This window comes from Vibrio sp. Vb2960 (genome assembly GCF_033337665.1).
GTDB lineage: Bacteria > Pseudomonadota > Gammaproteobacteria > Enterobacterales > Vibrionaceae > Vibrio > Vibrio alginolyticus.
The window spans coordinates 115,344-173,014 of sequence record NZ_JAWORD010000008.1 but is presented as its reverse complement, the minus strand read 5'-3'; the positions used below and the strand labels follow the sequence as shown (position 1 = coordinate 173,014).

Genomic DNA, 57,671 nt, shown 5'->3' with positions numbered 1-57,671 from the left:
CTCGTCGTAGTTGATTTGACCAGCTTCATCGATACCGTAAGGGATAACGTTGTAGTGCTTACCCGAAAAGTTTACTGGTGAACCGTGAGTTAGGTGACCACCGTGCGCTAGGCTCATGCCTAAAACTGTATCGCCAGGGTTAAGAAGCGCCATGTAAACTGCGCTGTTTGCTTGAGAACCTGAGTGAGGCTGTACGTTAGCGTACTCACAACCAAATAGTTGGCATGCACGCTCAATTGCTAGTGCTTCAGCTTTATCTACGTACTCACAACCGCCGTAGTAACGCTTACCTGGGTAGCCTTCAGCGTATTTGTTCGTTAGCTGAGAACCTTGCGCTTCCATTACACGTGGGCTTGTGTAGTTTTCAGAAGCGATAAGTTCAATGTGTTCTTCCTGGCGAAGAGTTTCTTCCTGGATAGCTGCGAACAGTTCCGCATCGTAATCTGCGATGTTCATATCACGCTTAAGCATCTGTATCTCCTGACTCAGATTAGTACTGAAAGTTGCAAAAAAACTGTTGAATGACCCGACGCAAACGTTTTCGTCACCCTAATGGCGCGCATTCTACATAATTTGATTTAGGTCATAAAGAGAAATTTACAATTTTTCTCATGCAGTTTTTTCATGATGACAAGCAATGTTTATCATGCCAGCATTGCAATCGCATAACGACAATCTATTGCCTGTCAAATTTGTGCTTTACACCCTGTAAAACAGCAATTACATAGGTTTACCGTAAATTTTACCCTCTAGCTACCGAAAAGATCATCTTTTTACTACTATGCACGCCTTATTTATCACTAATGACTGCAACATTGATGGAAAAACACTCATTAAAAGAAGACTGGATAGCGATTCTCACGGGTACCTTTTTAGTAGCTCAAGGCGTTTTCTTTCTCCAATCCGCGAACCTTCTAACGGGAGGCACGACTGGATTGGCTCTGCTTGTTAGCCAATTTACACCTTTTACCTTTGGTGTGCTGTACTTTTTAGCAAACAGTCCTTTTTACTTACTAGCATGGAAACGCTTCGGCCGTCATTTCGCCATTAATAGTGCCATTTCTGGCGCGTTGGTTTCTATCTTTGCCGATCATCTTTATTTGCTAATCTCGCTCGAATCGGTAAATGAAGTTTATTGCGCCGTCGCAGGTGGGCTTTTAATGGGGCTCGGTATGCTGATCCTATTCAGACATCGCTCCAGCTTAGGTGGCTTTAACGTGCTGTGTTTGTTTATCCAAGACAAATTTGGCATTTCAGTTGGCAAAAGCCAAATGGCAATCGATGCATGTATCCTGTTTGCTTCATTCTTCTTTGTCACACCAGAAGTGATTGGCCTTTCAATTTTGGGGGCGTTTGCACTCAATGTCGTGTTAGCGATGAACCACAAACCGCACCGCTATTCCGTGACCTACGGTTCATAAATTTTTGATAATGATTGAAGCGCGATTTATAAGATTTCGCGCTCCAATCGCTATATAATACTTCGCGATTTCCAAATAGATCGGTACGGTATGCGCGACTTTCTGCAACAAGCTAAACAGACTCACAGTTGTATTGCGATTGGAGAGCTGATCTATAACCCGAAGACACAGAGCCTTCATCAAGATGCTATCGCGATTGATCTTGAACCTCGCACCATTGAATTAGTAGAACTGCTGTTAACAAGCGTTGGCCACCCACTCTCTGCTGACACCATTATTGAAACCATTTGGCAGAGCAAGTTCATCTCTAAGAATGTGCTCACGAACCGCATTAGCACCTTACGTGCACTGCTACAGCAGTACTTACCCGAATACGATGCCGCTAAGCTTTTAGTCACTTACCCCCGCAAAGGCTACTTTCTTAACCCTGCCAATATTCGTTTAGTGCCACCAGCGAAAAACCATCGGCGCGTTATCTCAACCCAGGTGGCGAGTAATAAGAACTTCAAGCTGATTTTCGCTTACAGCTTATGTGCCATACTTGCGGTATGTAGCATGACGCTTGCAAGCTTGTTATGGCAACGCCAAGAAATCTCAACACAACAAACGCGTCATCAACTACTGATTCCCAAAGTCGAGCTACTACTCAACCGTGTCGATTCAATCGGCTCTCAGGCGCGAAAATACCGCATACTGGTCAAAGCCATCTTGCTGCAACAACAGGTCGAATATCCATACACCGACATCGCCAACCAAGATGCTCCCAGTTACTTTCTTGATCCTATCGGTCATACGCCATATTTCCCTGGCGCACGAAACATGCAGACCAGCGACTACGAGCTCAATATCGAGTTAAAAGACGGCACAAAACAGGGCATCTTGAAAGCGCAGATGAACCTTATTTATCCTGCGACGGGCAAGTTGGCGTTTCGCAATGAGTACACACTGCGTTTATCTGACTTACAATCGGATATTTTCCAAATGCATTCGGATGTCGCGCAATACTTCAATCTGCCTACACCTTCGGCAAGTACGTGGCAGCTTTCGGATATTCACAAAAAAATGTTATTCGAGAATGCCTTTTCTAGCCAACCTCTCCGACAATCTGATGAGTTTGCGGCTATCACAACGGCAAGACATCTCGCCTTATACGAGCACGAACATCAAAAGCTGGAAGCGTATTTAACTCAAGTACAATCGTCGTTTGATGTTTTGCCAGATGAGCTGAGCCTCTGGTTAGGTCTATTGCATTTCAAATTAGGTAACTTAGACAGGGCAAAAGCTCTGTTAACGACACCAGATGGCGACTCACGTATCCAAAACGCACTGATTTATACCTTTGTGTCTCACATTGCTTATAAGCAGAACAAACTTGAACAGTTCCGTCTCAACTACATGGAATCACTGGTGGCGCTGCTGCGCGTTTTACCTTCCGAAACCTTGTTTGAGCGTCTTTCTCAATCTGAATCCAAAGAGACTTGCCTCCAACCGTGGAAAACGTTGCATGTTAGTGTCACCGATCAAGAAATCATAAGCCGATGGAAAGCGCTCATTAACGAGTATTGCACTAACGTAGCCAACGAAATAACCCCAAATAAAACAAAGACCTAAATATAAAATTAAGCTTTCATTAACCCCTGTTATCTTTTGTTTTTTGCCCTTTTTCTCTCACTGAACTTAGCATGCTCGCATTCAAAAACGGCCCAACATGAAGCGGCCTTATCAATCAGGAATGTAAACCATGCTAAACAAAATGACGCTTATCGCAACAGCAACTCTGGCTCTTTACGGCTGTGGCGGAGGTTCGTCTTCTGGCAGTGCGAATCCAAACAAAGTGCCTCAAGAAAGTTTCGACGTCTCGATTCACAACTCAATCTTCGCTCCCACGCCAAGCACACAGCTAAACTACGCATTTAGCTTGGATGGCCAACCAGAAGGCGACATGAAACTGAGCTTCCAAGCGATGGGTCGCGAGCAAATATTGGCAGCATTGGCACAAATCCCAAACAGCGAGGCAATGGTCCAGTTGGTTAATGACTTGGTGAACTACGGCGCCGAACAGTTCTACTATTCAGACGAGCAGTACAACGACGACGAGAGCAATACGCTTTACTTTGCAGGATCAGATGGTGCACTCCATGAAATTACTGACGCTTATTTCATTGGTCATCAGTTTATTGCCATGCTTATGCACAGCGGTCCGATTTTCCGCCTAAACGGTGACGACGTAAAAGAGAAAAGCCCGAATATTGACATCGGTGAAGAAACTATGTCTCTGCAAACCACTCTTACAGGCTACGCAGTTCACAACCTTCTAGACCGTTTTGAAGAGCATGAGTGGGTACAAAACCTTCCTATGACAGCATCTTGCCAAGTGGTTTGGCAACAGCAAATCCGAGAAACTGGCGTGCGTAAATCGTTCTCGATCTCAGGCAAGAAAATTGAAGCGGCATACCTGATGGAAGAGAACATCTACAACCTAAACTGTGATGACATGGACTCAATGGAGTTCGCCACTTCGGCAGAACGTTGGTTTAATCCGAGCTTAGGTCTGATAGAACAAATTGAACTGCAGAAAGTACAACAAGTACAAATCAACGAAGAGAAAGTGCAGCTAACAGCGATTGAAACAAAATAAGCTAGAGATATCTCAATAAAAGAAGGCTTTGGGGAGCACACCAAAGCCTTCATCTCGAATATCAATCCTAGGGGTGATGACACCCGAGTTTATTCTTCTATCAACAAAATACGAGTTTCGTAAGGTCGTAACACTTGATGGTTTGACGCGACTGCGCTCGCTGAGTTTTGATAGTTAGATAGCAAGTTTTTCGCTTTACTCATATCAAAACGTTCTGGCAGAACGCATTCCACCTCTTCAGCGTAGTAGTTATTGATACACAGCAGCGTTTGCTTATCGTTCTGACGAGCGTAAGCGAAAATACGTTTGTGCTCTGGCAGTAAATCTTCATAACGGCCATCGGTGATGACTGGAACCTGTTTACGCAGTTCAATCAGACGCTTGTAAAAGTAGAACACCGAGTTTAAATCGGCAACCGCAGCTTCAGCATTGATTTCAGTGTAATTCTGCGCCACTTCAAGCCAAGGCGTGCCCTCAGTAAAGCCCGCGTGTTTTGCACTGTTCCATTGCATTGGTGTACGTGAGTTATCACGCGACTTCTGTGCCAAGATCGCCATCATATCGTCATGAGATACACCATCACGGTTGACCATGATGTCGTACATGTTAGTACTTTCAACATCACGATATTGGCTGATTTCGGTATAACCCGGGTTGGTCATGCCGATCTCTTCCCCCTGGTAAACATAAGGTGTGCCTTGCATCATGTGCACTGATGCCGCAAGCATCTTGGCAGATTCAACACGGTATTGCTCTTCGTTACCTAATCGGCTGACAACGCGTGGCTGGTCGTGGTTACACCAGAACAACGCCCCCCACCCTTTGCCATTTAAGCCCGTTTGCCAATGATTGAAGATCTGTTTTAACTGAATGAAATCAAACGGCGCTTTGGTCCATTTTTCACCATTTGGATAATCGACTTTCAGATGATGGAAGTTGAACACCATGGATAGCTCTTTGCCGTCTAGCGAAGAATATTGCTGGCAGTGCTCTAGCGTGGTGGAAGACATTTCACCCACCGTCACGCTGCCGTATTTTTGAAACACAGATTCGCTAATCTCTTGAAGGTATTCGTGCACACGTGGACCGTCGGTGTAGAAGCGGCGACCATCACCAATATCATCACTTGGAAAATCTTGCTGCTTGGAAATCAGGTTGATAACGTCGAGACGGAAACCATCGACTCCCTTCTCTGCCCAGAAGCTGATGACTTCTTTCACTTCTTCACGCACTACTGGTTTTTCCCAGTTTAAGTCCGCTTGCTCTTTAGCAAAAAGGTGCAAATAGTACTGGCCTGTTTTTTCATCCAGCGCCCAAGCGTTGCCACCAAACTTTGATTGCCAGTTGTTTGGTTCAGCACCATCTACCGGATCTTTCCAGATGTAGTAATCACGGTATGGGCTGTTTTTATCACCCAGTGCGGATTGGAACCACTTGTGTTCTGTCGACGTGTGGTTCACTACAATGTCCATGATGATACGAATACCCAACTGATGCGCTTCTGCTAGCAAAGTTTCAAAGTCTTGCATCGTGCCGAACTCAGGGTTGATAGAGTAATAATCGGAGATGTCATAACCGTTGTCGATCATTGGCGATTGGTAAACCGGCGTCAGCCAAATCGCATCCACACCAAGGTGCTTAAGATAATCCAGCTTAGAAATGATCCCTTTGATGTCGCCCGTGCCTTTACTGCCACTGTCACAAAAGCTTTTTGGGTAAATTTGATAGATGGTTGCGGTTTTCCACCAGCTCTCATCATGCTTGGTCATAGCCATTTCTAACACTCACTTACCAGTAATCGGAAACTTAAAATTTGAAAAGAAAAATAGGAGGAGGCAGCCAAGTCACTGCCTCAAATTGAATTACGCGTTTGCAGGCTCAAGCTCACCTTTGGCTTGTGCACGCTTATACAGAATTAACGTTAATGCAGCAGGTACCAGCATTGCGACTAACATAGCCAAAGCAAAAATGCCCCAGAACTGCGGTTGGATAGACAAGATGCCCGGCAAACCGCCCACACCGATACCGTTCGCCATTACGCCCGCACTACCACAAATAGCAGCAGCACACGCACTACCGATCATCGCGCTCAGCATTGGGAACTTGTATTTCAAGTTGATGCCGTACATCGCCGGTTCAGTCACGCCAAGGTAAGCAGAGATAGCCGCAGGCACTGAGATATCACGCTCGCCGTGTTTTTTACTGATGATAATGATGCCGACGACCGCAGACGCTTGAGCAATGTTTGAAAGTGCAATCAGAGGCCAAATTGGCGTACCGCCTAGCTCTTGCATCAGTTGAAGGTCTACCGCGTTGGTAGTGTGGTGAATACCAGTAATGACCAATGGCGCGTATAGGAAGCCGAAGATGGTTGAGCCAATCATTGCGAAGTCACCCGTCATGGCTGCTTTTGCTGCGAAAGCAACGCCGTCACCCAACATACGACCGAATGGACCAATGATAGAGTGCGCAAGAATCACAGACACAATGATTGAGACAAACGGCACGACCACTAGGTAAAGGTAAGACGGAATGATGCGTTTTAAGTTGGTTTCAATAAACGCCAGAGCCATACCAGCAAGCATTGCTGGAATCACTTGCGCCTGATAGCCCACTTTCTCGATGGCGAATAAGCCAAAGTCCCACACTTCAGGTACTTGCTTACCAATCAGGTAGGCGTTCATCAACTGCGGCGAAACCAATGTCACACCAAGCGTGATACCCAGAATCGGAGTACCGCCGAGCTTTTTCACTGTCGACCAACACACGCCAACTGGTAGGAAGAAGAAGATCGCCTCACCAATCAGCCATAAGAAAGAGTGTACCGTTGCCCAAAACTGGCTGATTTCCGTTAGCGTTTGACCATCAAACATCTTGATGTCGCCAATCACGTTACGGAAACCAAGGATCAGACCACCGGTGATGATCGCTGGTAGCAGTGGTACAAAGATTTCTGCAAGGTGGGAAATACCACGCTCAACGATATTCATGTTTTGACGAGCAGCGTTCTTCGCTTCGTCTTTGCTGGCTTCACTTTTACCCGTCAGTCCGATCAGCACCTTGTAAACTTCATCCACTTCAGTACCGATAACCACTTGGAACTGGCCTGCGTTGGTAAAACAGCCCTTCACCATCGGTAATGTTTCTAACTGTTTCGTATCTGCTTTGTCCGTATCATTTAGAACAAAACGCAAGCGAGTTAAACAGTGACTTACACTGGCAATATTGTCCGGCCCCCCGACCAGCTCAATAAGACGCTCCACGTCTTTACGCGCAATCTTACTCATAACTTTGTCCACCCTGTATTGGATACATTCGATTCATCATTTTGTTTTTATAAATGGGAACATTCCCATTTCTTAATTTTAATATTGCCATTCGAAGACAAAAAACAAAATGGGAACAGTCCCATTAATTGAGAATGATCACAGTATAATTTTAGAGCAGATCGTTTTAGTGTGGATTAACAAACGATAGGCTGTTGAGTAAAGTGAACCACTTCCTCATCGCCATTTAATTGATTGATCAGCATGTTAGCGGACTTCTCACCTGCAAGGGTATAACCTGGGTCGACACTAAATACTTTAGGGAAAAGGAAAGAGAGCAATTCATTACCTCCAACACCTGTCACAACCACATCTTCACGGCCTAACTCTTGAAGACGCTTAATCACGCCCAACGCGATGGTGTCACTGGCGCACACGATGGCCTGAGTGTCAGATTGAAGGACTTTGTCTACCAACTGATAAGCACTTTCATGGCTCAACTTACCCGTTCGGAAACAAGGTGTAATTTGCTTGCGTTGACACCAAGCTTTATAAGCATTTAAACGAGCTAAGCCAGTGGTTTTGTCTTCAGGATCAACACCAATATAAGCAATGTGAGATAAAGATTGCTGCTCAAGATGAGACAAAGCCATGTCTATCACACCTTGGTTGTCGTAGTTGATCGAAGAAACCATTTGCGTGTCCATCGCGATCACAACGATACGATTACCCCACTCTGCCAATGCTCGCTCATCACATCCAGTAAAACCAAACACGATCACCCCATCGACGTTGCGACGTTTAAGCACATCCAAATGTTCATTGGTTTTATCGCGATCGAATTGGCTCTCCATGATCACCGCATCATAACCAGCGGAATACAAAGCATTGAGCATGGTACCAACGGCGCGATTTTCTGATGGTGAATCTAAACGGGAGATGATAACCCCAATGACTTTTTGGCTGCCACCACGCATCGACTGCGCCGACTTTGATGGGACGTAGCCTGATTCACGAATGATTTGCTCTACCTTCTCACGCGTTTGCGGTTTTACCTTGGGATCATTGGTAAGCACACGGCTGACCGTCGATTTGCCCACGCCAGCCAATTTTGCGATATCAAGAATGGTGAGTTTTTTGCTCATAAGTGTTCAGACTAAAAGAAGGAATCAAACAAAAGGGAAGCAGTGGCTTCCCTTAACTCAGTCAGTAATGAAGATTACTTGTTTAAGTACGCAGGCACATCTGCAATGCTATCTAATACTACCGTTGCAATGGCTTCGCCCTGTTCTGTTACTGGCTTACCAGTGCGAACCAAAATCTTAGTGCCAACGCCTGCCGCTTCTGCTGCCATCATGTCTTCAGCTTTATCGCCGATCATCACAGATTTCTCCATATCGATCTTCAAGAAGTCACGCGCAGAAATGAACATGCCTGGTTTTGGCTTACGGCACTCACAATCTTGCTTGTACTCGCCAATGCCATGTTCTGGATGATGTGGGCAGTAATAGATACCATCGAACTCAACACCATTATCAGCAAAGTTCCAATCCATCCATTGAGTCAGAGACAAGAAACGGTCTTCACTGAATTTACCGCGTGCGATGCCCGATTGATTCGTCACTAACACTAGAAGGTAGCCTTTATCTTTTAGCGCTTTCGTCGCTTCAAATACACCATCAATGTACTCAAAATCATGTTCGTCATGAACGTAGCCGTGGTCAACGTTTATCACGCCATCACGATCGATAAAAACAGCAGGTTTTGCCAAAACGTATTTCTCTATTAACTCGGTTTAATCAGATTATTACATACCTTATAAACTTCAACACTATCTAATTCATTCTAGGCCTCGACAAAACGGTTGATTTGTTGGGCAAGAATCGGTAAATCTGAGGGTGCCCTGCCGTCTACCTCCTGCTTTCTATCTATACATCTCCGTTTCGAAACAGAACATCCATACATTTAGACGTCTAGACGTAAAAATATCTATTGACTTCATTCTGCTTAACCCATAGCATCAACTGAAAATTGAGATAAAGCTCAACATTAAGTTCTGTCAAAGGCCGTTTTTGACAGCGAAGTTCCCCGTATCTTTGGGCAGGTTGAAACATGATAGAAATAAAAAACGTCAATAAAGTGTTCTACCAAGGCAGTAAGGAAATCCTTGCCCTGAAAGACATTAACCTACACATCGACAAAGGCACCATCTTTGGTGTTATCGGTTCATCTGGTGCTGGTAAAAGTACGCTAATCCGCTGCGTAAACATGTTAGAAGCGCCGACCTCTGGTTCCATCATCGTTGATGGTGTAGATCTAACCAAACTCAGCAAAAAGCAACTAGTCGAAACACGCCGTAACATTGGCATGATCTTCCAGCACTTTAACCTGCTTTCGTCTCGTACTGTGTTTGATAATGTGGCATTGCCCCTAGAACTGGCAGGTAAAGACAAATCGCAAATCACAACAAAAGTAACTGAGTTGCTAAAGCTTGTAGGCTTAGCCGACAAACACGAGAGCTACCCATCTAACTTAAGTGGCGGCCAAAAACAGCGTGTGGCAATTGCTCGTGCATTGGCATCCGATCCTAGCGTGCTGCTTTGTGATGAGGCCACTAGCGCACTAGATCCAGCAACAACTCAATCTATCCTTGAGTTATTGAAAGAGATCAACCGCAAACTCAACATCACGATTTTACTTATCACTCACGAAATGGAAGTCGTAAAAAGCATCTGTCACGAAGTAGCAATCATCGGTGGTGGTGAGCTGGTGGAAAAAGGCACCGTTGGCGATATTTTTGCGCACCCTAAGACAGAGCTAGCGCACCAATTCATTCGCTCAACGCTGGATCTTTCCATTCCTGAAGATTACCAAGCTCGTCTGCAAGCAGAGCGTGTTGATGGCAGCTACCCGTTGGTTCGCCTAGAGTTTACTGGCGCAACCGTCGATGCACCGTTAATGTCGCAAATTTCTCGTAAATACAATATTGATGTGAGTATTTTGAGTTCCGACCTTGATTACGCTGGTGGCGTGAAATTCGGCATGATGGTCGCAGAGCTATTTGGTAACGAAGAAGATGACAACGCAGCTCTTGAATACCTGCGTAAGCACAACGTAAAAGTAGAGGTACTTGGTTATGTCCTTTAATACGATTTCTGAATGGCTGAGTTTAAACAGCAAACTACTTTTAGGTGCAACGTGGGAAACGCTTTACATGGTTGCGGTTGCCGGATTAGTCGGCTTTGCTGTGGGTATTCCATTAGGCGTAATCCTCCATATTACTAAGAAAGGCGGCCTACTTGAAAACACCAAACTAAATAGCGGCTTAGGCGCTATCGTTAATATTGGTCGTTCTGTGCCATTCCTCGTACTGATGGTTGCGATTATTCCAGTGACAAAAATGCTAGTTGGAACCTTTATCGGCACAACCGCAGCAATCGTCCCACTGACTATTGGCGCCATTCCTTTTGTCGCTCGTCTTATTGAAGGTGCTTTATTAGAAGTACCGACAGGCTTGGTGGAAGCAGCGCAGTCAATGGGGGCGACACCAACACAGATCATCACAAAAGTTCTACTACCTGAAGCAATGCCGACTATTGTTAACTCAGTAACGATTACCTTGGTCACTCTCGTTAGCTACTCAGCTATGGCGGGTACGGTAGGCGGCGGCGGCCTAGGCGACGTAGCCATTCGTTACGGTTTCCACCGCTACGATGTAACTATCATGGCCGTGACTGTCGTGATGTTGATTGTTCTAGTACAGATTATTCAGTCTATCGGCGACGCAGTGGTGCGCCGTGTAGACCACAGATAAGCATCAAAAATACAAATTATAAGGAGATAAAGATGAAATTTAGCCTTAAAGGTCTTTTGACTGTAGCAACGGCCGCCTCTGCTCTTGCTCTAGCGGGTTGCGGCGACAAAGAAGTAGACGTAAACAAAGTAAAAGTTGGCGTTATTGCTGGTGCTGAAGCACAAGTAGCCGAAGTTGCCGCTAAAGTAGCAAAAGAGAAATACAACCTAGACGTTGAGCTAGTAACATTTACCGATTACGTAACACCAAACGCCGCTCTGGATGATGGTTCAGTAGACGCGAATGCGTTCCAGCACAAACCATACCTAGACCAACAAGTGAAAGACCGCGGCTACAAACTGGCTATCGCGGGTAACTCATTCGTTTATCCTATTGCTGGTTACTCAAAGCAAGTAAAATCAATTGATGAAATTCAAGATGGCTCACGCATCGCAGTACCAAACGACCCAACTAACCTAGGTCGCTCACTACTGCTTCTTGAGCAGCAAGGTTTAATTACGCTACGTGATGGCGTTGGTCTACTCGCTACAGTACGTGACATCGTAGGCAACCCTAAAAATATCGAAATCATTGAACTAGAAGCCCCACAGCTTCCACGTTCATTGGATGACGTAACGCTATCTATCATCAACACCACTTACGCAAGCTCTATCGACCTATCGCCAGAGCGTGACGGCGTGTTCGTTGAAGATAAAGACTCACCATACGTAAACCTAATTGTCGCTCGCGAAGAAAATGTTAATGCGCAAAACGTACAAAACTTCGTAAAAGCTTACCAAACGGAAGAAGTTTACGAAGCGGCAAAAGAGCTGTTCAAAGGCGGTGTTGTGAAAGGTTGGTAATCCCACTTTTCAAAACATGACTGAAAACAACGTTCTAAACATAAACGTTCTAAACACAAAAGGGCTGATGTGAAAACATCAGCCCTTTCTATTTGTCTATCTACCCATTTAAGTAGCTTCAATTCGCTACTTAAGATGGTCCCAAGAGATATTCGACACGATTCGGCAGTCATCACACTTAAAATGAAATATGTCATGTAGTGGCTCATCGAGTAGCCACTCGCCATCGCATTTTGGACACTTGCGCGCTTTCTCGCTCTCCAGCGACTGACCACCGACACGATACTGGTAATAGTACGTAGGGATCTTCGTGATGTATTCGATACGGCCACGTAAGTCCCAACCTCGGCGAAACAGCACACTATCCACATCGCAAATTTCGTGCAGCGCCGCATGTTCCGCTCGGCAGCCCCCTGCCATTTGGATTTCATCACACGCTTGCCACTCAGTCTGCCACTTAATGACGGCTTTATGGTCTCCATTAAGTGTTGGCTCATTACGATACAAAGGAATTGGCAACAGGGTTTCACCACTTCGCAAAGGCGAACACGTATGAACATAAGTCGTGTACAACACTTGCCAGCTAGGTGTCTCTTCTTCGGCTGCTTGTTCTGAATTCAAATCACGCCCCAGCATACGCATTTTCGGTGCAAGCAAAGACGCATCCGACAAACGGTTCATGCACACTTTGACGAAATCTGAGTGATAACGTGGATGCAAGCTGTCTTGTTCTGGGCAAACAACACGAACGAAAAATTCACCTTCTCCCATCACTATCGGAAATTCACGACCTAATACTTGGCCGTTGTAACGTAGAGCATCCATCAAGCCATTAATGGCTTTGTCTACCGCGCTGACGGTGGTGTTATCAAAACACTCAAACTGCAACTCAACAACATACATACTTAGACGGCAGCCTCTAACTTATTCAAGAACTCAACCAATGAATCTGCCAATACATCACGTTTAGAGGTGCCCAAACGCTCTAGAATCACATTGCCAGTGAGGTTACAAATAGAAATCACATCCATTTCCTCACCTGTCGCTGCGATAAATACTGTTGGTTTAAGTTTCAAGCGGCGCTGCGTCACCAAATGACCAAGAATATTTTCTTGTAGACGCACGAAATCATCATCGCTCCAGACTTGCAGCAGCGTCAACGAATTACCTTGCCAAGTTGCCTCCATATCGGCGCAGTATTGAGAACCATAAAAGGCTTTAACATCATCTTGCAGTGACAACTCAATCGCATTTTCCACATTGGTGAAATCGGCCATTTCATCACGTGCGACCGCTTTCCAAAGCACCTTTCCATCACGCTTCTCTTCGACACAAGGAGAAACAAGCTCTGCAAGCTCTTCACTGCTTGGCAACTCATTGTGCTTAGCTTGCCAAGCTTGTTGGTAGCGCAGGCTGAACTCTTGTAGCGCCTGAGTAACGTTTTGGGTCATGAAGGTCTCCTCATTCCTTATTTATCAGATAGCCGTGTTTGCCGGATGGCAATTGACCAGCGGATTCAGTAAAATTCTCGCCATTCTAATCGAAAACGACCACAAAGTATGAGCAAATATTCTGACGCTAAAGAGCTTGCTGGCCTAACACTAGGTAAAAAGACCGAGTATGCGAACCAGTATGACCCAAGCTTGCTGCAACCAGTCCCTCGCAGCCTGAACCGAGATGACCTCCAGTTAGGCGATACTCTGCCTTTCATGGGGCACGACATTTGGACGCTGTACGAACTGTCTTGGTTAAATAGTAAAGGTTTACCACAAGTGGCCGTTGGCGAAGTATACATTCCAGCCACCAGCGCAAACTTGATTGAATCGAAGTCTTTCAAACTGTACTTAAACAGCTATAACCAAACCCGCTTTGCAAGCTGGGAAGAAGTGACTGAGCGTTTAACACAAGACCTTTCTGAATGCGCAGGTGAAAAGGTGCTGGTTGAGGTGAATCCAGTGACCCACTATACCAATCAACCTATCGTGACAATGGACGGTGAATGTATAGATGACCAAGACATTGACATCACCAGTTACGATTTTGATGCCGATTTGCTTGAAGGTGCGGCAGGTGAAATACAAGTTGAAGAGGTGCTACATAGCCACCTATTGAAATCAAACTGTTTGATCACTAACCAACCCGACTGGGGCAGTGTAGAAATTCGCTACCAAGGCGCAAAAATAGATCGTGAGAAGCTGTTACGTTACTTAGTGTCTTTCCGCGAGCACAATGAGTTCCACGAACAGTGTGTAGAGCGTATTTTTACGGATCTAATGAAATACTGCCAACCAAGTAAACTGACCGTATTTGCCCGCTATACGCGCCGTGGAGGCTTGGATATCAACCCTTACCGCTCAACGGAACAAGATAAGCCAGCTCACAATCACCGTATGGCTCGTCAGTAAACGCATAGGCAACAGAAATAAGTTCGGCAATCTAAAGGGTTGCCGGACGTTTTTATTGTCCAAGCATGTTACTATATCAAATGGCTTCAACCCGCATTTAAACGGCTAATTGAGGCTTTTCGCCGTTATCGCCATATCTAAAAACAGTTCGAGGGAACGAAAGGATGTTTTGGGACAGTTCGCGTCTATTCAAGTTGATTGGCTTTCTTTGCTTGCTGTTTGTACAGCCACTTCATGCTACCATTTTATCGTCCGCGTTACTCAACGAAGCACAACAATTGGCGGAAATAGAGCCATCACAAGCAAAACAAGCGGCAACCAACTATTTGTCACAGCGTGAACTAACAGAACGCAAAGAAAGTGACAGCCCTTCGGCCATGTCTCGCGACGAAACAGATCGTAGCGTTCGCACACCAAGCAGCACCATCGAAGCGCACAAGATTATCGCTCAGGCAGATTACGCCATGGGTAATGTTCGTTCGGCTATCGAGCACCTAAATAAAGCGGAACGCTTAGCGCAAGAATATCAATTGCCGTACATGGACTTAGATCTCCAGCTGATGCGCAACCAAATGATTTGGATGTACGACGAAAACTACTCAAAAGCGGAAGACACGCTTAACCAAATTGAACAACAGCTCGATGAAGCCGATGCCGTATTACAACGCACCGACAGCGTTCGCTACCGACTAGTGATGCAAAGAGCACTCCTCGCTTCACATAGTGGCGATATCATTAAAGCGGAAAACTTGTACTCTGAAGCAAAGACCATGCTTGACGATAGCCGCTCTGAGTTAGCCTTGATCGACTACTACACTGCCGTCGGCGAGTTTTACCTCAATAGCAAGAAGTACAATTTGGCTTTGTCAGAACTGCTATACGGTTATTGGCAATCTATTGAAAGTAACAGTGGTGCAAGATTAGCAAAAGTGAATCGCCTTTTGGCTAGGCTCTTCCAGGAGCGACGAGTGTACGACAAAGCGATCGAATACTTATCTCAAGCCGCAGATTTTTATGACTCTTACCCTAGCTCTCCGATCCTAGCGGACGTCCTAGAGCAAATGGGCGACATCTACTTTTATCAGGGTAAGTTTAACCTTGCATTAGTGCATTACTTCAACGTGCTTGACCATGAAAGTACCAGTAAGAACATCAATAGAATCATTAAAATTCGCTTAAGCTTGGCGGCTACCTACCTACAACTCTATAACTACGCGCTAGCAGAGCAGTACTTAGACCGCTCTAAAGAGCTTTTAGAATACACCAATATTCCTAAGCTTGAAGCAAAGGCTGCCCTGCTTCAGTCAGGTCTGGCTTATCATCAAAATGACAGTAAAGACGTCATTACTAATGCAAAGCTGGCGTTAGCGCTTGCTGAAAAGTCACCTGAAAATAACAACTTCATTAAGCAGCAGTCATACCGTTTACTTGGGTTGGGTTACGAGCAGGCAGGCGAATACAAACTTTCTCTGCAAGCTTATAAAAAATACACCAACCTCGTTCGTCTAGAACAAAAGCAGCTTAACCAAATCAGTGAGGATGCGTTCCGTCAGCAAAAAGAATTTGCCGAACAAACCATCCATTACATCGGTCAATCAGAACGCTTAGAGCAAGTGGAAAGAGAGCATCGTAAATTCCAGAAAATCTCATTTGCATTGTTTATTACTGTCTTGGTCATGTTTTTGTTCATTATGCGCCGTGGTGTCATTATGCAGCGCCAAGCAAGTGAAATCGAAAAACTGCGTAACGACCTCTTCACCCACTCTCGCTCTCGTTTACGTAACTTGCGTATGCTGAATGTTAAGCTTTCTCGCTCATTGAAAAAGTCGAGCGAAACTTTCGAGCAATGGCAAATGGGTGAATTGATCCACGAACCACTTAATGATCGCCTACGCTTTGTTATGATCGATTTGCCATTCTTACGAAGCATGTACGTCCATAACGGCTATAAGGCAGGTCTAGAACTAGAACGTGCATTTGGCGACTTCCTTGCGGAAAAAATAGAAAAACCGTCGCGTCTTTACCATTTCTCAGATGCGAACTTACTCTACATAGAGCCGAACGCTGACCGTGATGCTTCTGCCGAAGTCATGTTCGAAAAATTCCAGACTTGGGTGGATGAGTTCGCACAGCAGCACAACGTCAATCGTATTATTCGTATGGGCATCAGCGATTATCCGTTCTTACCCCGAGCCTACACTGCAATTAACGATGAGGAATTACTCGATCTGTTGTTGCTTGCGACTCACATAGCACGAGAAGTCAGCTTGAAGGATAAGCAAAGCCACTGGGTGTTCTTAAAAGCCATCGATAATGCGCCAGCTGCTAGCTTTGCAACAGGTAACATAAGAACTGCCTGTCAACATGCCATTAGCCAAGGCCTGATCAAGATCCATTCGTCCTACAAGAATGAGGACGACATCAAGAAAATATTAAAAAATGGATAATTAAACGCCTGTTGAACGTAATAACTAATGACGCTATAAAGTTTTTTGTTATTATCAGATAATTGTCAGTAGTACATGGACTTAACCGTAGTCACTTCATGGGAATCTTGGAATCCGATATTCAGTCGCAGCTGCATCAGCTGAGTTGTCAACTTGACCAACTCAGACTGACTCATCGTGATACTTCACTCAAATTCAAACGTGAACAACAAGTTCTTAAACGCGTTGTGGCATCATTGTCTTCAGCTTGCCAGGGTTCGAATACTCAGGTATCCAACTACCTATTTGAAATCCAACAAGAGCTGCAACATCAAAAAGATATCAGCACTCTTATCCCGCGTTTAGCGGTATTAGAGAGGATGCTCAAACAGCAGTCGAAGACGATGGATAAACAAAACGGTTACCTTGACGAACAAATCAAGCACAGTGGTGAAACACTGCAACGTGTCACGGGCTTACCTGCGCAGTTAAAACGTGAACTACGGAACCTGATGAGTTTCTCTGAAGTTCACGCCAGCAATAAAGCTGATCAAGCCACTAAGCTACTGAGTATTTACGAACGCGCTCTGAAAATCATCACGTCTAATTCACGTCTACATCTTAGTGAATTTGAAAACAATCCCGACAGATCTCAGCTTGAGTGCTTAGCCAGCGACCTCCAACATACTATTACAGAGCTGGATTTCGAGGGAGAATCAGGCGATAGATTGCTGGATATTCGCGCTAAGTTGCTCCTTGGCGTGAGTGCCGAGTCTCTCATTGAGCTTACGCTCTCAACGCTGAAATTGGTTGTCGAAGCAACAAAGTTCGAGCGCGAGGCGTCTAGCCAATTCCTTGATCAGCTGAACACTTCTCTCGCAAGTAACCTAAAAACCGTTCATCAGAACGTCGACCAGCATCATACCTACTTTGAACACCGCCAAGAGCTCAACACAGAAATGAACAGCTTGGTTGAATTAAGCCAAAAGTCACTTAATCAAGCTCAAGATATCGCGGTTGTGAAAAAAGAAATCACGCCTCTTCTCGAAAAAATGGCGTCGCTGACAGAGCGACTGAAAATGACGGAAGAGCGAGAGCAAGCGCTGCAAGAGCGGTTAAGTTACAGTAAGAACCAACTCGAAGCGGTATTTGAAACTACGCAAGATTATCGTCGACGCTTAGATGACCAAGCTCAGCGTATGTTGCTCGACCCGCTGACTAAAGTTTATAACCGCACTGCATTTAACGATCGACTAGAGCTAGAGTATCGCCGTTGGATTCGCTCTCAGCAAAACCTTCGTGTTGTGCTATTTGATGTAGACAACTTCAAAGCGGTGAATGATAGCTATGGTTATACGGCTGGCGATAAAGCGCTGAAGATCATCGCTCGTACTATTAACAAGCGCGTATCAGAAACGGAAACAGTAGCTCGCTTTGGTGGCGAGGAGTTTATTCTACTCGTCCCGGAACAATCTGAAGAATACACACTGGATCTGATTAAGCATATCCAGCGTGATATTAGCCAATTACCCTTTAAGTTCCGTGAGCAAAATATCATGATTACCTTAGCTGCTGTATCGACGTCTTTCAAAGAGTCCGATACGCCAGAGTATGTGCTCGATCGTCTTGGCAAGATGCTTGCGGACGCTAAAAAACGTGGAACAAACCAGCTTAACTGGAGCTAAGATTCGTACAAAAAGCGAGCAAACAAACCAAATTTGGTGCAATCTACGCTTTATAACCACCCATTTTCAACGAGTTATCACATTTCTTCCCTTTTAGTCTGCTAAGCTGTAAAAACCCAAGTCACTTCAAGATGATGTATTTATAAAAGGCAAATGTATCATCTTGAGGTTGCTTGGGAGTTGATAACCATAAAACCAAATCGGCCAACTACCTTTCATCAAACCATACGTATAACACCAAAAAGGTAAGTTGGTACTTTCCCTCAAATTAATGCAACACAAGGAGGCGTTATGATTACCCATATAAGCCCCGCTGGTAGCATGGACTTGCTATCTCAACTAGAAGTAGAGCGCTTAAAGAACACAGCCTCGAGTGAACTTTATCAGCTGTACCGTAATTGCACATTAGCGGTGTTGAACTCCGGTAGCCATACCGATAACTCGAAAGAACTGCTCGATAAATACCAATCGTTTGATGTCAACGTCGTGCGTCGTGAGCGTGGTATTAAGCTTGAGTTGACTAATCCGCCAGAGCACGCTTTTGTTGACGGCGAAATAATTAAAGGTATCCAAGAGCATCTGTTCTCCGTATTGCGTGACATCGTTTACGTAAACATGCATTTGGCAGACGCCCAACGGCTCAACCTTACTAACCCAATTCACATTACGAACCTCGTGTTCGGCATTCTTCGTAATGCAAGAGCATTAACTCCAGGTATCGCACCGAATCTTGTCGTATGTTGGGGTGGTCACTCTATCAATGGAGTGGAGTATCAGTACACACGTGAAGTGGGTAACGAACTTGGCCTGCGTGAACTTAACATCTGTACAGGTTGCGGCCCTGGCGCAATGGAAGGGCCGATGAAAGGTGCAGCAATTGGGCACGCAAAGCAACGTTATACTCAGCAGCGTTATCTTGGTTTAACCGAACCCTCGATTATTGCTGCCGAGCCACCAAACCCAATAGTAAATGAACTGGTCATCATGCCCGACATCGAAAAGCGCTTGGAAGCCTTCGTCCGTATGGCTCATGGTATCGTTATTTTCCCAGGTGGCCCGGGCACAGCGGAAGAGCTACTGTACATTCTTGGCATCATGATGCACCCGGATAACGCCGATCAGCCTATGCCTATCGTATTAACAGGACCAAAAGAGAGTGAAGAGTACTTCCGCTCTATTGATGAGTTCATTCGCGACACACTTGGTGAGGAAGGGCAAAAGCACTACGAGATCATCATTGACGACCCGGCAGAAGTCGCTCGTATTATGAAACGCTCCATGGACTCGGTACGCCTTCACCGAAAAGAGAAAGGCGATGCGTACAGCTTTAACTGGTCATTGAAAATTGAGCCAAACTTCCAACTGCCATTCGAGCCTACTCATGAGTCGATGGAACAATTGGATTTAAGCCTAGATCAAGAACCGCAAGTTTTAGCGGCCAACTTGCGTCAAGCCTTCTCTGGCATAGTGGCAGGTAACGTAAAGGCTGAAGGCATTCGAGAAATAGAACGTAGAGGGCCTTTCACCATTCATGGCGACGCAGTCCTCATGAAAAAACTCGATAAGTTGCTAAAAGACTTTGTCGAACAGCACCGAATGAAATTACCTGGCGGTTCAGACTACGAACCGTGTTATCGAATCGCTCACCCGGAAATTGGTGGTCGATAGTCAGGCTAGCATTCGTTACACTAGGGGCATTACGCCCCTTTTTTATTGCTAAGTCATTATGTCTATTCATCTTGTTATCATTGATGCCCTAAACCTGATCCGCCGAGTGCACTCAGCACAACCAGATCCAACCGACATAGCAAGAACCATAACCACAACGCAAAGAACCCTCACTCGCATTCTGTCAGAGGCCAACCCGACACACATCATCGCAGTTTTTGATCACCACGAACAAGACAGAGGTTGGCGCGCTGAAATTCTCCCTGACTATAAGCAAAACCGAAAACCAATGCCTCTGCCACTACTGCAAGGGTTAGATGCGATTCAACAAGCGTGGTGGGAGCAAGGTATTGATTCATTGCTGTCTGAAGGCGATGAAGCAGATGATTTGGTTGCTACACTCGCAACGAAAGTGGCCAGCCATGGTGAAAAAGTCACCATCGTTTCGACTGACAAAGGTTACTGCCAGCTACTTTCCCCTACCCTACAAATCCGTGATTATTTCCAACATCGTTGGTTAGATGAACCATTTATCGAAAAAGAGTTCGGCGTAAAACCAAGTCAACTAGCGGATTACTGGGGATTAACAGGGATAAGCTCTAGCCAGGTTCCGGGCGTACCTGGAATTGGCCCGAAAGCAGCGAAAGAGATTCTCACTCAGTTTGAGAGTATTGAAGCTGCCTACGCTAGTGAAGATCTCGTACCAAAATACCGTAAAAAATTGGATGAGCACATTGAGTCTGCTCGTTTATGTAAACGCGTCGCCGCTTTAAAGTGCGATATAGAACTAGGCTTTAACTTGCAAGATATTCGCTTTTTAGGGCCAAACAAAGCGGAGTAGTGTCCGATGGTAGTTTCACACCATGAAATCCGGCAGATATTAAAAAAGCGCCATTTAAAGGCGCTTTTTCTATTCTAATCACTATTCCCAAAAGACTCGGGGAATAAAGTTAGTAAGGTGAAATATTCGACAGACATTGGATATGAATCGTGATCTCTTCACGATCATGATACAAATGTTTAGCTTGTAGCTTGAACTTTACCTTATTATCAATGAGGAACTGCTTCAGATTTTCAAGGTCTTGCAGCACTTCGTCATAACGCCCTTTCATTGGCAGCTTAAGGTTAAAGATAGCCTCTTTTGCCCAACCTTTTAACAGCCACTGTCCCATCAGGTGAGCAACACGAGCTGGCTTTTCCACCATGTCACAAACAATCCATGTTACGTTCTTACGGTCTGGTTCGAACTTAAAACCATCCACCATATGGTGCTTGATCTGGCCCGTTTCCATCAAACTGTCTGCCATCATGCCGTTATCAACGCAGTGAACGAACATTGAGCGCTTCACTAATTGGTACGTCCAACCGCCTGGACATGCACCTAAATCCACACCCCACATACCTGGTGCCAAACGCTCATCCCACTCTTCACGTGGAATAAAGACATGAAATGCTTCTTCCAGTTTAAGTGTTGAACGACTTGGAGCGTCTGCTGGGAATTTAAGGCGAGGGATACCCATGAAGAACTGTGAGTTGTTGTCAGTGTAAGAGTAACCAACGTAACAGTGGCCAGGCTCAACAAAGCAAATGTGCAGTACTGGTTTTTTCGCGTTATCTTTGTTCAGCATTAAGCCTTTGCCACGCAACGCTTGACGCATTGGGACGGTAAACTTACGGCAGAATTTCAGTAGCTCTTTCGCTTCATTTGTATCTGGCGTTTCAATTCTCAAATCACCACAACGAGGGAATGCTTCGATGTCTGCTAGTTCATTCAAAATTGGACTAATGCGGTCATCGCTTGGCAACGATTGAAACTCAGCTGCTACCGCAAACATTTGTCGAGCAAAAATTAAAGACTTAAAGTCTAAACCTCTCGCAAGTTTGTCGGCATCTCCATCTTGGTAACACTCGAAGACAACATAACCTGAGTTTCTCTTCACACGAGGGAAGCCATACACTTCCAACTGTGTCGCTTTGTCCTGAATTTCACCAGCACACTCTTTCTCAAAGCCAGAACGGCAATAGAGCATTAGTTGTTTCACTTGGAGACCTCTTTGATATTGAACGCAGCAAAAAAGAACAGACACCAACCAATCATGAACAGCAACCCTCCCACAGGAGTAATTGGCCCAAACCACTTAATGCCCGTCAGCGCCAGCGCGTAAAGACTGCCGCTAAAACAAAAGATGCCGATAATAAAGCAAATCGCCGCAATGAAAAAATACTTTTGTGCTTTTTGTCCCAAATTGAGCAGAAGCAGAATGGCACAAAACACAATCGCCAACGTATGAATAAATTGATACAGAACTCCGGTCTCAAATACACCGAGCAAATAAGGGGCCAGTGTCGCTTTTAGCCCATGAGCAGCAAATGCTCCAAGAGCGACCGAAATCAGCCCAGACAGAGCAGAGAATGAGAGTAACCACTTACTTTTCACTGTACACCTCTTTTATAAACGCCGCTAACTGCTCTATCGCGAGTGCAATGTTACCCACTTCAGTATGACCTGAGATCTTGCGCGGTTTGAAGCTGTGGTCACCATCAGGTAAAAAGCTCACCGTTACTTGTGACGAAAGGACGAAATCATCGAATTCCTCACGCTTACCAAAGGTGTCTCGTTCCCCTTGCAGAATCAGCGTAGGTTTCTCAATGGTTGCTAAGTGCTCGCCTTTGTATTTCTCTGGCTTTCCTGGCGGGTGAAATGGAAACCCTAAACAGGCAATGCCCGCCACCAGCTCATTTTCAGCCAACAAGCTCGACATACGACCGCCCATTGACTTACCACCAATAACCACGGGAGAAGAAGTAAAGTGAGCGATCACTTCGCTGTATGCTTCGAGCAACTTTGGCGCGCGATCGGGCGGACGCTTTTTGCCATCTTCCGAACGTTTCACCATGTAAGGGAAATTAAAACGCACTACACGAATACCTTGCTCCACTAATCCTTTGGCGACAGCTGTCATGAAGTCATGCTCCATCCCCGCACCTGCGCCGTGAGCAAAAATAAACAGCGGTCCGTTTTCAGGTCCCTCAGCTATCCAGTGATTCATCCAATACTTCCTCTTGTTCTTTTCTCGCGGTTGCTAACATCCAATCTCTAAACGTTGCGATTCGGCCCATATCTGCCTGCTGTTCATGACACACCACATAGAATGCATTCTTAGATATCAACACCTCGTCGAATGGTGCAATGAGTCGTCCGGCTTCCATTTCAGGTTTGGCGAGTACGTTGTTACCGAGCGCGACCCCCTGACCGTGCGCAGCAGCCTGTAGCACCATCGTTGAGTGACTAAAAATAGGACCGTGGTTTACGTTGATGCCTTCAATGTTGTAATGACGAGCAAACTGCTTCCAGTCTTTACGCGAAGTATCGTGTAACAAAGTATGTAATTTGAGGTCACTTAAAGATTCTAATGGTTTGTTACCCAAAAGTAATGAAGGTGAACAAAGTGGGATCAAAAACTCTTGGTACAATTTATCTGCTCGCAAACCTGGCCAGTTCCCACGGCCATAGTAGATCGCCACATCAACATCATCAGTCAGTGAGCCTTCATCCATATCTACGGCTTTAATACGTACATCGATATCGGGCTCTTGAGCATTAAAATCGGCCAAACGAGGTACAAGCCATTGGATAGCAAAACTCGGCGGTAGGCTAATCGTCAATGCCCCTTTTTCGCTACGTTCCAACACCTTATCTGTCGCTTCCGCAATCGAGGTGAAAATATCTTTGATATCGAGAAAGTAACTTTGGCCTTCTTCTGTTAACAACAAAGAACGATTACGTCGACGGAAGAGCTTCAATGATAAGAACTCTTCAAGCGCTTTAATCTGGTGACTGACCGCGGCTTGAGTAACAAATAACTCTTCTGCTGCTCGTGTAAAACTGAGATGACGAGCAGCCGCTTCGAAGACTCGAAGCGAATTTAATGGAGGCAATCTGCGAGACATATGGGACCTCTAATAGGATTAGTTTTTTTAATCTGAAACATTATAAAATGTCCGTTGTCGAACAGCCAGATAAATTCTATATTTCACCCCGCAACACGGGCCTGAACGGCTTGATTTCTTTGGAAATCAATTGGCTTCGTTGTTGCGATGTTGTGTTTGCAAACTCGTATTTCGAGTTAGGTAGATTTCTACCATAATGTTTTGTCCACACTCCCTGTGACAAAACATATACTTCCTGTATTTATTTTTGACCTGTCTGTCAAATTTGTTACACCGCCTAAATTAGGCGGTGTTTTTTTATCTATCAAAAATCTCATCCGCATATCTGGCAGCAATATCACTTTATTACTCTTCTTTCGGATTAATTATCGTTATATCAACACAAAGTGTATGGCTTTGCGATAAGCCTCAACATTATGCTAAGTAATGGTTGTCTGTAACGCGATCAAAAACAAAAAAGGCGCAAATTGATGTCTCAATTTGCGCCTTTTAACGTATTTTATCAGTCAGCTATGGACGGTAAACTTTTACGTTGCTGAAGCCTTGCTCTTGCAAGTAAAGCGCTTGCAGACGGCTCATCACACCGCGGTCACAGTAAAGTAGGTATGTCTTAGACTGGTCTAAGTCACCAAACTGTGTACCCAGCTTGTAGAAAGGGATATGTTTCACATCCACACCTTCGATTTCAAGTGGGTTATCGTCTTCCTCTTCAGGACTACGAATATCTAGCACAACCGCGTGCTCTTCTACCGCTTGAACTTGCTCTACTTCTGGTGCGGCTTGCTCAGACTCTTTCGCGATATCACGAATGTCCATCATGCGAGCTTCTTGAACCACTTGCTCAAGGATACTAAAGTCGAATTTCTCTTCTTCAGCTTCTAGCTTGCCTTTCACCGCTTTCACGGTTGGCTTCTTAGAGATAACACCACAGTATTCTGGCATTGTCTTGGCGAAATCTTCTGTGCCGATTTCACGTGCTAGATTGATGATGTCTTCTTTATCCCAGTTGATAAGTGGACGCAGAATCAGCGTGTCAGTTACGTTATCGATGTGGCGTAGATTGGTTAGCGTTTGGCTCGATACTTGACCTAGTGCTTCACCTGTTACCAATGCTTCGATCTTCATCTTCTGAGCGATCATGCCTGCTGCACGCATAAACATACGCTTCAAGATCACGCCCATTTGGCCGTCATCGACTTTCTCTAGGATTTCCGCAACCACAGGCTCGAAATCAACTGAGATAAAACGTACTTTTGTTGAAGAACCGTATTTGTTCCATAGGTAGTGAGAAACCTGCTTAACGCCGATTTCGTGTGCTGGACCACCTAAGTTAAAGAAGCAGTAATGTACTTTTGAACCACGCTTGATATGAAGATAGCTTGAAACACCAGAATCGAAACCACCCGAGATCAGGCTTAACACGTCTTCTTGCGTACCCAGAGGGAAACCACCTAGGCCTTTATGACGAGACAATACTTGGTTTAGCTTGTCGTTCGAGACTTCTACCTTGATCGTCACGTCTGGGTTTCGTAGCTTAACACTAGCGCTTTCAATCGCTTGATTTAAACCACCGCCTACATAACGCTCTAGTTCAATAGAGGTAAAGTCATGCTTGCCACGACGCTTCGCACGTACAACAAAGGTTTTATTTTCGAGTGCAGCACGGTTGAGTTCTAGTACTTGCTCGAAGATATCGTGCAAGTCTTTAAATTCAGTTTGCTTCACTTCCAGTACGTGGTGAATACCTGGTGTATGAGTCAAAACCTCAAGAACTTCAGCGTGGAATTCGTTACTCTCAGAGGTCACTTCAATGTGATCACGACGGTTAAATACCGCGACAGACTCCGTGCGGCTCTTAATGATGTTACGAATGTTGCACTCTAAAATCTTTGTGAAGCGCTTGCGCACAGATTCACTTTTTACAAAAATTTCTGGATGGGGCTTTACAATAAATTTCATAGTCTAATTCGCAGGTTAGTTTCGCAATCAACAAAGAGTGACACTCAACTTCAATACTTCATACGCAGTAAAACCGCGTTTCAGTCACAAAAAGTAGTCTGAGCTCACTTTTAAGGCGCAAGATTATACACCCAAGCGGATTGGAAAAACAAAAAAAGCGAGCAATCTGCTCGCTTTCTTATCTCTTTACTGACTTAAAACTAAAGCCTAGTTATTGAATTACTGGCACTTCTTCACTGTAGAGAGGCTCGCCTTGCATAATGCTGATTTCAACCCGTCGGTTAAGCGCACGATTTTCATCAGAATCATTCGGTAACAAGGGCTCCGTATCCGCCATACCCCGCACTCTCAAACGTTGATGAGAGAAGCCTCTCACTTTCTCCATCTCTTGCGCGACTGATACTGCACGCTGAGAAGAGAGATCCCAGTTAGAACGATAAAGTTCCGAGTCTAGCGGTCGATTGTCTGTATGGCCAGATACTCGAACAATGCCTGGCACGTCTTTTACTAGCTCTGCAATCTGACGAACTAAAGGACGAAACTTAGGCTGCAAGAAGGCCGAACCTTCTGGGAATGCACCTTTTTCACGCATACGTATAACAATCTGCTGACCGAGGTTTTCAACTTCAATGGCGCCTTGCTCAATCTCTCGCTCTAAGGCTTTCTTGATGCTTTCCATCAAGGTCTCCATCTCTTGCGACATCTCTTTAGATTGCTGTTGTTGCATGTCCGCTTCGGCAGACTCATTGTTTTGAGTTGACGTTTCTGGCGATTGCCCACCCGTTAACTTGCCTTCATCACGTTTTGTGCCACCAGCTCGATCAGACTCCCCTTCATGAAATTCGAGCGTCTGCTGAGTAATATCCATGGTTTGCTGCATGATGACATCAATCGGAGTTGGTTCCGGCCGACCCGGTCGAAACTCTTGGGCAATAATGCTAGTACCTTTGGGAATGTCTTTCACTTCAAGCTGATTTTGCACACCGAAGGCAAATTTCATTGATCCTGCAATTTGTTTGAACTTCAGTACATCCATCTCAGAAAACGAGAGCAGAAGAACAAAGAAACACATCAGTAGCGACATCAAATCTGCGAATGTCCCCATCCATAACGGGAGGCCAGGTGGCGGACAATCGCATTTGTTATCTTCATCATCCATCACGACTCTCCAAGTTACTCGTCAATCTCAAGGGCACGTTTACCTTCATTGAGGTAGTTCTTCAAGTAACTATCGATCACTCGCGGGTTTTGGCCATCTTGAATCGCTAATACGCCATCCATGATCAAACGGCGATTTAGCGTTTCTTGGTCACGGCGAAGAGAAAGCTTATCCGCAATAGGGAAAAACACCATATTGGACAGGATCGCGCCATACAATGTGGTCAAGAGTGCAACGGCCATTGCTGGTCCAATCGCTTTAGGGTCATCCATGTTTGAAAGCATCGCAACAAGACCAACCAAGGTGCCAATCATTCCCATCGCAGGAGCAACGTCGCCAAAGGCGCGAAATACGCCAGTACCTTGCGTATGTCGTTCATCCGTAAGCGCGATGTCTTTTTTGAGTGCCGCTCTCACAACGTCGGCATCATGGCCATCAACCAGTAGATCAATGCCTTTCTGCATGAATGTGTTGTTTATTTCCATCTCTTCAAGAGCAAGAAAACCACCTTTACGCGCCGCGTCGGCCATTTCCACAATTTTTGCGATCAGGTCTTCGGGTTCATCCGCTTTAAACATGAAGGCTTTGCCAGCAATCTTTGTCGCACCAAAAAACTGTCCCATTGTGAACTTCATCAACACGACGAATATTGAGCCACCAACGACAATAAGGATCGACGTGACATCGACAAACATGCCGATGCTGCCACCAAGCACCATCGCCATAATGACGAATGCAAAACCACCAATCAAACCTAATAGGGTTGCTAAATCCACAAAGCACTCCTCACGCTATACTCAAATACTGCCATTGGGCGGATTATTACCTGTATCGACAACTCGCGCAGAATTTTTAGAAAAATCTTAGCTAATGGATCACAAATTACACTTAACAACCTCAACCAAAATATGGGGTTTCATCGCTTAGACTCGTTGAACGCTAATTTTGTGACAATTATATAAGGTTAAATTTGACCAAGTTACTAGGCTAAGGTAACTTTCGTGCATCTTACCCGAGGCTTGATTAAGGCAGAAAAAAGATGGCGGTCAAGAAACCAGAAAACATGACCTTTGAAGCAACCATTGAAGAGCTTGATAGCTTGGTTGATCAATTAGAAAATGGCGATCTTGCTCTAGATGATGCCCTGCGTAAGTTTGAACGAGGCATTGCCTTAGCTCGTGCAGGCCAAACTAAATTAAGCGACGCCGAACAGCGCGTGAGCATTCTTCTTAGTGAAGATGATGAAGCACCACTGAGTGACTTCAAACCAGATTCAGAATAACAATCAGTAGTGAGCAATGTGATGCAACAGACATTGACGTCTTTTCAACAAAGAAACAATCAGCAATTGAATTTGTGGCTCGATCAGCTTCCATATCAAGAGCAGCCATTGATTCAAGCAATGAAATACGGCCTTTTGCTAGGTGGGAAACGCGTTCGCCCTTTTCTTGTTTACATCACAGGTCAAATGCTCGGCTGTAAACCTGAAGACTTAGACACCCCCGCCGCTGCTATCGAATGTATACATGCCTACTCACTCATTCATGATGATCTGCCAGCCATGGACGATGATGAACTGCGTCGAGGTCAACCAACTTGTCATATTAAGTTTGATGAAGCAACCGCAATACTGACAGGTGATGCACTACAAACTCTTGCCTTCACTATTATTGCTGATGGTCAATTAAGCTCGGCGGCAGAAGCTCAACGCATCAATATGATCAAAGCCTTAGCGCATTCCTCTGGTGCCAGCGGCATGTGTGTAGGGCAAGCCTTAGATTTAGGCGCGGAAAATCGCCAAGTTTCTCTTGAAGAAATGGAAGAGATACACCGTAAAAAAACCGGAGCTCTGATTGATTGTGCGGTAAAATTAGGTGCATTAGCTGCTGGTGAGAAAGGTATCGAGGTTCTACCTCACTTGGAGCGCTACTCAAAAGCAATTGGTTTGGCGTTTCAGGTTCAAGACGATATTCTTGATATCATCAGTGACACAGAAACACTGGGTAAGCCTCAAGGTTCCGACCAAGGTCTGAATAAGAGCACTTATCCTTCCCTGCTGGGTTTAGAGGGAGCCATAGAGAAAGCTCACACTCTGTTACAGGAAGCACTTCAAGCATTGGAAGCTATCCCATACAATACTCAGTTACTCGAAGAGTTCGCCCGATATGTCATCGAGCGCAAAAATTAACACTATAAGCGCGCATTTATATGACTCTTGATATTTCAAAGTACCCAACACTGGCGTTAGCAAATACACCGGAAGAATTACGTCTTCTTCCGAAAGAAACATTACCAAATCTGTGTGATGAACTGCGAACGTATCTGCTAAATTCAGTGAGCCAATCTAGCGGACACTTAGCGTCTGGCTTAGGCACCGTGGAGCTAACTGTCGCTCTGCATTATGTTTACAACACCCCTATCGACAAATTGATCTGGGATGTTGGTCATCAGGCTTACCCGCATAAAATCCTCACCGGACGTCGCGATAAAATGCCAACAATTCGCCAAAAGGATGGTCTACACCCTTTCCCTTGGCGTGAAGAAAGTGAATATGACACCTTATCTGTCGGCCACTCTTCGACATCGATTAGTGCAGGTCTTGGCATGGCCATCAGCGCACAAAAAGAAGGTAAAGGTCGCAAAATCGTCAGTGTGATTGGTGATGGCGCAATTACAGCAGGCATGGCATTCGAAGCCATGAACCACGCTGGCGACGTTCATCCTGATATGTTGGTGATTTTGAACGACAACGAAATGTCGATTTCAGAAAACGTCGGCGCCCTGAATAACCACCTTGCGAAAGTACTTTCTGGCAGCTTGTACACTTCTATCCGTGAAGGCGGCAAGAAAGTGCTGTCTGGTGTCCCACCTATTAAAGAGTTGGTTCGCCGTACGGAAGAGCACCTAAAAGGCATGGTAGTGCCTGGTACTCTGTTCGAAGAGTTCGGCTTTAATTACATTGGCCCGATTGATGGACACGACGTCAATGAACTCGTCAAAACGCTGAAAAATATGCGTGAGCTCAAAGGCCCTCAGTTCCTACACATCATGACCAAGAAAGGCAAAGGTTATGAGCCGGCCGAGAAAGATCCTATCGGCTACCATGGTGTTCCTAAATTCGATCCAACGCATAATTGTCTGCCGAAGAGCAGTGGCGGTAAGCCGACTTATTCAAAGATCTTTGGTGATTTTTTATGTGACATGGCGGCCCAAGATCCTAAGCTAATGGCAATTACGCCAGCGATGCGCGAAGGCTCGGGTATGGTGCGTTTCTCAAAAGAGTACCCAGACCAATACTTTGATGTGGCGATTGCTGAGCAGCACGCTGTAACACTGGCAACAGGCATGGCAATTGCGGGCGATCATCCAATCGTTGCTATCTATTCGACTTTCTTGCAACGTGGTTATGACCAATTGATCCACGACATCGCGATCATGGACTTACCAGTGATGTTTGCGATCGACCGCGCAGGTCTCGTTGGCGCAGATGGTCAAACTCACCAAGGTGCGTTCGATTTGAGCTTTATGCGCTGTATTCCGAACATGGTGATCATGGCGCCAAGTGACGAAAACGAATGTCGACAAATGCTTTACACTGGCCATAAGCATTCTGGCCCGAGTGCGGTTCGATACCCTCGTGGTAGCGGCATGGGCGTAGAAATCGAAACTGAGTTTACGGCGTTAGAAATCGGTAAAGGGCGCATGGTTCGCCAAGGTGAAAAAGTTGCTATTCTGAACTTTGGTACTTTCTTGGGTAACGCGCTAGAAGCGGCAGAATACCTTAACGCCACTGTTGCTGATATGCGCTTTGTGAAGCCGCTCGATGAAGCATTAATTCGTCAATTAGCCGCAGATCATGACGTGCTCGTGACGTTAGAAGAAAATGTTATCGCGGGTGGTGCTGGTGCTGGTGTCGTTGAGTTCATGATGAAAGATAAAATCATTAAACCTGTGTTGAACCTAGGTTTACCAGATGAGTTTATTCATCAGGGAACACAAGATGAACTGCATGAAGAGCTTGGTCTCGATGCAAAAGGAATTGAAAAATCCATCTTGGATTATTTAGCAAAATAGAATGTAAAAAGGGATGCTCATAGCATCCCTTTTTTTACGGTCAACGTTTAATTCATCCAGCCCGCATATTTTGCGACTAGAAACAGGGCAACACCGGCCATAACTCCCGCCACGATATCATCAACCATAATACCCAGCCCACCGTGAACTCGCTTATCTAGCCACCCAATTGGCCAAGGTTTTACCATATCGAAAAAACGAAACAAGATGAAGCCAGTGATCAACCACTTCCATTCAGTGAGTGGAATATTCAGCGCAGGTACAATGCTCATCGTAATCCAAAAGCCCGCAAACTCATCCCATACGATTGAACCATGATCATGCACCTTCATGTCTGCAGACGTCACTTGGCATATTTGAATGCCGATCACACACGAAATCAGAACAACAATGACATACGCCGTAAATGGTAATTGTGCCAACAACAAAAATAAAGGCACGGCCGCCAGTGTGCCCATTGTTCCAGGGATAAACGGGGATAATCCACTGCCAAAACCCGTCGCCAATAGATGCCACGGGTTCTTTAATGAAATCAGAGAAAGAGGGTTGGTCATATCCTTAAACCTATACTGCTAGTTTGGTTTCAATCGTCATGCCTGCGAGTTACTCAATAGTAACAGGCTCTTGGCTAGAGCTTAGCTCAGATCATTTAAAGTGGTCGAAGCCACTTAAGTCCCAATCAAGTGGTTGATTGTTATCATGCAGCTCGAAGGTTCCATTTGGTCGGATTTGACCAATACATGTGACCTTACATCCAGTATGAGATAAAGCACTTTGTAACGAGCCTCGATTTTGCTCCGGCACGGTAAAACACAACTCGTATTCTTCGCCACTTGCTAAAGCATACTGCTGCGCGCTGATCTTATCATCTAAAAACTGGACTAATTCTGAAGAGATCGGTAGCTGAGAGACATCAATGCTCACCCCAACCTGAGATCGCTGTAAAATATGCTTAATATCAGAGATTAAACCATCTGAAATATCTATCGCCGAAGAGGCTAAGCCAACAAGAGCTTGTCCAGCAAGCACACGCGGAGAACTAAGGTAATGAGCTCGCTCTAGTGCTTCCGCGCCGGCTCTGCTGCGCAGAGAGTCATCTAGAATCACATCCAAGCCAGCTTTTGCATCGCCAAGGTTTCCCGTTACGTATACCCAATCCCCAGGCTTTGCGCCGGATCGCGTGAGCGCTTTGTCTTCAGGTACAAAACCTTGCACCGTGAGTGTCAGACACAATGGCCCTTTGGTGGTATCACCGCCTATTAACTGAATACCATAGTAATCAGCCAGTTCGAAAAATGCATCACAGAAAGGTGCAAGCCATTCTTCATCTGGTTCAGGCATCGTTAATGCGAAGCTCACCCACGCAGGCGTTGCGCCCATCGCAGCCAAATCACTGATGTTAGAAGCCAATGCTTTGTGTGCGACCCATGCTGGGTTCGCGTCGGCTAAGAAATGCGTTCCAGCTACCAATGTATCCGTGCTAATCGCAATCTGAACATTAGCTGGCGCTTTGACCAAAGCGCAATCATCACCAGCGGCTAGATGGACATCTTTACGTTGGCTCTGACGACCGACGAAATACTTGTCTATCAGATTAAATTCACCAGACATAATTCACTTACTTTTTGATGTAAAAGCTTTTGATACAAAAAAGGTCAGCATGTGCTGACCTTTTCATTGAAGAAATTGTTATTTCTTACGAATGTGAGGTGCTGCTTTATCAAGTACACCATTCACAAACTTGTGGCTATCTTCTGCTGCGAAAACTTTTGCAAGTTCAATCGCTTCATTGATAACAACTTTGTAAGGAACATCTTCGCGACGAGTCATCTCGTACATAGCAAGGCGAAGAAGAGCAAGTTCCATCATATCTAAATCCTGCATAGGACGAGAGATGTATGGACGAATTTTGCTATCTAGCTCAGCGTGGCTAAGTACAACACCGCTTAATAGTTCACGGAAGTAAGCTACGTCTGTCTCTGGAGCAGCAAGCGCTGGCTCAGATGCATGAAGTTCTTCTTCATCGTATTTGTCGCCAGACAAAAACTGTTCTTCAATCTTGGCAACATTCTCTTTAGTAATTTGCCATGAGTAGATCGCCTGTAGAGCGAATTGACGTGCGTTACGACGTGCGGCTGGTTTCACACTGGCCCCCATTAGGAATCAATTTCAGATAGTACATTAATCATTTCAAGTGCGCTTAGTGCAGCCTCTGCACCTTTATTACCAGCCTTGGTTCCTGCGCGTTCAATCGCTTGATCGATCGTATCAACAGTCAAAACACCAAATGCTACTGGAATGCTGAATTCCATAGACACTTGTGCTAGACCTTTGTTCATTTCACTACAAACATAGTCAAAGTGAGGCGTTCCACCGCGAATAACAGACCCTAGAGAAACAATAGCGTCGAATTTGCCAGTTTTAGCAACACGCTGAGCTACTAGAGGTAGTTCTACGGCACCTGGACAACGCACAACCGTGATGTTGTCTTCGCTTACTTGTCCGTGACGCTTTAGTGTATCGATCGCACCAGAAAGTAGGCTTTCGTTAATAAAACTGTTGAAACGAGAAATAACGATAGCAATTTTTGCATTTGGCGCTGGGAAGCCACCCTCGATCACTTTCATAAGCTTTCCTTTAACTCTATTTATAAGTGAAATATGTTCATCAAGTGAGAATCGCCGGATTCTAGCACAAATTTGTGAGCAATATCTAATGGAAATTGGAGGCAAATCACTGGTTCCTAGCCATTGACGAGTTAAGCACGTCAAAGACTAGGAACTTATTGTTCGGTTGTTACTCGCAGACGTACTCAACAACGTTCAGACCAAAACCACCTAACGCGTGGTACTTTTTGTTGGTCGATGACAGAAGACGCATATCATGTACACCGAGATCCGCAAGAATCTGTGAACCAACGCCAACACGGCGAGACGTGCCTTGTTTTTTAGCAAGCGTTGGTGCTTCACCTTTGTCTTGCGCTTCGAACATCTTCACGCGATGAATAAGTAGATCGGTCGATTCTTCATGGCCAAGAACAACCAGTACACCGCCCTCTTCACCAATGCGTTTCATTGCCTTATCTAGTGTCCAGCTGCGCTCTGCATTACGATCGCTACGTAGTAAGTCGGTAAAAACGTCTTGAAGATGAACGCGAACCAGTGGCGCTTTTTCTTTCAAATCGCCCTTGCACATTGCGTAGTGCACTTGGTTATCAATGGTGTCTTTGTACGTGACTAACGTGAACTCGCCAAACTCTGTCGGTAACTTGCACTCTGCCACACGTTCAATCGTTGTCTCAGTGTTATTGCGGTACTCAATTAGGTCGGCAATAGTGCCCAATTTAATACCGTGCTTCTCTGCAAAGATCTCTAGATCTGGGCGACGAGCCATCGTGCCGTCGTCATTTAAGATCTCAACAATCACCGATGCTGGCTCTAAACCAGCAAGACGAGCCAAATCACAGCCAGCTTCAGTGTGACCTGCGCGAGTCAGTACACCGCCGTCTTGAGCTGCGAGAGGGAAGATGTGACCAGGCTGCACCAAATCCGCAGCTTTAGCGTTTGGCGCGACTGCTGCTTGAACGGTACGTGCGCGATCTGCGGCTGAAATACCAGTCGTTACCCCTTCTGCTGCCTCAATCGAAACAGTAAAGTTGGTGGTGTATTGCGCATTATTGTCTTGCACCATTGGTGGCAGACCTAGACTTTCGCAACGATCTTTGGTCATGGTTAAACAAATCAGGCCACGGCCATAGGTTGCCATAAAGTTGATGGCTTCCGGCGTAATATGCTCGGCAGCCATGATCAAGTCACCTTCATTCTCGCGGTCTTCATCATCCATTAGGATGACCATTTTGCCTGCGCGAATATCATCAATAATTTCTTGTGGCGTACTGATTGGCATAGTCTGTTATCCCGTTATTCTAAATTTGTTATTGCGACAGCAATGAAAAATTACGTTGCAGTGAATGCTAGTTAGGTCAATAGTTTGAGCTTTGCATTAAGCAAGTCAATGAATCTCGCGGTGTTCTGTGAGTCTGCTCTTTATCGCATGCCTCACGCAGCCACTCCCAAGACTTATGCAAAACCGTTTTGCTGTAAAAAGTCCATCGTGATACGAGACTCGGCCTTATCTTCTTGTTGTCCTTGCAGTAAACGCTCCATATAACGCGCAAGTACATCAACTTCTAAGTTGACTTTGCGCCCCACTTGAAACTGGTCAATCGTAGTTTCTTCACTCGTATGAGGAACGATCGTCAGCTTAAAAGCATTTTTACGTAAGTCGTTGACGGTTAGGCTAATACCATCAACAGTAATCGAGCCTTTCTCTGCAACGTACTTGCTAATTTCCGCAGGCATTGCAACCCAAAACTCTATCGCACGGCCAACTGAATTGCGTTCGACAATTTCACCAACCCCATCGACATGGCCAGAAACGATATGTCCACCCAATCGCGTTGTTGGCAACATGGCTTTTTCTAGGTTCACCTTATCGCCTACTTGGTATTCAGCAAACCCAGTTTTCTTCAAGGTTTCTAATGACAGATCAGCACTGTAATAGTGGCTTCCGAAGTCAACTACCGTTAAGCAAACACCATTGGTCGCAATGCTATCGCCTAACTTAACGTCTGACATATCAAGCGTACCCGTTTCAACCGTGACGGTGATGTCTTCGCCCTTCGGCGTAATCGCAGCTAACTTGCCAACTGCTTCTACTATTCCTGTAAACATACTATTTCTTATCTAATTTCATTGCGTTTTATGGTGGCGGTGATGCGAATGTCTACCCCAACCATACGAACGTCTGTAATGTTTAAATCTATGACGTCAGCCATAGCGCTTAACCCTAAAGCACCGATAAGCCCCCGACCATCGCTGCCCATGAGTTTTGGCGCAAGGTAAACAATGAGCTCATCTACAAGGTTAGCCTTTATCATCGCACTCGCTAGCGTAGCTCCAGCTTCAACCCATAAGTGATTGATATGGTGCTCATCAGAGATACGTTTTAATGTCGTTGATAAGTCAATTTGGTCAGCGCTGTCCAATAGAGGGATACAGTCTCCATCAGAGCGAACAATAACTCGCTCTCCATCGGTATGGAACAGCTTGAGCGCATCAGTTAAATGGTTCTGACGATCTAAGATTACACGTACTGGTTGACGAAGCTCTTCTTGTAAATACTGCGCTTGAACACTATTAGGTAAGTCATCCCAGCGCACGTTGAGTGATGCATTGTCATCAATCACCGTTTTGCTAGTAGAAAGAATGCCACCACTCATTGCTCGATAACGCTGCACATCTTGGCGGGCCGCTGGGGAGGTGATCCATTGGCTCTGACCATTATTGAGTGCGCTTTGCCCATCCAAACTGGCTGCCATTTTTAATTGAACAAACGGCATGCCTGTGCGCATGTACTTTATAAAACCAGGGTTAAGGGCAAGGGCATCTTGCTCTAACAAGCCGATTTGTACTTCAATTCCGGCATCACGTAACATCTGGATGCCGCGACCTGCAACTTTCGGGTTTGGGTCTACCATGGCGCAAACCACACGTGCCACTTTGGCTTTAATCAGCCCTTCGGCACATGGCGGTGTACGGCCGTAATGAGAGCAAGGTTCTAGCGTCACATAAGCGGTTGCACCAGCTGCTTTTTCACCCGCCATGCGCATCGCGTGCACTTCGGCATGCGGCTCACCAGCACGATGGTGATAGCCTTCACCGACAATTTCTTCATCACGAACGATGACACACCCTACATTTGGATTAGGGGCGGTGGTGTAAATGCCACGTTTCGCTAACTTAATAGCTCGTGACATCATGGCGAAATCTAAATCAGAAAACGCTCTTTCAGGAGTGTGTTGAGTCATGAGCTACTCAGTCTTCTAGGCGGGCAATCTCTTCGCCAAATTCGCGAATATCTTCAAAGCTGCGGTAAACGGAAGCGAAACGAATGTAAGCCACCTTATCGAGCTCTTTGAGCTGGTCCATGACTAAATTACCAATCATTTCACTCGGAACCTCTCGCTCACCCGTCGCACGCAGTTGTGATTTGATCATACTGATCGCTAACTCTATAGAATCGGCACTCACTGGGCGTTTCTCTAAAGCGCGTTGAATACCGCCAACCATTTTATCTTCATCAAATGGTTCACGGTTGCCATTCGATTTGATCACTTTAGGCATCACTAACTCTGCGCTTTCAAACGTAGTGAAACGCTCGCTACACGCCAAGCACTGACGGCGACGTCGAACTTGATGGCCATCAGCCACTAAGCGGGAATCAATAACTTTGGTATCGTTCTCGGAACAAAAAGGACAATGCATATCACCTCCATATCTATACCAAAATAACCTCATGAGCAATCACGGATAACCACGCGTTCATGGTTATACGGACTCTATTAAAGCTATTTGGGTATAACGCTTTCAAACCGAAATAAAAGCTCATGTAGTGTAGCGGAATTGGTATGTTAGACAAAACAAAAAGGGGCGCAAAGGCCCCTTTTTCACTCAAGATCTCGTCGAATGTGTTAACTGCGTGCTAAGTAGTTCGCTTTACCAACCCACTTGTAGCTAGTTAGCTCTTCTAAGCCCATCGGACCGCGTGCATGTAGCTTTTGCGTAGATACTGCGACTTCTGCGCCAAGGCCAAATTGCGCACCGTCTGTAAAGCGCGTTGAAGCATTCACATAAACCGCCGCCGAACCGACAGAATTGATGAACAGTTCTGAGTTTTCCAAACTATTGGTCATGATCGCATCTGAGTGGCTCGCGTTATGGACACGCATATGATCAATGGCATCTTTCACATCAGACACAACTTTTACACCAAGAGTGTAGCTCAACCATTCCGTATCAAAGTCACCTTCAACAGCATCGCGAATTTGTGTTGCTTGAGCCATCAGTGCTTTTGCCTTAGGCTCTGTCACGAAGGTCACTTTATCGTTCATGCGCTCTACGATCATTGGTAGGAATTGCGCTGCAATTTTTTCATGCACGAGCAGCGTATCTAATGAGTTACACGCAGATGGACGTTGAACTTTAGAGTTCTCAACCACATTCAGGGATTTCTTTAGATCAGCGGATTCGTCGACAAAGATATGGCTGATACCAAAGCCACCAATAATCACCGGAATCGTGCTGTTTTCTTTACACATTTTGTGTAGGCCAGCACCACCGCGTGGAATGATCATGTCGACGTAATCGTCCAACTTAAGCAATTGAGAAACAAGCTCACGATCTGGTTTTTCAATGTACTGCACAGAAGCGGCTGGAAGGTTCGCCTTTGCGAGCGCAGACTGAATAACCTTCACTAATTCCATATTCGAGAAAAATGTCTCTTTGCCACCACGTAAAATACTTGCGTTGCCGGTTTTCAAGCACAACGCTGCAATATCAATGGTTACGTTTGGACGCGCTTCATAAATTACGCCCACGACACCAAGCGGCACACGACGACGAGACAGTGACATCCCATTTTCCAGTACCTTACTGTCTATTTCGCTGCCTACAGGATCGTTCAAGCTAATGACGTTGCGAACATCATTCGCAATTGCAGTCAATCGTTCTTCATTAAGCAAAAGGCGATCGAGCAGCGCATCGGTTAAACCCGCTTCACGGCCAAGTTCGATGTCTTTAGCGTTTGCCGCCAAAATAGCAGCAGAGTTTGCTTCTAGTTCATCAGCGATGATGGCTAATGCTTGGTTCTTTTGCGCAGTTGACGCTGTCGCTAATTCGAAAGCTGCATCTTTAGCAGCTTTACCCATATTCGTTAAATCCACTTTGCTTCCCTCTAATTCTATTCCTGAATGACGACCAGATCATCGCGGTGAATCACCTCAGAGCCATAATCATGCCCCAAAATAGAGATGATATCTTTACTGTGTTTGCCCGTAATTTTAGTTAGGTCATCACTTGAGTAGGCGCTGATGCCACGAGCCACCAACTTACCGTGAGCGTTTGTTACACGCGCCACTTCGCCTCGTGCGAAGTCACCACTAACTTTGATGACCCCTTTAGCAAGTAGGCTACTCCCCTTGCCGACCACAGCATTGACTGCACCATCATCAATAACGATGTCGCCCGATGCCGCAGGTCCCGCTAGAATCCAGCGTTTACGGTTCTCTAAGGCTTCAGCGCAAGGTAGGAAGCGCGTGCCCTGAGGTTCAGCACTTAGAGAGTCAAAGATAACATTCGGCGCACTACCAGCAGCAATAATAACCTCGATACCTGCGCGTCGAGCGATGTCTGCGGCTTGCAGCTTCGTTGCCATACCACCAGTACCCAATGTTGTACCGCTTCCACCTGCGATTTTACGCAGCGTATCGTCGATGGTTTTTACTTCCTTGATAAGCTCTGCGTTCGGATTTTTACGAGGGTCAGCAGTAAACAGACCTTTTTGGTCCGTTAAAAGCAAGAGCTTATCTGCACCACATAAAATGCCTACCAAAGCGGAAAGGTTGTCGTTATCGCCAACTTTAATCTCGCTAGTCGCAACGGCATCATTTTCGTTTACGATAGGAACAATATCGTTCGCAACGAGCGCATTAATAGTGTCACGCGCGTTAAGGAATCGCTCACGATCTTCTAAATCGGCACGGGTTAGTAACATTTGGCCGATCTTGATACCATAAATACCAAACAAAGACTCCCATGTTTGAATCAAGCGACTCTGCCCCACCGCGGCAAGTAACTGCTTACTCGCCATCTCGTTGGGCAATGCGGGGTAACCAAGATGCTCACGGCCTGCTGCAATCGCACCAGACGAAACCATTACGATTGAATGGCCTTGTTTTTTAAGCTCAGCACACTGGCGTGCTAACTCAACCATGTGTGCACGGTCGAGTGCCAGAGTGCCGCCTGTCAGCACACTTGTACCCAGTTTCACAACGACAGTTTGTGGTTGTGAAACAACTGCATTTTGTTGATTCGTTGTCATGATGTCTTCTGAAGTGAAAAACAAATAAAGAGAGGATGTTTTAACAATCAAATAGGGAATTAACAAGAGAAAAGGTGCGTTTTCGCACCTTTTTGTTTGGTATTAAATGAAAACAACCAAATTAAGCGAAATCGAAAGACTCCGTGTGATATTCGACTTCTAATTTGAAGTGTTCTTCTAAAGTATCAACCAGCTTTTGATGGAATGTGCTCTGCGTGAGATACACTTCCTCTACCACTTTTTTGGGAAGGGCTTCAGATACCCATTGCCCTTCTTTGTTGTACTTGCCAATATGATATTTAGCAGTAAAGCCTCCCTCGATGGATTCCAAATCCATCCACCAGCCCCAAAATTCACGCTTCTCAGGCGATTTTTTGTCGTCTACACATACAGATAAACAATCAAAATAATAGCGCCCTTCTTGCGATTGTGGTTCGCGCAGGTAAGGCCCTATCGCCTTCAACTTTGACATCAAGCGAAAGTGAGTCGGGCCCTGAGTCGTCTCTGACATATGAATCTCCGTTTTCATAGTTAAAAGTAAACACCCAAGAATGATTATTATTTTTAATTATCATGAGCTTATTTTTTGCTCAGATATATCACTCTTAACTAATTTAGGAGAATTGTCACCCTAATAATTCATCTTCTAGCCACTTTATGGCTAAATCGAGGGATTGCTCATATCCTTTTGTAATTGTTTTGGAACTGATTTTTTTCGCTCTACCATACTGGCTAAATAGAGAAACAAGTTGATTATCACTGTGTGGCGACACTGGATCGCCCTCAAGACTCAAAGCCAAAATAGGCACTTTGGTTTTTCGACTGCTCAGGAAGCCCTGAACCTTCAATGACCACGCCATCATCTGACCAGCCATGCTATTAATATCAACCGCATTTTTCCCCAAACGGGAAGCCAAAAGATCTAGGTACATCTTCGGCATTTTTTGTAACTTCTGAGGGGAAGTAAAAATATCATGTACGGGTGCGCCTAGAGCGACACAAGCTTTGATCTTTTCTTGCTCAACAAAAGAGAGTCTGATCATGGCATTACCACCAAAACGAAACCCAACTAACCCCACTTTGTGATGATCAACCCAAGGTAGCGAGTAAAGCTCATTCAATACCGCTTGATGTAGGCAACTTGAATTCTCGGTCAAGGGCCAATGAGAGCTATGCCCTACCGAAGGCATGTCCACGGTTAACATCGCAATATCTCGCGGTGCAAGACGATTACGGAACAAACGCCACATGTCGGTTTGTAGAGTATCCAAACCAGCGCTCACCATGACCACAGGCAACTGTTTATCCGTTCTTGGTAAATGGAGGTTCGCGATGATTTTGCGATTTTGGTAAGGCACTTCAATTTGCTTGATGGTGTACTTAGTTTTTTCTGCGCCGTCAGAATACGCTTTGTTTGCCAGTACTTGAGCCTGCGATGCCAAATTGTCATTTTTTAAATGTGGGTAGCCTGCAATACTAAAACACAAAGAAGCAGTAAAGAGTTCATCCGCTGCCTCTTCTCCTTGCATTTCATTTGCTCGCTTCTGATGATCCATACCAAGCTTGATCCACTCAAATGTCCAGTTACCACTGTGATAACCCATTACAGTGTCTAACCAATCATCATTGGTTCGCGAGTGAGAAGATGAAGCAATTTTGGACAGTACACCTTCCATTTCGATCGGAGACAATCCTTGCCAAGCCCATTGCAAGCGACGCAAATGACGATACCAAGCACGATCACCTTGCGCTTCTCGTTCATCAAGTATTTTTTTACTGGTCGGCATGTACTGGGTAAGCGCGGAGGTTTCTTTTGCTTGCTTATGTTTCACGAACAAAGTTTCGGAAAGATTTTTACTGACGTCTTCAGACATAGGAAGAACCCTAGGCTATTAGCATGATTTAATATCATAATAAAAAAAATGCCCCTATAAAGGGGCATTTCTCAATATTCTTTAACCGCGCTTATTTTTGCTTGCGGTTTACTGGCTCAGCATACTGGATTGACATATCCCAAGGCTGCTCGATCCAAGTGTCTTGAGCAATATCTACAACGTAATCATCCAGCAGCTCTTTGCCTGATGGTTTCGCACACACAGCGATCATTTTCGCTTTTGGATACATCTCACGTAGTTTGCGCGCTGTATCACCACTGTCTACTAGGTCTTCAACGATTAGGTAACCTTCGCCATCACCTTCAGGTGCTTTTAGTACCGTCATGTCGCGCTGATGATCATGGTCGTAGCTTGAAATACAGATTGTATCAACGTAACGAATACCCAGTTCACGAGCCAAAATAGCGCCAGGAACCAAACCGCCGCGGCTTACCGCCCAAATTCCTTTCCATTGCTCAGCTGGCATTTGTTTTTCAGCCAGTTCACGGCAGTAAGTCTGCATTGCATCCCAAGTGATAATGAATTTTTTACTCATTGTAATAACCTAATAATTTGAAAATATGCATCCTCAAAATCTAGCGAAGTCACTCAAAAGCGGAATGCTCACTAACTTCTCCAAAATGTTTGGAGACGAGGATTTCAAGCTGCGCAAACGATTATTCTACCGAAACACACCGCTAATACCAACGGTGATATCAAAATTCTCTGCCTATTCCGCAGAAAAACCGTCTTCTGTGAACAACGTAAAAAAGAAAAAGCCAGCGTGAATAAATCCACACTGGCTTTTTGCTCGAGAAATTAACCGACGAGGTATTTAACGATGAAGATGGCTGACATCACCCATACACTCATCGACACTTCACGGCCCTTACCGCTGAATAACTTGATCGCCGCGTATGCGATAAAGCCTAACGTGATACCTTCTGCAATCGAGAATGTTAGCGGCATCACCAAACAAGTCACAACAACTGGGGACGCTTCAGTTAGGTCACGCCAATCAATGCTTACTAGCCCAGACAGCATCAAGATCGCCACATAGAATAGCGCACCTGACGTTGCATAAGCAGGGATCATACCCGCAAGTGGTGAGAACAATAGAGCAAGTAGGAAGAGTACACCAACAACTACGGCTGTTAGACCAGTACGCCCACCCGCAGCCACACCAGAAACGCTTTCAATATAAGATGTCGTGTTGGAGGTACCAAGTAATGCACCTACTGACGTTGCTGTTGAGTCTGCAAGTAACGCTTTGTTTAAACGAGGGATGTTGCCATTCTCATCAGTTAGGCCTGCTTTTTGAGAAACGCCAACGAGCGTACCTGCGGTGTCAAATAAATCGACAAATAGGAAAGCAAATACGACGGAAATCATGCCTACTTCAAACAAACCAGAGAAATCCAGTTGCATGAAAGTTGGCGCAATGCTTGGTGGCGTTGACATAATACCGCCCCACTGCACATCACCAAATAGAAGACCAAGCGCTGTAACGCCAAGAATGGCGATCATCACCGCACCTTTCACACCACGGTGAACCAGTGCAATCGTAAGAAAGAAGCCAATCGCGGCCAATACAGATGGCAATGATGTGATCTCTCCCATAGAAACTAATGTCGCTGGGTTATCAACGACGATACCTGCATTTTTTAATGCGATAAACGCTAAGAAAAGACCAATACCAGCTGAAATACCTGTTCGTAGAGAATGCGGGATCGAGTTAATAATCCACTCACGGATCTTAAATACGCTTAAAAGAATGAACAGAAGGCCAGAAACAAATACAGCCGCTAACGCAACTTGCCACGTATAACCCATTCCCAATACAACAGAGTAAGTGAAAAATGCGTTCAGGCCCATTCCTGGTGCCTGTGCGATTGGGTAATTCGCAACAAATCCCATAATAAAACAGCCGATTGCGGCAGCAAGACAAGTCGCGACAAAAATGGCACCACGGTCCATACCGGTATCCGACAGGATCGCTGGGTTTACAAAAATAATGTAAGCCATAGTTAGGAAGGTCGTAACACCTGCAATGATCTCAGTACGCACATTTGTGCCATTTTCACTGAGTTTAAAAAGCCTCTCGAGCATGATCGAATCCTGTAAAGGTAAAAAAGTAAACGGTTGCGTAATCGATTGGCGGGAATTATAAAGTTATCAAATAGCAAATTCTAGATAGAATCTTCACTCTAATGCGTTTTTTTTCTTTGGATATGAAACACATTCTCTAACCTATCAAAGTAGGCAAAGGAATATATTCTTACAAAACAATAGGTAACCTAGATAACACAGTTCCCTAAAAGAGAATAAAAACTGAGCAATGTACTAAACTTTCAGATGAAAAAGGCCCATTTTTAACATGGTATCTAACAGATTTGGTGGAAAAGTCGATAAAACCGAAGAATGGGGAATAGAAGAAGGCTTTGATGACAATAAGTGAGTCAGGAAGAGAAAATAGAGATAAAAAAACGCCACCCAATTTGGGTGGCGGTGAATCATGTCAGCACTATCACTGAAAAAAAATTCCAATTTATAGGGGTGAACAAATTGTTCGAGTCACATGCGTTGACTTCACTTAGTAGCCAAAGCTTGTTGGGTATACAAAGTTACCGGTGTAAACAGACTTGCTATTCCAGAACATTGTACTTGGTAAACCTTTCATAACTATCACCTTTTAAATCAATTAAACATTCGTTGATTTCTCGGTTCCTTGGAGGCGATAAAACGGACTCATCCTTTGAGCATTTCATTCTTCTCTCAGAAGCTGGTTACAAATATACCACCAAGAAATTTAATTACAAGCGTTTTAGTGATTAGAATCACAAAAAATACATAAATTGACCTTTATCAAAGTTTATATGTAATTAAATTACAATTTTGTGAATTAAAAAATAAAGCCACTTTCAGAATGTATGATAGAGAACACATAGTGCTTGTTATTGTATTCACAAACTGTGACAGTGCTGAGAGAAATCCTTGTGATCGCGACTACTCGTACTCCTTATCTGGTGGTATGCTAACGGCAATTTGAAGGCCAAATCGTCTAGCATTTAATGCTAACTTGACAATATTTTTACGGTATATATTTGGCAAAGCACATCAAAAGGAGTCCTCCGTGTCTGAGTTCCATTCTGAGATCAGTACCTTATCACCTGCTCCACTTTGGCAGTTTTTCGATAAGATTTGTTCTATCCCTCATCCATCGAAACATGAAGAAGCATTAGCACAGTACATTATCAACTGGGCAACAGAGCAAGGCTTTGACGTTCGCCGTGATCCAACCGGTAACGTGTTCATCAAAAAGCCCGCGACACCAGGAATGGAAAATAAGAAGGCTGTTGTACTTCAAGCACACATCGACATGGTGCCGCAGAAAAACGAAGACACTGAACACGACTTCACCAAAGATCCAATCCAACCTTACATCGATGGCGAATGGGTAACTGCGAAAGGCACGACGCTTGGTGCAGATAACGGTATTGGTATGGCTTCTTGCCTTGCTGTATTGGCATCTAAAGATATTAAACACGGTCCACTCGAAGTTCTGCTGACGATTGATGAAGAAGCAGGCATGACTGGCGCATTTGGCCTTGAAGCTGGTTGGTTAGAGGGTGAGATTCTTCTAAATACAGACTCTGAGCAAGAAGGCGAAGTCTACATGGGTTGTGCAGGTGGCGTTGATGGCACCATGACTTTCGATATTTCTCGAGAATCAACGCCTGCAGGTTTTGTAACACGCCAACTGACGCTGAAAGGCCTAAAAGGTGGTCACTCAGGTTGTGACATTCACACAGGTCGCGGTAATGCCAACAAATTACTTGGTCGTTTCCTTGCCGGTCATGCTCAAGAGCTTGATTTACGTTTAGTCGAATTCCGTGGTGGTAGCTTACGTAATGCAATCCCTCGCGAAGCGTTTGTTACTGTCGCGCTTCCTGTCGAAAACCAAGACAAGCTTGCTGAGCTGTTCAACCACTACACTGAGCTGCTTAAAACTGAATTGGGTAAAATCGAAACAGGTATCGTAACCTTTAATGAAGTGATCACGACTGACGCGCAAGTATTTTCAATCGCCGATCAGCAACGATTCATTGCGGCACTTAACGCTTGTCCAAACGGCGTAATCCGTATGAGTGATGAGGTGGAAGGCGTTGTTGAAACTTCTCTAAACGTTGGTGTGATCAGCACAGAAGAAAATAAAGTCACCGTGCTTTGCTTGATTCGTTCTCTCATTGATTCTGGCCGTAGCCAAGTGGAAAGCATGCTGCGCTCGATTACTGAGCTAGCAGGCGCACAAATTCAGTTCTCAGGCGCTTACCCTGGCTGGAAGCCAGATGCAGATTCCGAGATCATGGCAATTTTCCGTGATATGTATGAAGGCATTTACGGTCATAAGCCGAACATCATGGTCATCCATGCTGGTCTTGAGTGTGGCCTATTTAAAGAACCATACCCACACATGGATATGGTTTCTTTCGGTCCAACAATAAAATTCCCTCACTCTCCAGATGAGAAAGTGAAGATTGATACTGTTCAGTTGTACTGGGAACAGATGGTCGCGCTTTTAGAAGCGATTCCAGAGAAAGCATAATTCAATCACGAAAAACGACAAAGGGTGCCATACGGCACCCTTTTTTTGGTTTAGTTGAACCCAACTACACACGGTTTTGCGCGTAAGCGGCTAACTCATCCATTGAGGTTTGTGCAGCAACTTCACCATCAATGTAGTAAGTAACAAACTCACCATCGCGTACACCCATGAGTGTCGCCTTTTCACCGTTACTGTAAGTAATATCCATTTGAACAGTGTTCTCATCGATTTGCTGCATTCGCCCCTGCTCAATGACACGGTTATCCGCTAATGGTGCGATTGGTGCCGTCGTTAACGACTTATCTAACTGGTGATTGACATCAATGTAAGTATCTACCTTTGTATCGAAGATATGTGGCTTACCATTTAACGGGTTCTTACCCGTCCAAAATTCTAGAGAGTTAAACACGATATAATCCGCTGCGATCGCGACACCATAAACAGGCGCTAAAAGCATATTTAGGCCACCTCGAGCGTAACGGTTGTCAACAGCTTTCAAGTTAAACCCCATGACATAACCTGTCACGGCATTACTACCTACGCAACCTGAAAGTGAAACTGCTACCGCAGTCAATGCACCAATTTTAGCAATTGCCTTTTTCATCAAAACCTCTAGTTAGAAAGTGTGAAACCTCAAATTCGGCGCGGATATTATCGGATAAAAAGTAGGGTTAAAAGTCCGTTTTTTTGTCCTCCATGAACAGTATTATTTTTAATACAGTCACATTTTTTAAGGCTATTATTGCGCTCTCATCTCTATGTCTTGTTATGTATTAAACTGATAGAAAAGATCATATTGAAAACAAAAACTTCACACACACCAAAATTTCACGCATGACGATTAAAGTAATTTGTCGTGTCCTTAATGAGAATGATTAGTGCGATTTTGCAGCAATTGTTACATTGCTGGTGACGCATTTGACAGAGATGGTTTATGGCCAGAAGTAAAAAAAGCAAAGTGTTTGAGCTCTTAGGACATCAAATACAACCAGGGCAACGATTAGAGATCGAATTTGAAGCAGCGAAGCTATATACACATTCGCCTTTATCTATTCCTGTGGAAATCATTCATGGGAAACAAGAAGGACCAGTGTTAATGGTGAATGCTGCTATCCATGGTGATGAGCTTAATGGCGTAGAAATCGTTCGTCAGATCATTAACCAACTGGATCCACAAAAACTGAAAGGCACTGTCATTGCAGTACCTATCGTTAACGTTTTTGGTTTCATCCATAAATCTCGTTACTTGCCCGACCGACGAGATCTCAACCGTTGCTTTCCTGGCAGTGAAAAAGGCGCACTTGCATCTCGTATGGCACACGGGTTCTTTAACAACATTGCCAAGCGTTGTGACTACATTTTGGATCTACACACAGGGGCAATTCATCGCACGAACTTGCCACAGATTCGCGCAAACTTAAGCAACCCAGAAACTCTACGTATTGCTCAAGCATTTTCGACGCCAGTGATTGTTGATTCAGCATTGCGTGATGGCTCTTTACGCAGTGAAGCAGAAAAATGCGATATTCCAGTGCTCACCTACGAAGCTGGCGAAGCATTGCGTTTTGATCCACTTTCGATAAGCGCTGGTGTACTCGGGGTTCGGCGCGTAATGCAAGCCATTGGTATGTTGCGTGCGAGCAGGAAAAAGCTGCCTGAGCCTATCATAGCGAAGTCCACCAGCTGGGTTCGCGCGTCAGGTAACGGCATTTTGCGTACTGTCGTTAATCTGGGAGACAAAGTAGAACAGGGGGAAACGCTCGCTTATATTAGCTCTCCTCTTGGTCATGATGAGATAGAACTAAAAGCCCCGAAGCGTGGTTTGGTTATCGGTCAACAAACATTACCATTGGTGAACGAAGGCGATGCAATTTTCCACCTTGCCTATTTTAACCAAGGTGATAATGCTTTAGAGCAAGCAGTCGAAAGCTATATTGAAGGCCTCACTGAATTCGATGCCGAGCCGCTGACCACCGGACAGATACCGTTAGAAACTCAGTAATTCCTACCAAGTAGGCGCCTGATTAGCTCAAAAGGGGCAACAGTGCTCGCACTATCTTGTTTAAAACCAATAAGCTCAGCGTCCATGATGCTGGGCTTTTTGTTTTATGTACGCTAACGATACTTATCGTAGTTTCCACGAATGGATAAAAAACTTTACAATCCGTCGCAAAAACACATTTGATAATTAATCTCATTATCATTTATTAATCGTAATAATGTTCTTATAATCCCAGCTTCATAAAAACACTATAAATCATCAATATGAAACGATTAAAAAGTCATCCATTCAAAGTAAATCTCATTTCACTGGCTTTGCTCTTCCCTCTTTATTCATATGCCGAGACAGCGCCAAATGAAGAGCTTGAAGTCATAGGCGTTCGTTATGCCAAACCTATTACCATTGCTGAGCCTGCGCAAACCACCATTAATTGGTCAGAGATTGAAGAGCAACAGTACTCTAATTTTGCCTCAATGATCGATGCCGTTCCCGGTGCATCAATAGATGGTGGCGGTCGTTCTGGTGGCGAACGTATTAACATTCGTGGTTTTGATGATCCAAGCGATATCGCCGTCTTTGTCGATGGCGCTCCAATTGGCTTTCAACAATACCGCTACGGTACCTTCTTTTTTGATCCGTTCTTAATTGGCGAAGCAGAAATTATCAAGGGCGCGCACGACTATCGAGCACTCAACGGGAAGTTTGGTGGCTCCATTCGCATTAAAACCAAAAGTGTCGATGATCTCCTGTACGGCGAAAGAAACTTTGGTGCCCGCATCTCAAGTGCATACAACACCAACGGCGATGAGAACGCCTACACGCTAACACTCTATGGTAAAAACGATACTGGTTTTTATTTTCTAGCGAATGGCTCGGTAAAAGATTCTGATGACATTAAAGTCGGAGGTGGTGAAACGCTGGATTACTCAGGTTATGAGCAAGAAAACATGCTCGTAAAGGTCGGTTATGAAAATAACGATCACGAGTTTGAAATTAGCCACACTCGCTACAAAGATGAAGGTCGTAAACCTTGGGCTAACCGCCGCGGAAAAATGCCTAACATCACCGAATACAATATCAAGAAATACGGCTCATTAGAAAAAGCCCAATACGCTTACACCGTCGATAACAAATACACGGACAACACCACGACCATCTCTTACCACTACATGCCGACTAACCCGTATATTGATTTCAATATCAAAATGGCACGTTCCGAAAACGATCGTCATTGGGTTCGCCCTGACGTAGCATTCGAGAAAATGTTCGTTTCTGTTGGCAGTTACGGTCATGAGTCATGGCTGAGTTACGAGCGTGATTACGTTGATGTGTTTAACCAAGCGCAATTCGGAGACCACACTCTAGTCACTGGGCTTCAATATCAAAAAACCGATAGAGACTCGTTAGTATTCAACGCATCATACGACAGTAATGAAGCGAAAAACTACGGTTGGTACACCCCTTACTACGAACCATCTGGCACGCAGTCAATTTATGCCGCTTACATTGCTGATCACTATCAAGCAACAGACCGCCTAACAATCACACCTTCTCTGCGTTACGAATACATCAAGAGTGAAGGAAAAGGGAACGCAGCGCCGGATTATAATGATCCAGCTGCCGGACATAACTACGGTGAAACGACGCATAAAGGCTTTAGCCCACGTTTGGATATCGACTTTGATGCGAGCAATAATACGCGTTTAAACGCCTCCTACGCCTACGCTTTAAAAGCACCAACCGTTGATAACATCTACTCAGTGCAATATGCGCGAGCTACCGCTACGGCTACTGCTTTGAATCTGGACGTGTCTCGTATCCATGCTTATCAAGCAAGCGTTATCAACTTAACGGAAGGGCTGGTGAACTCTCGCGATAACCTCGCAACAGAGTTAACTATGTTCTATAACGATGTTAGCGACACAGTTGATATACGAACGGGCGAAAACCTCGACAAAAATACTACTGAGTTACAAAGCTGGAATACAAACCTAGATGGCTTTAAAAACTATGGCTTTGAGCTAATTTCACAATACCGGATTGAAGATTTCTACAGTAATTTCTCAGCAAGTTACATTCGCGGCAAAAACAAAGGTAGCCTATCTGACTCTACAGGTTCAGATGATGATCATCCTGATGTACCGCCATTAAACATTAATCTGGGTTTAGGTTACGAATGGATTCCTGGTTTACGTGCGGGCTGGGAAGTCCGTTGGTATGATGCGCAAACCAAAACCAAGGCAAGCGGTAACAATTTAAAAGTGAAATCGCCAAGTGAGCAATACACGCTACAAAACGCTTACGTGGTTTGGGAAATACAACAAGTCGAAGGCTTGAGCGTTGGCGCGGTTGTGAAAAACTTAACCGATCGTTACTACGAAGCATACCTATCTAATGGCGTGCCTTCGCCTGGTCGCGAAGTCAAACTGCACCTCACTTATCAATACTAACCATACCTAAAAGATGCAGGGCAGACATTAACTGCCCTGTTATATCGTATCCAATGGCCATAATTGCACGCCGTTTTATTTATCAGTATTATCATTTCCTTTTGCTTGTATACACATTATGAACAATCTAAAAACACGGCTTCTTCTGATTTGCTTCTTCCCTGTAGGTAGCCTAGCGCAAGCTTCTGAGAACATTGCAGACTACTTACAAGAACAAAGCAAGCACCAAGTTTCAGAAGATTTTTACGCACAGCCAACAGCAAATAACCTGAATCTAGATGCAAAAACTAACTCTTTAACTTGGCACGAAGATGGTAAGCCGGATCACTGTCGTTACGCCAAGCAGCCCAAAGACGTCGCAACACATTTCGACTACGGTGAAGCAAACGATCTATCTGACGGCTTACAACACTTTGATTTACCGGAAAGACATTCTGCAAAGGTCAAATCGACACATCGCACTTATGCTAATAACCCTCACCTTCTTCCTGGCAATAAACAATTTGCAGCCCCTGAAGACGGCACGTTTAGCTTGTCCGTATCGTCGGATTGTTTTTAGCCGATATAAATAAAAAATGCCCTGAGACAAAACTCAGGGCATTTTCACTATTTGTTTGATGGGTAACGTCACCATCTCACCGATTTAAACTTATTCTTCGTCAGTGTCTACTTCGGTTTCACGTGCTTTGCGGGCTTCTTCTTTACGAACTTTTGCCGCTAGTTGTTCTGCTTCACGCTCTTGACGTTGCGCTGCTTTACGCTCGTTACGAACCACTTGGTTTTGGATAAACCCAGCCAGTTCTTGTTCAGCCCAAGCTTGTGCTTTCTCTTCGCTGTCAAAGCCTGTTTCACGCTTTGATACTACAGTCTTACGAGATGTTACTTGGCGAGTGATTTCTGCGCTCCAGCCGTTACGTTTTTCAGTGACGCGGATAGCAAATTTTGGATTCTTAGACATTTCTTTCATTTCCTAAGGGATTTAGGGATCAATCAGGGATTCGGTCAACTTGATAACTCCATCTAAGCTGAGCTGTTTAACACCATCCCTTGGTAAGCGCGGTATTAGAGCATAAAAGTAATCTAAACGCTGCAAGTTTTTTACGCTAGATAATAGATGACAAAGAAGAGGCAGAACAAAGCAACGTTTCGCCAAGTCACTAGAAAGAGCGACGAAGAAAAAAGAGTGATAAGAAAAAAGAAAGCGCTGGTCTCTCAACCAACGCTTTACTTAAGCTAGATTAACCTTTGGTTAATTAACCGATATTCCTACGGGCATTTTGGAACATACGCATCCAAGCGCCATTTTCACCCCAACCTTCCGGAGCCCAAGAATTTGCAACTGTGCGGAATACGCGCTCTGGGTGAGGCATCATGATAGTTACGCGACCGTCTGCTGTTGTTAAACCGGTAATCGCGTTTGGCGAACCATTCGGGTTGTTCGGGTATTGTTGTGTTGGGTTACCGAGGTTATCCACGTAACGAACCGCAACCGTACCTGATGCTTCAATCGCTGCTAGGTGCTCTGCATCACGTACTTCTACACGCCCTTCACCGTGGGAAACCGCGATTGGCATGCGCGAACCAGCCATTCCGTCGAAGAATACAGAGTCAGATTTCTGAACTTCAACTAGACTAAAGCGCGCTTCAAAACGCTCAGATTCGTTGCGCACAAAACGTGGCCACAAGTTTGCACCTGGGATCAGCTCTTTCAGGTTTGATAGCATCTGACAACCGTTACATACACCTAAAGAGAACGTCTCTTCACGGTTGAAGAAGGCTTGGAACTGTTCACGAGCTTGTGCGTTAAACAGGATAGACTTAGCCCAACCTTCACCCGCACCTAGTACGTCGCCGTAAGAGAAGCCACCACAAGCTACTAGGCCATGGTATTCATCCAGTACCGCTTGGCCTGTTAGGATATCGCTCATATGGATGTCGGTTGCTTCAAAGCCTGCTCTGTCAAACGCTGCTGCCATTTCGACGTGGGAGTTAACGCCCTGCTCACGTAGAATTGCCATCTTAGGTTTAGCACCTTTCGCAATGTACGGTGCTGCAACGTCTTCATTTACGTCGAAGCTGAGCTTAACGTTTAGACCCGGGTCAGAGTTGGCTTTCTTAGCTTCGTGCTCTTGGTCTGCACACGCTGGGTTATCACGTAGGCTTTGCATCTTATGCGTTGTTTCAGCCCAGATAACGCGTAGTTCGGTACGTGAACGTTCAAGCACAACTGCATCACCAGAAGTGATAACAAAGTCGTCTGAAGCTTCAACAGAACCAATCACATGTGAGCATGCCTCTAAGCCGTTTGCCGCCAGAGTAGATAGAACTGAATCTAGATCATCATTCTTAACTTGAACAACCGCACCTAGCTCTTCGTTAAATAGAACGGCTAGCGCATCATCACCCAGCTCTGCGATGTTCGCTTTTACGCCACAGTGACCCGCGAATGCCATCTCAGCCAGTGTAACAAACAGACCGCCGTCGCCTTTATCGTGGTAAGCCACTAGCTTGTCATCACGTACTAACGCTTGCATTGCATCAAAGAAGCCTTTTAGCTGCTCTGCATTATCTACGTCAGCAGGTTTGTCACCCAGCTGTTTGTATACTTGTGCCAATGCTGTCGCACCTAAGCGGTTTTTGCCGTTACCCAAGTCAACAAGAACTAGAGAAGTCTTTCCTTTGTCAGTGCGTAGTTGTGGAGTCACGGTCTTACGTACGTCTTCCACACGACCAAATGCCGTGATAACTAACGACAGTGGAGAAGTGACTTCTTTGCTCTCGCCGTTTTCTTCCCACTTGGTTTTCATCGACATGGAGTCTTTACCAACTGGGATAGTCAAACCTAACGCAGGACACAATTCTTCACCAACCGCTTTCACTGCTTCGTAAAGACCCGCATCTTCACCTGGGTGACCCGCTGGAGACATCCAGTTCGCAGACAGTTTAATGTGTTTAATATCACCGATGTCTGTTGCCGCAATGTTCGTTAGTGACTCACCAACGGCTAGGCGAGCCGATGCTCCAAAGTCTAGTAATGCCACTGGCGTGCGCTCACCCATCGACATTGCTTCGCCATGGTAAGTGTCGTAGCTTGCCGCTGTTACTGCGCAGTTTGCTACTGGTACCTGCCAAGGACCAACCATTTGATCACGAGCAACCAGACCCGTTACTGTTCGGTCACCGATAGTAATTAGGAATGTTTTTTCTGCAACAGCAGGAAGACGAAGTACGCGATCCACCGCTTCATTAAGCTCAATACCATCACGAACAATGGCAGGGCTTTCCACTTTTAGTGTGGTTGCGTCACGGTGCATCTTCGGTGGCTTACCAAGCAGGATATCCATTGGCATATCGATTGGCGTATTGTCGAAGTGAGAATCTTCTAGCGTTAGATGACGCTCTTCTGTCGCCACACCCACCACTGCATACGGTGCGCGTTCACGCTTACAGATGGCGTCGAATGCTTCCATGTTTTCTGGCGCTACCGCTAGAACGTAACGTTCCTGTGATTCGTTACACCAGATTTCCAGTGGGCTCATGCCCGGCTCATCGTTTGGTACATCGCGTAATTGGAACTTACCGCCACGCTCACCGTCGTCGACAAGTTCAGGCAATGCGTTAGAGATACCGCCTGCACCCACATCGTGGATAAATGCGATTGGGTTATCGTCGCCTAACTGCCAACAACGGTCGATCACTTCCTGACAGCGACGTTCCATCTCTGGGTTTTCACGCTGTACCGAAGCGAAGTCCAGATCTTCTGCTGACTGACCAGATGCCATGGAAGATGCCGCACCACCACCAAGACCGATGTTCATTGCCGGACCACCAAGTACGATTAGGCTCGCACCTACAGGGATCTCTTTCTTCTGTACGTGTTCATCGCGGATGTTACCCATACCACCAGCAATCATGATTGGTTTGTGGTAACCACGAATTTCTTCACCCGCATGAGAAGTGACTTTTTCTTCGTAAGTACGGAAGTAACCCAATAGATTTGGACGACCAAATTCGTTGTTGAATGCCGCGCCGCCAAGAGGGCCTTCAAGCATGATGTCTAACGCATTCACAATACGACCCGGCTTGCCGAAGTCGGTTTCCCATGGCTGTTCAAAACCAGGAATACGTAAGTTAGAGGTTGTAAAGCCAACCAGACCCGCTTTTGGCTTACCGCCGATACCCGTCGCGCCTTCGTCACGGATTTCACCGCCTGAGCCAGTCGATGCGCCCGGCCATGGAGAGATTGCCGTTGGGTGGTTGTGCGTTTCTACCTTCATCAAGATGTGCGTATCTTCATGGTGGTACGTGTATTGACGAGATTTAGGGTCAGGGAAGAAACGCCCCGCTTTAGAACCTGTCATAACGGCTGCGTTGTCTTTGTATGCAGACAGTACATAGTCAGGTGTCGTTTCAAAAGTGTTTTTGATCATTTTGAACAAAGACTTAGGTTGATCTACCCCGTCGATAGTCCAATCTGCGTTAAAAATTTTGTGGCGACAATGCTCTGAGTTCGCCTGAGCAAACATCATCAATTCAATGTCGTTTGGGTTACGCCCAAGCTTAGTAAAGTTCTCGACCAAGTAATCAATTTCATCTTCTGCGAGTGCCAAGCCAAGGGAAACGTTTGCCTCTTCAAGCGCAAGACGACCGCCAGCTAAGATATCAACATGTGCGACAGGCTTAGGCTCTGCAACAGTAAATAATGCTGATGCGGCTTCAAATTCTGTGAATACTGTTTCCATCATGCGGTCGTGAATTAACGCTTTAACAGCGTCAGCTTGAGCTTCTGATAGAACAACTGAAGACTCGACATAATAAGCCGTACCACGCTCTAGACGTTTCACTTTATCCAGACCACAGTTAACAGCGATATCGGTAGATTTAGAAGACCAAGGCGAGATAGTGCCAGGACGAGGCGTGACAAGAAGTAGAAGACCTTCAGGCTCATGCTCTTCGATGGTTGGGCCGTAAGTTAGTAACTTTTCAAGTTTTTCTAACTCTTGGTCATCAAGGTCTGACTTTAGATCGGCAAAGTGCATAAACTCGGCATAAATGCCAGTTACAGGCAGATCTTGTTCACGACAAAGTTCCAGTAGTTTATTAACACGAAACTCTGAAAGAGCTGGGGAGCCACGCAAAATTCTCATGTGCTTAGGTCTCTTATGCAATTGATTAAGGTGATATTGGAATAAATTCAGACACTTAAAATAAGCCCTGTCGAACCTATGCCGATTCCACCTCGTCATTGCGAGCGCATTATATAGTAATTGTTTTTGTGATGTAACACCAAAAGCAACCGTTTGCGTCATTTTTTTTGTCAAATTTGAATTACAACTAAAATGTCGATAAAACACACAATGTCACGTTATAAGTGTGTGATTCACTTTGCCCCATGAGCTCGCTTTGATATAAAGGCAAATAGAAATTTTCCAAGATGTACCTATTAATGCAAATAAGTCACTTCAACCGGCTCAAGCGCAGTGCTCTAATTTTAGTTTCTGTTCTTTTGCTCTCAGCTTGCCAGATTGAGTCGGAGCCCAAAAGTGAATTTGAAAAAATTCAAGAACGTGGTGTGCTTCGTGTTGGCACGCTAAACAATCAGCTTTCCTACTACATAGGTCCCGATGGTCCCGCAGGGTTGGATTACGAATTGGCGCGTCAGTTTGCGGAACAGCTCGGCGTCAAACTCGAGATTAAACCAGCCTTTCGCCAGGCTGAGCTTTTTCCTGCTCTTAAGAAAGGAGATATCGATATCATCGCTACGGGTTTAAATCAAACGTCACAAGCAGTCAAACGATTTAGACCAGGCCCTGCCTATTATTATGTAAGCCAACAAGTGGTATATAAAAAAGGGCAACTTCGACCACGTGATATCGAACAACTCATTGAATACCAAGCCTCGAAAGACGACGAGTCCGACGAAGATACAAATGCAGGCGCTCAAACATTAAAGATCGTTGAACAATCGCAATATGTTCCGACCCTAACAGCGTTAAAGAAGCAGTATCCAGAACTTCAGTTTGAAATTGTTGGTGATGCTGACACGAGAGACTTACTCAAATACGTATCGACGGGTGAGTTACGTTTTACTGTGACTGATTCGGTGGAACTTTCCCTTGCTCAACGCCTTTACCCCGATCTTGCGCTCGCGTTCGAACTTACAGAAGATCAACCAGTATCTTGGTTTACTCGACGTTCTGAAGACGAAAGTTTGTATGCGATGCTGATAGAGTTTTTCGGTAACATCAAACAATCAGGAGAACTGTCCACCCTCGAAGAAAAGTACATTGGTCATATTGAAGCATTTGACTACGTTGATACTCGCGCATTCATTCGAGCTCTGGATGACAAATTGCCTAAATGGGCACCTTTATTCCAAAAATACAGCGAAGAGTTCGACTGGCGCTTAATTGCAGCATTGGCTTATCAAGAGTCACACTGGAAACCAACAGCAAAATCGCCAACAGGTGTTAGGGGGATGATGATGCTGA

Annotated in this window: 50 protein-coding genes (2 of these 50 cut by a window edge); 19 read left to right on the top strand and 31 right to left on the bottom strand. The window is 45.1% G+C overall.

Annotation, left to right across the window (positions count from 1 at the left end; all coding sequences use genetic code 11):
* Positions 1-471, bottom strand: the beginning of a protein-coding gene (gene glyA, locus R7O03_RS09370; protein WP_005381985.1) for a serine hydroxymethyltransferase. The gene continues 780 nt to the left of window position 1, outside the view; 471 of the gene's 1,251 nt are visible here — the first part of the coding sequence; the start codon lies at positions 469-471; the stop codon falls past the left edge of the window.
* A gap of 347 nt (positions 472-818) precedes the next feature.
* Here glyA and R7O03_RS09365 point away from each other — a divergent pair, with 347 nt between their 5' ends.
* The 3 genes from R7O03_RS09365 (at position 819) to R7O03_RS09355 (ending at position 4,059) form a co-directional block, all read left to right on the top strand.
* Positions 819-1,421 carry a YitT family protein gene (locus tag R7O03_RS09365; RefSeq protein ID WP_054579054.1) on the top strand — a complete coding sequence of 201 codons (603 nt, stop codon included), beginning with the start codon at positions 819-821 and terminating at the stop codon, positions 1,419-1,421.
* Between the two features lie 90 nt (positions 1,422-1,511).
* Positions 1,512-3,032: a transcriptional regulator gene (locus R7O03_RS09360; RefSeq protein WP_318131680.1), complete on the top strand. Its 1,521-nt coding sequence runs from the start codon at positions 1,512-1,514 to the stop codon at positions 3,030-3,032.
* A gap of 130 nt (positions 3,033-3,162) precedes the next feature.
* Entirely contained in the window at positions 3,163-4,059 is an 897-nt protein-coding gene (locus R7O03_RS09355; protein ID WP_318131679.1) for a hypothetical protein, read from the top strand.
* A gap of 89 nt (positions 4,060-4,148) precedes the next feature.
* On the opposite strand, the gene treC is transcribed toward R7O03_RS09355, so the two are convergent.
* The 4 genes from treC to gmhB all read right to left on the bottom strand — a co-directional run bounded on the left by treC (position 4,149) and on the right by gmhB (position 9,096).
* A complete protein-coding gene (gene treC / locus R7O03_RS09350) occupies positions 4,149-5,834 on the bottom strand; it encodes an alpha,alpha-phosphotrehalase (RefSeq protein WP_203345949.1) in 1,686 nt (561 codons plus the stop codon).
* Positions 5,835-5,921: 87 nt separating this feature from the next.
* Positions 5,922-7,346, bottom strand: a complete 1,425-nt coding sequence (gene treB / locus R7O03_RS09345) for a PTS trehalose transporter subunit IIBC (RefSeq protein WP_005383602.1) — start codon at positions 7,344-7,346, stop codon at positions 5,922-5,924.
* 176 nt (positions 7,347-7,522) lie between these two features.
* Positions 7,523-8,470, bottom strand: a complete 948-nt coding sequence (treR, locus tag R7O03_RS09340) for a trehalose operon repressor TreR (RefSeq protein ID WP_318131678.1) — start codon at positions 8,468-8,470, stop codon at positions 7,523-7,525.
* Positions 8,471-8,544: 74 nt separating this feature from the next.
* Positions 8,545-9,096 (bottom strand): D-glycero-beta-D-manno-heptose 1,7-bisphosphate 7-phosphatase, encoded by a 552-nt coding sequence (gene gmhB, locus R7O03_RS09335; RefSeq protein ID WP_005381961.1) that lies wholly within the window; start codon positions 9,094-9,096, stop codon positions 8,545-8,547.
* A 341-nt stretch (positions 9,097-9,437) separates the two neighbouring features.
* Here gmhB and metN point away from each other — a divergent pair, with 341 nt between their 5' ends.
* The 3 genes from metN to R7O03_RS09320 are packed head-to-tail and all read left to right on the top strand — an operon-like array spanning position 9,438 to position 11,981.
* A complete protein-coding gene (gene metN, locus R7O03_RS09330; RefSeq protein ID WP_005381962.1) occupies positions 9,438-10,472 on the top strand; it encodes a methionine ABC transporter ATP-binding protein MetN in 1,035 nt (344 codons plus the stop codon).
* Positions 10,462-11,139 carry a methionine ABC transporter permease gene (locus R7O03_RS09325; protein ID WP_005383604.1) on the top strand — a complete coding sequence of 226 codons (678 nt, stop codon included), beginning with the start codon at positions 10,462-10,464 and terminating at the stop codon, positions 11,137-11,139. The genes metN and R7O03_RS09325 overlap by 11 nt, the downstream gene beginning before the upstream one ends.
* Before the next feature lie 32 nt (positions 11,140-11,171).
* The gene (locus tag R7O03_RS09320) at positions 11,172-11,981 is read left to right on the top strand and encodes a MetQ/NlpA family lipoprotein (RefSeq protein WP_318131677.1); all 810 of its coding nucleotides are present in this window, start codon (positions 11,172-11,174) and stop codon (positions 11,979-11,981) included.
* Between the two features lie 126 nt (positions 11,982-12,107).
* On the opposite strand, the gene R7O03_RS09315 is transcribed toward R7O03_RS09320, so the two are convergent.
* Complete coding sequence (locus tag R7O03_RS09315) at positions 12,108-12,884, bottom strand: Zn-ribbon-containing protein (RefSeq protein WP_005383605.1); 777 nt, start codon at positions 12,882-12,884, stop codon at positions 12,108-12,110.
* A 2-nt stretch (positions 12,885-12,886) separates the two neighbouring features.
* Positions 12,887-13,432, bottom strand: coding sequence for a SecY-interacting protein (syd, locus tag R7O03_RS09310; RefSeq protein ID WP_005383606.1), 546 nt, complete (start codon positions 13,430-13,432; stop codon positions 12,887-12,889).
* A gap of 108 nt (positions 13,433-13,540) precedes the next feature.
* On the opposite strand from syd, the gene queF reads away from it, so the two are divergent.
* The 5 genes from queF to xni all read left to right on the top strand — a co-directional run bounded on the left by queF (position 13,541) and on the right by xni (position 21,006).
* Entirely contained in the window at positions 13,541-14,386 is an 846-nt protein-coding gene (queF, locus tag R7O03_RS09305; protein ID WP_213911239.1) for an NADPH-dependent 7-cyano-7-deazaguanine reductase QueF, read from the top strand.
* 164 nt (positions 14,387-14,550) lie between these two features.
* Positions 14,551-16,833, top strand: coding sequence for a tetratricopeptide repeat protein (locus R7O03_RS09300; protein ID WP_017635678.1), 2,283 nt, complete (start codon positions 14,551-14,553; stop codon positions 16,831-16,833).
* Positions 16,834-16,931: 98 nt separating this feature from the next.
* On the top strand, positions 16,932-18,497 hold the full coding sequence (locus tag R7O03_RS09295; RefSeq protein ID WP_005381978.1) for a sensor domain-containing diguanylate cyclase: 1,566 nt from the start codon (positions 16,932-16,934) through the stop codon (positions 18,495-18,497).
* Between the two features lie 291 nt (positions 18,498-18,788).
* Entirely contained in the window at positions 18,789-20,165 is a 1,377-nt protein-coding gene (gene ppnN / locus R7O03_RS09290; protein ID WP_005383611.1) for a nucleotide 5'-monophosphate nucleosidase PpnN, read from the top strand.
* A 58-nt stretch (positions 20,166-20,223) separates the two neighbouring features.
* Positions 20,224-21,006 (top strand): flap endonuclease Xni, encoded by a 783-nt coding sequence (xni, locus tag R7O03_RS09285; RefSeq protein ID WP_005381982.1) that lies wholly within the window; start codon positions 20,224-20,226, stop codon positions 21,004-21,006.
* A 109-nt stretch (positions 21,007-21,115) separates the two neighbouring features.
* On the opposite strand, the gene rlmM is transcribed toward xni, so the two are convergent.
* The 7 genes from rlmM to pomA form a co-directional block, all read right to left on the bottom strand.
* Entirely contained in the window at positions 21,116-22,207 is a 1,092-nt protein-coding gene (gene rlmM, locus R7O03_RS09280; protein WP_017820611.1) for a 23S rRNA (cytidine(2498)-2'-O)-methyltransferase RlmM, read from the bottom strand.
* A complete protein-coding gene (locus R7O03_RS09275; RefSeq protein WP_042521214.1) occupies positions 22,204-22,602 on the bottom strand; it encodes a DUF423 domain-containing protein in 399 nt (132 codons plus the stop codon). The genes rlmM and R7O03_RS09275 overlap by 4 nt, the downstream gene beginning before the upstream one ends.
* Positions 22,592-23,215 carry an alpha/beta fold hydrolase gene (locus R7O03_RS09270; RefSeq protein WP_005383614.1) on the bottom strand — a complete coding sequence of 208 codons (624 nt, stop codon included), beginning with the start codon at positions 23,213-23,215 and terminating at the stop codon, positions 22,592-22,594. Before R7O03_RS09270 ends, R7O03_RS09275 begins: the two co-directional genes overlap by 11 nt.
* Positions 23,196-24,116 (bottom strand): transcriptional regulator GcvA, encoded by a 921-nt coding sequence (locus tag R7O03_RS09265; protein ID WP_005383616.1) that lies wholly within the window; start codon positions 24,114-24,116, stop codon positions 23,196-23,198. The genes R7O03_RS09270 and R7O03_RS09265 overlap by 20 nt, the downstream gene beginning before the upstream one ends.
* A gap of 510 nt (positions 24,117-24,626) precedes the next feature.
* Positions 24,627-26,075, bottom strand: coding sequence for a tRNA uracil 4-sulfurtransferase ThiI (gene thiI / locus R7O03_RS09260; protein ID WP_318131676.1), 1,449 nt, complete (start codon positions 26,073-26,075; stop codon positions 24,627-24,629).
* Between the two features lie 211 nt (positions 26,076-26,286).
* Complete coding sequence (locus R7O03_RS09255) at positions 26,287-27,234, bottom strand: flagellar motor protein MotB (protein ID WP_042521210.1); 948 nt, start codon at positions 27,232-27,234, stop codon at positions 26,287-26,289.
* Positions 27,235-27,248: 14 nt separating this feature from the next.
* Positions 27,249-28,010 (bottom strand): flagellar motor protein PomA, encoded by a 762-nt coding sequence (gene pomA / locus R7O03_RS09250; protein WP_005381564.1) that lies wholly within the window; start codon positions 28,008-28,010, stop codon positions 27,249-27,251.
* A gap of 263 nt (positions 28,011-28,273) precedes the next feature.
* Between pomA and xseB the strand changes: the two genes are divergently transcribed.
* The 3 genes from xseB to dxs are packed head-to-tail and all read left to right on the top strand — an operon-like array spanning position 28,274 to position 31,308.
* Positions 28,274-28,516 (top strand): exodeoxyribonuclease VII small subunit, encoded by a 243-nt coding sequence (gene xseB / locus R7O03_RS09245; protein WP_005381566.1) that lies wholly within the window; start codon positions 28,274-28,276, stop codon positions 28,514-28,516.
* 21 nt (positions 28,517-28,537) lie between these two features.
* The gene (gene ispA, locus R7O03_RS09240) at positions 28,538-29,422 is read left to right on the top strand and encodes a (2E,6E)-farnesyl diphosphate synthase (RefSeq protein ID WP_258453172.1); all 885 of its coding nucleotides are present in this window, start codon (positions 28,538-28,540) and stop codon (positions 29,420-29,422) included.
* Positions 29,423-29,442: 20 nt separating this feature from the next.
* Positions 29,443-31,308, top strand: coding sequence for a 1-deoxy-D-xylulose-5-phosphate synthase (dxs, locus tag R7O03_RS09235; protein ID WP_005383623.1), 1,866 nt, complete (start codon positions 29,443-29,445; stop codon positions 31,306-31,308).
* Positions 31,309-31,355: 47 nt separating this feature from the next.
* Here the strand turns inward: dxs and pgpA are convergent, their stop codons facing one another.
* The 14 genes from pgpA to R7O03_RS09165 form a co-directional block, all read right to left on the bottom strand.
* Complete coding sequence (gene pgpA / locus R7O03_RS09230) at positions 31,356-31,862, bottom strand: phosphatidylglycerophosphatase A (RefSeq protein ID WP_053350269.1); 507 nt, start codon at positions 31,860-31,862, stop codon at positions 31,356-31,358.
* A 91-nt stretch (positions 31,863-31,953) separates the two neighbouring features.
* Positions 31,954-32,919: a thiamine-phosphate kinase gene (gene thiL, locus R7O03_RS09225; protein WP_005381570.1), complete on the bottom strand. Its 966-nt coding sequence runs from the start codon at positions 32,917-32,919 to the stop codon at positions 31,954-31,956.
* 78 nt (positions 32,920-32,997) lie between these two features.
* Entirely contained in the window at positions 32,998-33,465 is a 468-nt protein-coding gene (nusB, locus tag R7O03_RS09220) for a transcription antitermination factor NusB (protein WP_005381571.1), read from the bottom strand.
* Complete coding sequence (gene ribE / locus R7O03_RS09215) at positions 33,465-33,935, bottom strand: 6,7-dimethyl-8-ribityllumazine synthase (RefSeq protein ID WP_005381572.1); 471 nt, start codon at positions 33,933-33,935, stop codon at positions 33,465-33,467. Before ribE ends, nusB begins: the two co-directional genes overlap by 1 nt.
* Positions 33,936-34,104: 169 nt before the next feature.
* Positions 34,105-35,214 carry a bifunctional 3,4-dihydroxy-2-butanone-4-phosphate synthase/GTP cyclohydrolase II gene (gene ribBA / locus R7O03_RS09210; protein WP_005381573.1) on the bottom strand — a complete coding sequence of 370 codons (1,110 nt, stop codon included), beginning with the start codon at positions 35,212-35,214 and terminating at the stop codon, positions 34,105-34,107.
* Positions 35,215-35,387: 173 nt separating this feature from the next.
* Entirely contained in the window at positions 35,388-36,041 is a 654-nt protein-coding gene (locus R7O03_RS09205; protein ID WP_005381574.1) for a riboflavin synthase, read from the bottom strand.
* Between the two features lie 8 nt (positions 36,042-36,049).
* Positions 36,050-37,177, bottom strand: a complete 1,128-nt coding sequence (gene ribD, locus R7O03_RS09200) for a bifunctional diaminohydroxyphosphoribosylaminopyrimidine deaminase/5-amino-6-(5-phosphoribosylamino)uracil reductase RibD (RefSeq protein ID WP_285385684.1) — start codon at positions 37,175-37,177, stop codon at positions 36,050-36,052.
* Between the two features lie 7 nt (positions 37,178-37,184).
* Positions 37,185-37,634: a transcriptional regulator NrdR gene (nrdR, locus tag R7O03_RS09195; RefSeq protein ID WP_005381578.1), complete on the bottom strand. Its 450-nt coding sequence runs from the start codon at positions 37,632-37,634 to the stop codon at positions 37,185-37,187.
* Between the two features lie 206 nt (positions 37,635-37,840).
* Entirely contained in the window at positions 37,841-39,091 is a 1,251-nt protein-coding gene (locus R7O03_RS09190; RefSeq protein WP_054579047.1) for a glutamate-5-semialdehyde dehydrogenase, read from the bottom strand.
* Between the two features lie 17 nt (positions 39,092-39,108).
* Positions 39,109-40,248: a glutamate 5-kinase gene (gene proB / locus R7O03_RS09185; RefSeq protein ID WP_213886775.1), complete on the bottom strand. Its 1,140-nt coding sequence runs from the start codon at positions 40,246-40,248 to the stop codon at positions 39,109-39,111.
* A gap of 121 nt (positions 40,249-40,369) precedes the next feature.
* Positions 40,370-40,759, bottom strand: a complete 390-nt coding sequence (crl, locus tag R7O03_RS09180) for a sigma factor-binding protein Crl (RefSeq protein ID WP_005381584.1) — start codon at positions 40,757-40,759, stop codon at positions 40,370-40,372.
* Positions 40,760-40,874: 115 nt separating this feature from the next.
* A complete protein-coding gene (gene frsA, locus R7O03_RS09175; RefSeq protein ID WP_064353673.1) occupies positions 40,875-42,122 on the bottom strand; it encodes an esterase FrsA in 1,248 nt (415 codons plus the stop codon).
* A gap of 91 nt (positions 42,123-42,213) precedes the next feature.
* A complete protein-coding gene (gene tet(34), locus R7O03_RS09170; RefSeq protein WP_005381590.1) occupies positions 42,214-42,678 on the bottom strand; it encodes an oxytetracycline resistance phosphoribosyltransferase domain-containing protein Tet(34) in 465 nt (154 codons plus the stop codon).
* A 263-nt stretch (positions 42,679-42,941) separates the two neighbouring features.
* On the bottom strand, positions 42,942-44,231 hold the full coding sequence (locus R7O03_RS09165) for an NCS2 family permease (protein ID WP_005381592.1): 1,290 nt from the start codon (positions 44,229-44,231) through the stop codon (positions 42,942-42,944).
* A 1,024-nt stretch (positions 44,232-45,255) separates the two neighbouring features.
* Here R7O03_RS09165 and R7O03_RS09160 point away from each other — a divergent pair.
* Positions 45,256-46,728 (top strand): aminoacyl-histidine dipeptidase, encoded by a 1,473-nt coding sequence (locus R7O03_RS09160; RefSeq protein ID WP_053350265.1) that lies wholly within the window; start codon positions 45,256-45,258, stop codon positions 46,726-46,728.
* A gap of 64 nt (positions 46,729-46,792) precedes the next feature.
* On the opposite strand, the gene R7O03_RS09155 is transcribed toward R7O03_RS09160, so the two are convergent.
* Complete coding sequence (locus tag R7O03_RS09155; RefSeq protein WP_005381596.1) at positions 46,793-47,332, bottom strand: DUF3332 domain-containing protein; 540 nt, start codon at positions 47,330-47,332, stop codon at positions 46,793-46,795.
* Positions 47,333-47,662: 330 nt separating this feature from the next.
* Between R7O03_RS09155 and R7O03_RS09150 the strand changes: the two genes are divergently transcribed.
* From R7O03_RS09150 to R7O03_RS09140, 3 genes are all read left to right on the top strand, one after another.
* Positions 47,663-48,730, top strand: a complete 1,068-nt coding sequence (locus R7O03_RS09150; RefSeq protein WP_042521202.1) for a succinylglutamate desuccinylase/aspartoacylase family protein — start codon at positions 47,663-47,665, stop codon at positions 48,728-48,730.
* A 263-nt stretch (positions 48,731-48,993) separates the two neighbouring features.
* Positions 48,994-51,180: a TonB-dependent receptor domain-containing protein gene (locus R7O03_RS09145; protein WP_158157274.1), complete on the top strand. Its 2,187-nt coding sequence runs from the start codon at positions 48,994-48,996 to the stop codon at positions 51,178-51,180.
* Between the two features lie 118 nt (positions 51,181-51,298).
* Positions 51,299-51,739, top strand: coding sequence for a hypothetical protein (locus tag R7O03_RS09140; RefSeq protein ID WP_005381599.1), 441 nt, complete (start codon positions 51,299-51,301; stop codon positions 51,737-51,739).
* Positions 51,740-51,829: 90 nt separating this feature from the next.
* On the opposite strand, the gene R7O03_RS09135 is transcribed toward R7O03_RS09140, so the two are convergent.
* Entirely contained in the window at positions 51,830-52,138 is a 309-nt protein-coding gene (locus R7O03_RS09135) for a DUF3622 domain-containing protein (protein WP_025998700.1), read from the bottom strand.
* A gap of 295 nt (positions 52,139-52,433) precedes the next feature.
* On the bottom strand, positions 52,434-56,327 hold the full coding sequence (purL, locus tag R7O03_RS09130; RefSeq protein WP_318131675.1) for a phosphoribosylformylglycinamidine synthase: 3,894 nt from the start codon (positions 56,325-56,327) through the stop codon (positions 52,434-52,436).
* A gap of 299 nt (positions 56,328-56,626) precedes the next feature.
* Here purL and mltF point away from each other — a divergent pair, with 299 nt between their 5' ends.
* Positions 56,627-57,671: the 5' portion of a membrane-bound lytic murein transglycosylase MltF gene (gene mltF, locus R7O03_RS09125; protein WP_053303011.1), read on the top strand. 533 nt of this gene lie beyond the right edge of the window; only the first 1,045 of its 1,578 coding nucleotides appear in the window; it begins with the start codon at positions 56,627-56,629; its stop codon lies off the right edge, out of view.

Coding starts and splice junctions, on each gene's coding strand:
- treR (WP_318131678.1), bottom strand. CDS start 8,470: ATGAGCAAAAAACTCACCATTCTTGATATCGCAAAATTGGCTGGCGTG.
- thiL (WP_005381570.1), bottom strand. CDS start 32,919: ATGTCTGGTGAATTTAATCTGATAGACAAGTATTTCGTCGGTCGTCAG.
- syd (WP_005383606.1), bottom strand. CDS start 13,432: ATGACCCAAAACGTTACTCAGGCGCTACAAGAGTTCAGCCTGCGCTAC.
- crl (WP_005381584.1), bottom strand. CDS start 40,759: ATGTCAGAGACGACTCAGGGCCCGACTCACTTTCGCTTGATGTCAAAG.
- R7O03_RS09355 (WP_318131679.1), top strand. CDS start 3,163: ATGCTAAACAAAATGACGCTTATCGCAACAGCAACTCTGGCTCTTTAC.
- R7O03_RS09365 (WP_054579054.1), top strand. CDS start 819: ATGGAAAAACACTCATTAAAAGAAGACTGGATAGCGATTCTCACGGGT.
- nrdR (WP_005381578.1), bottom strand. CDS start 37,634: ATGCATTGTCCTTTTTGTTCCGAGAACGATACCAAAGTTATTGATTCC.
- ispA (WP_258453172.1), top strand. CDS start 28,538: ATGCAACAGACATTGACGTCTTTTCAACAAAGAAACAATCAGCAATTG.
- R7O03_RS09320 (WP_318131677.1), top strand. CDS start 11,172: ATGAAATTTAGCCTTAAAGGTCTTTTGACTGTAGCAACGGCCGCCTCT.
- R7O03_RS09360 (WP_318131680.1), top strand. CDS start 1,512: ATGCGCGACTTTCTGCAACAAGCTAAACAGACTCACAGTTGTATTGCG.
- ribBA (WP_005381573.1), bottom strand. CDS start 35,214: ATGCCAATCAGTACGCCACAAGAAATTATTGATGATATTCGCGCAGGC.
- ribE (WP_005381572.1), bottom strand. CDS start 33,935: ATGAAAGTGATCGAGGGTGGCTTCCCAGCGCCAAATGCAAAAATTGCT.
- purL (WP_318131675.1), bottom strand. CDS start 56,327: ATGAGAATTTTGCGTGGCTCCCCAGCTCTTTCAGAGTTTCGTGTTAAT.
- R7O03_RS09155 (WP_005381596.1), bottom strand. CDS start 47,332: ATGAAAAAGGCAATTGCTAAAATTGGTGCATTGACTGCGGTAGCAGTT.
- ppnN (WP_005383611.1), top strand. CDS start 18,789: ATGATTACCCATATAAGCCCCGCTGGTAGCATGGACTTGCTATCTCAA.
- treB (WP_005383602.1), bottom strand. CDS start 7,346: ATGAGTAAGATTGCGCGTAAAGACGTGGAGCGTCTTATTGAGCTGGTC.
- xni (WP_005381982.1), top strand. CDS start 20,224: ATGTCTATTCATCTTGTTATCATTGATGCCCTAAACCTGATCCGCCGA.
- pgpA (WP_053350269.1), bottom strand. CDS start 31,862: ATGACCAACCCTCTTTCTCTGATTTCATTAAAGAACCCGTGGCATCTA.
- dxs (WP_005383623.1), top strand. CDS start 29,443: ATGACTCTTGATATTTCAAAGTACCCAACACTGGCGTTAGCAAATACA.
- R7O03_RS09205 (WP_005381574.1), bottom strand. CDS start 36,041: ATGTTTACAGGAATAGTAGAAGCAGTTGGCAAGTTAGCTGCGATTACG.
- thiI (WP_318131676.1), bottom strand. CDS start 26,075: ATGAAATTTATTGTAAAGCCCCATCCAGAAATTTTTGTAAAAAGTGAA.
- R7O03_RS09295 (WP_005381978.1), top strand. CDS start 16,932: ATGGGAATCTTGGAATCCGATATTCAGTCGCAGCTGCATCAGCTGAGT.
- ribD (WP_285385684.1), bottom strand. CDS start 37,177: ATGACTCAACACACTCCTGAAAGAGCGTTTTCTGATTTAGATTTCGCC.
- treC (WP_203345949.1), bottom strand. CDS start 5,834: ATGGCTATGACCAAGCATGATGAGAGCTGGTGGAAAACCGCAACCATC.
- R7O03_RS09165 (WP_005381592.1), bottom strand. CDS start 44,231: ATGCTCGAGAGGCTTTTTAAACTCAGTGAAAATGGCACAAATGTGCGT.
- R7O03_RS09140 (WP_005381599.1), top strand. CDS start 51,299: ATGAACAATCTAAAAACACGGCTTCTTCTGATTTGCTTCTTCCCTGTA.
- R7O03_RS09270 (WP_005383614.1), bottom strand. CDS start 23,215: ATGAATCACTGGATAGCTGAGGGACCTGAAAACGGACCGCTGTTTATT.
- R7O03_RS09265 (WP_005383616.1), bottom strand. CDS start 24,116: ATGTCTCGCAGATTGCCTCCATTAAATTCGCTTCGAGTCTTCGAAGCG.
- R7O03_RS09135 (WP_025998700.1), bottom strand. CDS start 52,138: ATGTCTAAGAATCCAAAATTTGCTATCCGCGTCACTGAAAAACGTAAC.
- R7O03_RS09150 (WP_042521202.1), top strand. CDS start 47,663: ATGGCCAGAAGTAAAAAAAGCAAAGTGTTTGAGCTCTTAGGACATCAA.
- R7O03_RS09300 (WP_017635678.1), top strand. CDS start 14,551: ATGTTTTGGGACAGTTCGCGTCTATTCAAGTTGATTGGCTTTCTTTGC.
- R7O03_RS09325 (WP_005383604.1), top strand. CDS start 10,462: ATGTCCTTTAATACGATTTCTGAATGGCTGAGTTTAAACAGCAAACTA.
- frsA (WP_064353673.1), bottom strand. CDS start 42,122: ATGTCTGAAGACGTCAGTAAAAATCTTTCCGAAACTTTGTTCGTGAAA.
- nusB (WP_005381571.1), bottom strand. CDS start 33,465: ATGGGGGCCAGTGTGAAACCAGCCGCACGTCGTAACGCACGTCAATTC.
- queF (WP_213911239.1), top strand. CDS start 13,541: ATGAGCAAATATTCTGACGCTAAAGAGCTTGCTGGCCTAACACTAGGT.
- R7O03_RS09145 (WP_158157274.1), top strand. CDS start 48,994: ATGAAACGATTAAAAAGTCATCCATTCAAAGTAAATCTCATTTCACTG.
- proB (WP_213886775.1), bottom strand. CDS start 40,248: ATGACAACGAATCAACAAAATGCAGTTGTTTCACAACCACAAACTGTC.
- R7O03_RS09315 (WP_005383605.1), bottom strand. CDS start 12,884: ATGTATGTTGTTGAGTTGCAGTTTGAGTGTTTTGATAACACCACCGTC.
- metN (WP_005381962.1), top strand. CDS start 9,438: ATGATAGAAATAAAAAACGTCAATAAAGTGTTCTACCAAGGCAGTAAG.
- R7O03_RS09255 (WP_042521210.1), bottom strand. CDS start 27,234: ATGGATGATGAAGATAACAAATGCGATTGTCCGCCACCTGGCCTCCCG.
- xseB (WP_005381566.1), top strand. CDS start 28,274: ATGGCGGTCAAGAAACCAGAAAACATGACCTTTGAAGCAACCATTGAA.